The following is a 57,671-nucleotide window of genomic DNA, read 5'->3' as shown; positions in this document are numbered from 1 at the left end:
AAATTACCCGCGCGAAGTTTAAAAAAGAGTGGTAATAATTCGGTGTAGGGAACGTCTGCACTATGTGTGGAATCGTGGTCGCCGCCGGGACAGGTATGAATGCCTATCCTGCTCCGCTGTGCATCCGTAAAGCGGTCGAGCACCTGATTGTTCAGGTCAATAAACTGACTCAACAAGCCTTTGCTGGGATCAAGTTTCAACGACAACCGAGCTTCTGTAAAGTCAATCTGTACGTTATAAGCACCGGCATCCAGACATTTTCGTATATCCGTCTCCGCCTGATCCAGCAAATCGCTGATAAACTGACTTTGTGAATATCCTTCAATACCTTCGGCGGGATAGAGCAAACTCATCGCAGATGCCGATATCACCGCCTGTTTAACCGGCAGGGAGGTATATTTCCGCGCCTCATTTAAATAATCAGCTGCAAAATGCTGATATCGGAATGGACCGGAAATCAGTTTAGGCAACTGCCTGGTGTGGCCGTCAGCAAATGGAATGACCACCCCACCGGGCGCAAGAGCTGGCGATCCGTGAATGGCATAAGTGGCAAAACTCGGCTTGGACTGTTCCCCGTCCGAAATCACAGGTGAACCTGTCGCTTCCAATTGACGGATGGTCTCGCTCGTTGCCTTGGCGAATAACTTTGAGAGTTCTTCCTGCTGAATTTCACTCTTTTGAAAAGCCTGCATAGCTTGCTGTAAATACGCAGGTCTCGGAATACTTCCAATGGGTTCTGTTGCTATCTTAGTCATGTTTTTGCTTTGCTTAAAAAATAAAAAACGGTCCACAAGTCAATCCGTCGAAGTGAAGGGTAACATAAATTGTCAGCCCGCAAACCGGTGCAGGAATTATCCACCATTTTCAAACCTGAAAATGCGTGTACATAAAATCCGGATCAGCTTAACTGCTCAGCAACGTGCGGGTTACAACGGGGCGTTTCGGGAGGCGGGCAAAGCAGAGGTAAAACATGAGAAAGAAAAGTGTACGCTAAATCGGGAAAGGGAGCGCTGATGTGATGATTTTCACTTTCGTTTTTAAAATCAATTTCGGGTGCAGATACTTGTAAAAATACCTTGGCAAGATCATCAAGCATTTTAATAGCTTTACTAAACGGATGTGAGGCGGTCTTTCCGGAACTCACTTCCTGCATCATCTCGGCCAATTCCGAGAAACGCTGCCAGGCCGCTTCATTATTTTGCAGTGTTACAAAAAGAGTATCATTTTGATGTACGCAGCTGACCACATTGTACAACTGATCTTGGATACGATATAAGCCTTCATAACCATTAGCCTCCACCCTGACTGAGCCAGAAAGCGAAGGCTGATATGTCTTTATAATCCGTATTTTACTTCCTGTTGACTTCGGCGTTGCAATCGCATATTCGTGATCCAGGCACAACACTGCTACGGGCAACCCCATCATGTTGCAGAGCAGCAGTATAATCAGGAAAATAGCCGCAATAGTTCTCATCAAGAGTCATAAATATCACTTAAAATTACAACGAATGATTGAATAAGTTATATGATTGTCAGCTATTTTTATTGAGTTCCAAAGCGTTCATAATTAATCACTGGCGCTGGAAATATTAACTCCTCCGCTGTCTGCAATGCTCTTCCAAGCTTAAAAATATCAGCACTATCAAAATTCAAAAACATTATTGATCCAAATCAGGTGTGTATAGTGTAAACTGACATATGGAATTTAATTTCAATTACTGTTTTAAAATTTTCAGTGAGGATACGGTTCCTGTTTCACTCGTAATTCTCACCAGATAGATACCAGCCGAAAGGTTCTTCACATCCAAATGAGCCGACAAATTTTGAACGCCGGTTTTAGCTTTATTGTACAGAATTTTTCCTGTCACATCATTTAACTGTATCTGTCTTATCTGGCTCATGTCATCCACGTCCAACGTCAGTAAATCAGTAGTCGGATTAGGATATATCACCATTTTCACCGCAATTGAAAAAGCTATGCTACGGATTCGGCTATACGCAAAACTCTCATCTTTATCGATCATTTTAAGCCGATACAAATTGTTTCCGTTTTCAGGAATTTCATCTGTAAATGTGTAGGTCATCATTGTACTGCTTTCCCCGTTTGCTGTTACAGATCCCAGTTTTTTCCACACCTTCCCCGTCATACTCTTCTGAATTTCGAAATGATCACTATTGGTCTCTGCTGTAGTGGTCCAGGCAAGCAACGCCGTTTGTCCCTCACCCTTTTTCACCGAAAAGCTGGTTAAGGTAACGGGTAACGGAGCCTGTGGATTTGTTACAATATTGGTGTGCAGCGAAATCGCCCCGGCCGTCGTCAAACCTCTGCCTATCAGTGAAGAAGAAGTCATCAGCTCAATGGCCCCGGCGGCAAGGACTGTGCCCCTGAACACAGCGCTGGCTGCCAGATCCAGTCTGCCGTTTATCTGCCAGTAGACATTATCCAGCGAAGCCATATTGGTTAAAGTAACGCTTGAAAATGCATTTGCACTCAACGCGCCATTGATTTTTATAATGAATATTCCGCCGGCTACACCTCCTCCATTTAAAATCAGGTTTCCGTTGAGCGTTGAAGCGCCCCCAAGACAATAAACGTTCGGGGTAAGGACTTGTCCATTCCCTAAGGTTGTTCCTAACACCACATCACAGCTCTGGGGCGTCAATTCATCATAAGCAGCCGTTACATCCAGGGCTACCTGCGCAGAAACAAGGTCAGCTACGTGGGTTTCTCCAATGACTACGCCTACTGGAAAACCGGAAAATGCTCCTGCGTTGGTACCAATATCACCTGTGACAACGGTGGCTCCGTCGCTTGTAAATGCCCCGCTGTTGGTAAATAAAGCATAGCTGGAAGCAGTACCTAAATCAGGCGCGACCTGGGCGTCACATACGTTGGGTAAAGAAATTACCGTGACAGCCGACAGAACTAATAGTAATAAACGTGTCATATAAATTAGGATAACAGGTAGATTAGTTTCTACCTCATCAAAGGTGATTGAAATGTTATCCGTAATGATTGCGTAATTGTGCTTATTAGTTACACAATTTTACAAGTTTTCAAGAGGTATCCGATTATTGTGCCCGAGCTGTTTGTAACCGGAAGGAGAAACACCCGTCAGTTTCTTAAATTGATTCGATAAGTGTGCTACGCTGCAATAGTTTAACACATAGGATATTTGTGTGAGGTTCATCTCGTTGTATAACAAGAATTCCTTCACCCGCTCTATTTTTTGAGCAATGATGTACCGCTCTATCGTTGTCCCCGTCGCTTCCGAGAATATTTTGGCCAGATAACGGTAGTCTTTATTTAGATTTTCGCTCAAATAATTTGAGTTTTTTGTATTCGGCAGATCGCCTGCAAAATGTACCATATGTACGATTACATGCTTAATTTTTTCTACCAAAATGACCTTCTTATCCTCTATTAAATCAAATCCTGATTTTACCAGCATAAGCTTTAACAGATGCCGCTGCTCTGTTGTCAGATTTTCAAGGATCTCAACTTCGCCAAGTTCGATAGCTCCCGAATGAAGCCCGATTTTTTCCAGTATCTCACGCACCAGCATTTTGCAGTGAATACCTACCATGCATTTGATGTATAATTTCATTACGTTTTTGCAAGATCAATTATGAAGAGTCCGTCAGCAGAAATTCTGCGACCGTGGTAAGAACTTTTAGAAAGGGTAATTTTTAATTGTGACGATACCAATAAAGTCAAAAATCAGCTGCACGGCGGGTTAAATAAACCGTTACGGATATATGAAGATCTAGTTAAAGTTTTGTCTCGAGAACGGCGACATTAACTAACGCTCATCAAAGTAGTTCTATGTCAATATTAAAATAACTGTGCCATACTAGTTCGATATTGAATTAAGAAAAAACGACAATCACCTGAATTGTTTACAGGGATAGTCAGATGATTATCAAATAATGCCACTATGAGTGATGGGTACACAAAACGTACACATTTAAAGTCCTGCTAAGATCTGCGTTTTAATTCCCGACATGGGATAATCAATGAGAAAATATCTGGTATCGTCCCTATAAATGCTCAAAACGCGTCATGGAGGCGTCCGCATCCATTATTATCCACGTATTCTCACCCTCAAATTAATAATTGTATAATTAACATTTATTATTGAATTAATACTGATATTTGCAACATTGCAGTACTCTTTTCAAAGAGAAATATTATATCCTTTTGACGCAAATTTCAGACGGCATGGAAAAAATGCTACTTGATCATGATGAGAATTTAACAGACAGCCTCGTCTGGGCGATGTTCAAGGAAGGTGATGACCGTTCCATGAACGTATTGTTATTGCGTTATTTTCGTCCTCTTCTTCATTATGGCAGTAAGTTCACGAACGATCGCTTGCTTGTCGAGGACGTAATTCAGGATTTGTTTCTGGGTTTTCTGGAAAAAAGAGAACTCCTGAGTAATCCTGCGTGTCTGAAAAATTATCTCTTCAAATGCCTTCGAAATAACCTCATCCACGCCATTAAGCAAAATACAAACGCATTTTCAATTCATGACAATGAGGATATTTTTACCGATTTGGAAAACATTGAGGAAGTTCTTGTTGCCACAGACGAATCTGAGGAAATTTCTATCAAGCTGAACAGGCATTTTCTTTCGTTAACGAAACGACAGAAGGAGGCACTGTTTTTACGTTACTATGAGAACCGGAGTAACGATGAAATTGCCGAGATCATGGAGATCAACAAACAGTCGGTATCGAATTTACTCTTGAAAAGCCTCGCTATACTTCGTGAAAACTGGGTTCATATACTGATTCTACTCTTCTTCAATTGACTCATTACAAGAAACTTACCCAGTAAGGTGAAAATATTTTCATAAATAATATAAAAAATCGAGTATAAACAACACGTATTTTTCTAATCGTTTCAATGTGGAACTATAATTCGATTTCATGAATAAGTATGAAAATTTCAAGTCCTCTGATTTTATCAACGATAAGTCATTCAGGGACTGGGTACTGATAGAAAAATCAAAGCCTGGATTCTTTTGGGATGATCTTCGTCGGCAGTATCCTCTTCTGGAAAGAGAAATGCGTATAGCAACAGACTTCCTGAATAATATCGCGGAAGACGCTCCACAGGTCAGCGACGAATATATCAATCACCTTAGCGAAAGAATTTTAGACAAGCACAAAAAAGCTTCACGATCTTCTGAGAGCAGAGGTATACAATTAAAATCCAGGTTTTTCACTTACTCCTATTATCTCGCCGCCAGTGTTATTATCCTCTTGGGAGCAGGTTGGATTTACTCGATCGTGCAGCAAAATAAATTTTCTAACAACATCGAAACTTTGCTTTCTGACAGTCAGGAAGGTATAGTCAAAAAGGAAAACCACACGGATAAACCCATCTCGTTTTATTTGAGCGACAGCAGCAGCATTACGCTCGAACCGAACAGCTCCGTCAGTTTCCCTACGGTTTTTGACAGTAAAAACAGGATCGTAAGCTTAGAGGGAGAGGCATTTTTTGAGGTAACAAAAAATCCGAAACAACCTTTTATTGTGCACTTCAACGCACTGGCAGTAAAGGTGCTGGGAACAAGTTTCAGCATCAGATCATTTGACTCCGAAGAGAATATTTCCGTGTCGGTGAAGACCGGCAAAGTTTCCGTTTCATCCAAACAAGACCTAAACACTGAAATGCCTCAGTCGACATTAAAAGAAGTAATGCTCACTGCAAATCAAAAAGTAGATTATAAAAAAGGAGATCTGCAATTTGAAAAAACTCTTACTTCAAATCCTGTCATGATCGACAGATCCGCTACGCCAAGAGATTTTGAATTTACGGACGCGCCACTCAAAAACATATTTAACCGTCTGGAAAAAGCCTACGGCATTCCAATCATCTTTGATGAAAATCAGGTTAAGGATTGCTCTCTGACCGCTTCGCTTGGTGATGAGCCGCTGTTTCAAAAACTGGATATGATCTGCAAAACAATGAAGGCGCATTATGTGGTCGTCGATGGCAGGATCCTGGTAACGGTTACAAATTGCAAAAACTGAGTCCCCATTATCAACCTAAACAACGCTCTATGATCACATAATACTTCTGCCAAGTATAAGACCAACAGTGTTTGCGGCACTGCCGGTCTTTAAACTTCCACCACATACTTTTTACAGTAAGGTTTTATGACACAAAACCTGTGTGGAATCATTTTGTCCAAACGTTTTCGACCACTTGATACAAAACAATTCAAATGTATGAAAGTTAACTTAGTCATCCAACGCTTACTATGGCTTTTTATGAAAGCGACGTTGATCCCTTTTTTCCTGATTATCTGCCTTGCCGGCATCGTTTCGGCCCACACTTCAAATGCGCAGGACATTCTTGAAAAACGAATAACCATCAAAATGGAAAATGCCCAAATCAAGGATATGCTTTCGAAAATCACGGAAATCACAAACGTGAAATTCATGTATAGCTCTCAGGTTATTCAGGCAAAACGGAGAGCGGCCATCAACGTAAAGGATCAGCGACTGGAACAGGTATTGCAGGAATTCCTGACCCCGTTGAACATTACGTACGAGGTCAATAAAAAAACGATAATCCTTAACGTCAGGACCGATCAGAATACGGGAGCATTGCAGCTGATTCTCCTGCCAAACCTGAAACAGGTCTCTAAAATTGATGTCAAAGGGAAAGTCAAAGATGAAAAGGGCGTCGGTTTGCCCGGCGTCAACATTATTCTTAAAGGAACCCAAACCGGCACCACCACGGATGCCGATGGAAACTACACGCTTGCCATTTCACAAAATACCGGAACATTAGTGTATAGTTTCCTGGGCTATAAAACCCAGGAATCCGAAATTGGTAACAGAACGGTTATCGACGTGAACCTGGCGTTTGATGATAAGTCTCTGGATGAAATCGTGGTAGTCGGTTTTGGTCTTGCCAACAAAAAAGCTACCATATCGGGAGCTATTTCGACTGTCAATGCAGAGGAATTATCACATTCCAGTGCAACAACGGCAAGTGGAGCGCTGGTTGGAAAAGCACCGGGAATAAACTTTCGGCAAACCAGCGGCAAGCCCGGAAGTGAACCCACACTTCAGATCCGCAATTACGGAACACCTTTGATTATCATTGATGGCGTCCAGAAAGATTATTCCAGTTTTTCACAGCTCGACTTCAATGACATTGAAAACGTATCGGTCCTTAAAGATGCATCGGCATCCATTTACGGTATGCAGGCCGCAAATGGTGTCGTGGTTGTCACGACGAAAAGAGGAAAAAGAAATCAGAAACCCATGGTTACATTTCAGGGATATTATGGTGTTCAAAAGCCAACCGGATACAACAAACCGGCCGACGCTGCCACTTATCTCAAAGCCATCATTCAGGATGAAACCTATAATAATGTCTCTGATGCAGCCAGAACTGTAACCAAAGAAGAATATAATAAATGGGTAAACCAGTCCGACGAAAGCCATAAGTCTTTTGACTGGTATAATTATGTTTGGCAAACCACGCCGCAGGCCTATGGAAACGTCAATATATCCGGCGGCTCGGAAAACATGGACTACTATGTGAGCGTCGGCAACGTTACTCAGAAAAGTATGTTACGGAATTTTAACGGCTTCAACCGTACCAATTTCCAAAGTGCGATCAACGCAAACATCAGCAAAAAATTTAAAGTCGGACTGAACATCATGGGCCGTATCGAGCATACGGATCAACCTGGCCTTCCCGGTGATGACTACGATTTCGCGCTGAATGCAGCATTCAGAAATCTTCCTACAAAAAGACCTTTTGCAAATAATAATCCTGACTATCCGGCAATCTCTTCCATCGATCCGCAGTACAGTTATGGTTGGATTGGCAAGGAGCGTTCCGGCGAATATGTCGCAGAAAACCGGGTTATACAACTGAATGGTTCGGCGGAATATGATATCGTAAAGGGGTTAAAGGCCCGTGCACTGGTCAGCTATTGGTTCAAAAATACAAAAACAGATTTGCAGGAAAAAGCACCGGTCTTATATGCCTACAATGGCACGACGGATAAATACAGTGTTGCCTACCAGGGTTCGGCCCGGTACATGGAACGTAACATGCAGAATAGCGAAGAAATTACTTCCAACTTTCAGCTTGACTACAATAATAATTTCGCCAAACACAACTTACATCTGGTTGGAGGGGTTGAGACAAAATCCGGAAATTACCCGAGGTTATATGTGTTGGGAAATCCCGAAGCTGACGGAATCAAGGGACTGAATATTAAATCGGTAACTACCTTAACCGATGACATTAGTTTCGACCAGAAACGGCTTGGTGTAATCGGACGCTTCAATTATGATTATGACAACAAATACATCGTTGAGTTGTCGGGACGTTATGATGGCTCTTACTTTTACAAAGCTGGCAAGCGCTTCGGCTTTTTCCCTTCGGGATCGGTTGCTTATCGGGTTTCCCAGGAGAATTTCTGGCAACAGAATACCTTTCTTAATTCCACAGTCAGTGATTTAAAGCTAAGGGGTTCCTATGGCGTGCTTGGTAAAGAACTGGGAACGGCCCTGTCCTACATTACGGGCTATAACTTCAATCAGGGTTCTGCCATTTTGGACGGGAAGGATGTTGTTTCAAGCAGGGTCACCGGCTTGGCAACCGATAATATCACCTGGGGACGCGTATATGTTTTGGATTTTGGTATCGACGCGAGTTTTCTTTCAAATCGCCTTTCTGCTGGTTTTGATTGGTTTAACAGGCATCAAACCGGTGAACTTGCGAGCAGGTACGACGTACTTTTACCAAATGAAGTCGGGTTTACGCTCCCATCGGAAAATCTTAACGGCGATCATACCAGGGGGATTGAATTTTCCTTAAACTGGAAAGACAACATCAAAGATTTCACGTATTCATTTGGCGGAAATTTCACTTTTTCAAGATGGATTACTGCTGAACGCTACAAGCCGCACTGGGCTAATGCCTATTCCGAATATCGCGATCTTGGCAATACCACAGGGCGTTTCAGGGACGGTACATTTCAACTCGTAGCTAATGGCCAGTTTCAATCCTGGGAACAAATCGCAAACTACCCGGTGGATCAGGATCACTACGGAAACACCACCATAAGACCGGGCGATTACATGTATGAAGACGTGAATCATGATGGCTTCATAACCGATCTTGACATGAAAAATGTCACATACCGGGTCAACAACGGAACACCCTGGATTAACTTCGGATTCAATTTCGCAGCAGCCTGGAAAGGAGTCGATTTCAGAGCGGATTTCGTCGGTGCCTCAGGCTACACTTACGAGCAGCAAAGTTACATGCGGTATTTTGATGGCAATGCCAACATTTCTCAATATCTGGCTGATAACTCGACCTGGTACAATAATATTTGGGATAAAAACAGCGGGTTTCAAATTGGGAAGTATCCGCTCTTAACAAAGGGCGTAAACAATTGGATGAATACCCATTGGCCAAACAGCAAGTGGCAAACGAATGTAACCTACGCAAAACTGAGAAATCTCGAAGTCGGTTACACATTCCTGGCCTCACAGCTAAGCCGACTAAAAATCTCCAATTTTAGGGTACACCTTTCGGCACAAAACCTGCTGACATTCTCCAATATGCCTGGTGGACTTGATCCCGAAATTACATCAAATTCGGGGATGTCGTATCCCAATCCCAAACTGATCAATGTTGGCTTTTCCGTTAAATTCTAATATCCGACCCGATGAAAAATCTGAAACTATATAAAATACTGATAAGCCTGGGATGTGTTTGTTTACTGATCCAAATCCTGAGCAGCTGTTCGGATCTGGATGCAGATCCCACGAATACCATACCGGAAAGTGAAGTTTACAACGACAAGGCTTTAATCCAGTCGGTACTTGCAAATTTTTACGCCTCGGTGAATTTTGGGCAGAACAACGGAGATTATGGCAGTTATCACCTTCTGGATGAAGCCAACCGATGTGAAGGCGCCGCCACTACAACAGATGACGAGAAAGTTATCCCCCGCAACTTTTACCGCGTATATGATTACGGACTGGTAAGACGAATGAACCTTTTTTTACAGGGAATACGCTCGGATGGCGCCAAGGCGGCTTTGCTGGAAAGTGACCGGCTTAACCTTGAAGCGCAGTGTATTTTTCTGAGAGCCTGGTACTACTTCGGTATGGCCCGGTCTCTTGGTGGCATGCCCATTATTGGCGATGTCGTTTATGCTTATACATCAGGTGTTGACCCGGCAACATTTCAGGTGGCAAGGTCCACGGAGGCCGAAGTTTATGAATATGTAATGACGCAGTGTGATGAGGCCGCTAAAAATCTGGCCACAACAAAAACGACAAATTCGGCTATTGCCAATAAATGGACGGCACTTATGCTCAAAGCGCGGGCAGCGGTTTATGCTGGTTCCATTGCAAATTACGGAAACAAAATTACCCCAACAGTTCGCACGGAAAAATGGGAAGCAGGTATTCCGGCAGATAAGGCAGCCGGGTTTTATGCGATTGCTTTACAAACAGCAGAGACCGTCATCAAAGAAAGTCCTTATCTGCTGCAAAAAGATGTAAGTGATCTTGAAAACTCATTTTACAAGGCAACCAGTGTTAAAGCAGCCAACACAGAGGTGATATGGGCTCTTGATCGCCTTAAACCTAATGTGGTTACCCAGTTTACAAATTTTGCTATGCCCTATACCCACCGGGATTATACGGAGGGAAATCGCCTTGGAGCCGTTCTTAATCTCGTGGAATCGTTTGAAAACAGAGATGGTTCGGATCCCGCGATCAAGGTAAAAAATGCCGACGGAAGTTATGTCTTTTATAATTCGGTGGAAGATCCGTTTGCTGCCAAAGACGCAAGGCTATGGGGAACCATTATCTATCCTAATGCACCTTACAGGAAAACACCCGTGATTTTGCAGGCCGGACAGCTAATCAATAACGGAGGAATTTACAGTATCAAAACTTCTGTCGCGGGTGTATCTGACGCATCCGGACAATTGATCACGTCAACAAACGGACCGGTAGCGAACTCCGATAATTATGTAAATAAGACAGGGTTTCTTGTCAGAAAATTCCTGGATGAAACGCCAAACGCAGGTCTGAATCCCACTTTCAGCGAAATGTGGTGGCCGCGATTCAGGATTGCCGAAGCCTATCTGATCGCTTCTGAGGCCGCGTTTGAACTTGGCAAAAAAGCAGAGGCAGTAAAATACATTAATGTGACCCGAGAACGCGGTGGCATAAAACCGCTCACGGAAGCATCCCTCTCTTTCGAAAATATCGTAAATGAGAACCGCGTGGAATTCGCTTTTGAAGATCACCGCTTCTGGGATCTCAAACGATGGAGATTGGCCCATACGATCTGGAACGGAACGCCGAATAATCCGACGGCGCAAATTTATTCACTGTTTCCATACAAAGTGGTAAGTCCCGGCGACCCCAATCATGGAAAATGGGTGTTTACCAAACAGGTATCCTACAAAATGGCTGCCACGCCAAGGTATTTCCCGCTCATGGATTACTACGGGTTAATCGAAACGGGTTGGATTACCAATAATCCTAAACTGGTTAAAAATCCACTTCAATAAACTAAAATCCTATTTTTATGAATAATATCTTCAATCGTTTATATGCACTTATTTTGTGTACGCTGACATTAGGATTGTCATCTTGCAGCACAGAAATTGACAACTGGGATTATCCTTCGTCAACCATAGCAGGCCAGTTCCTCTATAAAGGACAGCCCTTACAAATATTGGGAACCGCCTCCGATGCAACCAGTTCCAATATCATACAATTGCACCAGGTTGGCAAACAGTGGGATCAGGGATTTGTAAAAATGTTTGCCCGGGAAGATGGCACTTATACTATTCAAACCTTTGACGGCGACTATTATCTCAACATCACGCCCGGCAGAGGCCCGTGGTTACCCAGTGCGGATACCTTGCGGCTAACCTTAAACGGAGAAAGCAAAGGGATAAATTTCAACGTAACCCCCTATTTTTGGATTTCGGATTACAACAGCAGTTACCAGGATTCGGTTTTCAGCGTAACATTCAATCTTGAAAAAGTGGTACCCGATGCGACCTTGGAAAAAGTTGTTATTAACCTCGGCAACACAGCCATTGTCGACAACACTTCAAAGATTTATGAGAAGTCGTTCAATGCACTCACAACGGGAGCCAATACCATCAGCCTGGATTTAAAATCGCTCTCGGCATCCGACAAATCCAATCTCCGAAAAACGGGTTTTGTCTTTGCCAGGATCGGCGTAAAAACCAAAAATGTTACTGACCTGATCTATTCGAAGGTCGAAGGGCTGAAAAAATGATCCGTTCACTTAACAGTTTAATATTCATATGACAAGAATTTCAAGCTGAGTAATAATGAAAAAGGATGTCCAGGGCTATGGACATCCTTTTTCATTTGTTAGGCTATTTTACCTGAGCTCCCCTACCACCTCCATACTTCATTGGCAAATTGGGTGATTTTTCCGGAATTTTTAAATCGCTTCTTATAATCCCGTATCTACCCCAAATACTTCCCATCATTGGTAAACACAACGTATTTACAGGATATATCATCACCGCAGCTCGTCGTGACCAGGTATTGGCCGTCGCTTTGTCTGTCTACTTTCCTGAAAAAATCTCCTGATAAACAAAACGGGATATATTCTGAAAGCGTCGTTTTGAGATATTCCGTCAATACCATTTCCGTTGCATCAAACTGAGCGGCTGACTCAGTTTCCAAGATATGGCATTTGATATTATCGGATGTCGCCTCCAGGGCCATATATAGTGCGGCAGATCCCGCACCTACAATACATATATCGGTCGTAATATTCATATGATTGAAGTTTTCTGATGTTGTAAGACTTTAAAATGCAGGCAGCGAGTCCGTTTCCAGGGACTTTCCCTTCTGAAAAACGGTCTGTTCTATTTCACCAGCGGCTTTAAAAATTCTGGATATCTTTCCGATAAAATCAAACGGGATCACAATGGAAAATGCTTCTTCGGAGCTGTCCGCATCCAGCATCATGCTGCATCCAAGGCTATCGGGACGCAGACTGATGGCTTTTACAGAATTCTTGTTAATATGCACAGGTTCATAACCGTACATCTGCTGGCCGAAGAAAAAATATCGCGCGTAAATAATGTAGTGAACCGAAGCATTTTCCAGGTCGGCAATGATCTGGTACATAATGGTATGCAGGTATAGATCCATAATCGTCGCACTTGTGGTTTCAAAAACCGTTTTAACGGGTTATTCAAATAAAAATCAGGCAGCAAATCCTCTCAACGTTTCTTTCACCTCAGCTGCCTGATATCAATGTTTCCTACCAATATACCAAACCTTCCAACCGGGCCAGTTCCAGACTTGCGATGCAAAGCTGATACCGGTATTGCAAATGTGTCAGTTCCGCTCTTTGCACATTCGTGCTTGCGCTGGTAAGTTCAAGATTGGTTCCTGTACCATTCTTAAAACGGCTCTGCGCAAACTTTTGTGCCTGTTTCGCCTCGTCGATCTGCCCTTGTGCATTCACCAGGCTCGACCGGTTGCTTGCGATATCGGTTAACGCCTGCTGGATATCTTTCCTGAAAGTATTATCGAGTGTCTGCTGCGCGAGTCTGGATTGCATCAGCTGTTCCTGCGATAAACTGACCTGCTTTTTAATCCGCCCACCCTGATAAATCGGGATATTCAACGTCACACCGGCCTGATAAGTGTAGCGAAACTTATTGATCTCGGGTGTATAACCATTTGCAAATCCCGTCCCTGCGTTCAAAACCAGAGAAGGTTTCCCCTGTGTCTGACTAATTTTCAATTCGGCCTCAGCCAGCGCAATTTTATCTTTTAAAAGCAGATATTCGGCATTTCCCGTTTTTGCACTTTCAAGAATACCAGCGACATCGTTACTGGCCGATAAACTTGGAAAATCAAAAACAGTCATTTCTTTACTCACCTCTACACCCGTCGCGTAGTGCATTAAATTATACTGTTTATTCAAACTGTTTTGAAGATCGATTTTCCGGTTGTTTTCCTGATCAATGCTCGACTGGATGGATAAAACATCGTATTTCAACGCATCCCCATTCTTAAATTTAACTTCCGTATCCCGTTTGTTAAACTGTAAAAAGCTGATCACGCTATCCTGTATCGCGATGGCATTTTTCAGATAAGCAATCTGATAATAAATGTTGGCCACCTGAAAGGCCATCTGATTTTTATTGTATTGGGCGTTATCTTTTGCGTATTGCAGTCCCACTTTTGCACGCTCCACACCCGTTTTAACAAGAGCAAAATCCCAAAGTGTATAACTTCCGTTGACCATGGTTTTGTAATTATTATTAGGCATAATGCTTAGATTGGTAACCTGATCGCCCATCGGAATAGAAACCACCGATACGGGGTGCAGATAATTATAAGAGCCAGTGGCTGAAACGGAAGGCTGCCCAGCCGCTTTTGCCAGGTCAATCCGCTTGTTCTCTACTTCAATCGCCTGATCAAGTTCTTTGAATGCAGGGAAATAAGTAAAGGACTGATTGATCAGTGTTTTCAGGTCAGCCGGTGCCTGCTGCGCACCCACGCGCACGGTATGCAAACCGATAAAAATAATGAAAATGAAACGTTTCATGATATGTATAAAATTTTTGATTAGTGGGCTGCCGCTGCAACCTGTGCTCTGGTTTCGGCGTCCATGCCTTTGTTATTCAGCATAAGCATGAATGGGACGGTGCAGATAAAAAACAGGGAGATCAATAAAAATCCATCCAGATAAGCCTGCATCTGTGCCTGACTTGAAACAACGAAATCCAGATTGCCATATGCGGCCTGTTTCGCAGCAAGTGGATTAAGGCCTTTGGCAATCATCCCTTGTGTGATGCCATCCAGTCGGCTTGTCATCAACGGATTGTTCCCTTGAAGGTTTGAGATCAGGTCATTTCTGTGGGTAGCAAACCGGTTGGTTGCGTAGGTATTCATGATCGCAATCCCGAAAGCCCCGCCCAGCGAACGGAACATATTGTTCAGTGAGATTCCGTAAGGCATATCCCTGGGCTGCAACCCTACCACCGCCTGACTGATCAGCGGAACGGTCAGACATCCCGTGCCAAGCCCTCTGCAAATCTGTGTTAGGGTGAACCACCACTTGCCAGCCTCGGCAGTTGCCAGCGACGAAGTATATCCATGCAGAATGAAAAGTATAAAACCAGCGAATACAAAATAAATCGGTTTGATGCCTTTGCTTAACCCGCCACCGATAAACGGCATGGCAAAAATGGTGATCAGCGCACCGGGAATCATGGAAAGCCCGGCCTCGGTCGGAGTATATCCCATCACCCGCTGTACCATGACCGGAAACAAATATACCGATCCAAAAAGTCCAAATCCACATACAAAAGTAAGCACGTTGCTGCCGACCAGATTCCTGCTTTTCATTACTTTTAAATTGATCGCAGGATTTTTTGTGTTTAATTCCCACCAGATAAACAAACTGATTCCGACGATTGCCGCTACGGTCAGATAACGTATCGTTTCATCCTGAAACCAATCCTCAGACTGTCCCTTTTCCAATACATATTGCAGCGCACCAATACCTACGGTTAGCGACAAAATACCGGTGTAGTCAATTGGAATTGACTTTCTGTCAATATTATACTCTTCCGGATGTTTCTCGACAAATTTCCAGGTAAGCAGCGCTGCAACGATACCGATCGGAATATTGATATCGAAAATCAGAGCCCAATGGTAATTGTCTACAATATAACCGCCCAAAACAGGGCCGATCGTTGGTCCGAGTACAATACCCATCCCAAAAATCCCGCCGGCTATGTCTTTTTCTTCGGGTTTAAATTGTTCGAAAAGAATGCCCTGCGAAACCGATAACAAAGCTCCTCCGCCCAGTCCCTGAACAAAACGCCACAAAACAAGCATCCACAGTGAAGACGAAGTCCCACACAAATAAGAGGCTATTGTAAAAATGATGATCGACGCCAGGTAGTAATTTTTCCTACCGAAATAGGTACTCAAAAAACCCGTTAGCGGGATAATGATCACGTTCGCAATTGCGTAGGCCGTTACTACCCAGGAAGCATCTTCCAGTGTTGCGCCGAGCGTACCGCTGATATTATTTAAAGCAACATTGATAATTGACGTGTCAATCAGCTCCATGATGGCAGCCGAAATCGTGGTGATCACGATGATGATCTTGACAAACTTATTTTTCTGACTGGCCATTTTTCAGGTGTGCACTATTTAACTTTTACGTCCACTTCAACACTTAAACCTGCCTTTAAGATGCCAGCCAGTGCCTCCGCGTTATCAATTTCAATCGTCACAGGCACACGCTGTGTCACTTTCACGAAATTACCCGTGGAGTTATCAGGCGGCAAAAGCGAGAATTTGGCGCCGGTCGCATCGCTGAAACCTGAAATCTTGCCGGAAATCTCCTGGTTGGGGTATCCGTCTACCTCAATCTTCACAGGCTGCCCAACTTTCATATATTCCAGTTGTGTTTCTTTGAAATTCGCTACAATCCAGTATTTGTCGTTACTCACCAAGCCAAAAAGCTGTTGTCCGCCCTGCACATATTGCCCTGGTTTTAAATTGGTTTTACCCAGTTTCCCCGTAGACGGAGCAATAATCCGCGTATAACTTAGATCCAGCTTAGCCCTTTCCAATGCAGTTTCTCTGGCTGCAATCGTGGCTTTCGCCCGCTGTATTTGTGCATTGGCTTCACCTGTTTGCACGCCTGCCTGCTGCACTCTGGTTTTACTGGATGCCAACAGCGAAACAGCCGTTTTGTAAGCCGACTGGCTATTTTCAAGTTGCCTCAAGGTGATCGAGCCGTCGTTATAAAGCGCTTCATCGCGGGCCATATCTCTTTTAGCTTTGTCGAGGCCAACTTCTTCAACGCTCACACCGGCGGCGGCTACGTTTCTGTTGGAGCCGATCGTGGGAAGCTGTGCCTGGGCAGAAGCAAGGTCAGCCTGGGCAGCAAGCAGATCTGCCTGTGCCTGCTGAACGGCCAGAACGAAATCGCTGTCATCTATAATTGCAAGGGTATCTCCTTTCCGGACACTTTGATAATCAAGCAGCGAAAAATCCCTAACGTATCCAGCTATACGACTGATAACCGGAATCGCATTTGTCTCGATCTGCGCATTATCCGTGCTTTCAAAATGCAAAGCATGATCGACTTTGTGATATGTAAAATAGATAGCACCGATCGCAATTCCTGCGATAATCAACGTCCTGGATGCCTTACCGGTCAGGCTTTGCGTTTTTTCTTCTGTTTCCATGAAATAAATTAGTAAACTTACTTTACAAAAGTAGTAAACTAAGTTTACCAAAACAAATAAATTTAGTAAAATAAGTTTACCATTTTTTCACAGAAAAATAAAGGACAGATTGGAGATGAATGTTATTTACCCGGATTGATCTCCTCGTGGTAATGCGTAATGGCCAAAAGTACATCAATAGCCGAGTCATAGTTCTTATTGCCGACAACCTCGCGGTATGCACCAACCATTTCGTCCGCCGACTGTTTTATCTTAACGCTGACTTCCAAACCTTTCTCGGTCAGAAATATCCGCTCCGACCTGGCATCAAGCGGGTCTTTTTCACTGGTTATCAGTTTAAGCGCATACAATTCCTTGATTGTTTTACTTGCCGCCATTTTCGTTATTTTCAGCTCCTTTGATACCTCGTTATTGGAAATCCCCTGGGTGCCTATACACATAAAAACCGGAATGTAACCAACTTTAAACCCAGGTACATACTGCGTGATCGCCTCCTCCACCCACTCATCGGTCAGTCTTTTCAGTACATATATCACCTTATAAAGTAGTCGGGTATTGATATGGTTTTCCATTGTTCGTTATTCATTCTGGTTTTACAAACGAAAGCATAGTAAATTTAGTTTACCATAACTTCCTTGTAAAACTAGCCATATGTTTGGAATTTCCCATAAAACCTATGGAACCCTTACCAGCCGTATCACAGGATCACGCACTTGAATTAACTGTGGGTTTAAATAAAGCTTTCTAAAATTTATTCCAGTTGAGACAATCCTTTCTCTTTCCGATACGGCTTTTTAAAGAAATCACCGACCACGCCGTTGAATATATCTTTATAAACAACCAGTGTCGAGTGCCCGGAATTTGGTAAGATCCAAAGATAAGATTTCGGAATGGCCTCTGCGATTACCATCGTATGTTTTGGAAGAATTACGTCGTTGTCACCTCCGATCACCAGCGTAGGACATTTGACCATTTTTAAATCGGCAGTTGTGATGTGCGGGTTGAATATCATCAAATTCAGAAGCTTCTTTTGGGCTTTAACCTCCGGAGTTTGCGGCACCCGGGCCAAACTATCATTTCCGGACACAATCCATTGCCAAAGTGCTGGTTCAAGTGCCGTAGTATCCGGCCAAAGATTTGCACCGGTGATCGCCAGTTTTTTAACTTTTTCAGGATTACGCTTCGCCAAAAGCAGGCCGTTGATACCGCCGTCGCTCCACCCCACCACATAACATGAATCTACTCCAAGTTTGTTAAGCAAAGCGTTAAAGTCGTCAGCCATCATTTCATAGGAAAGCGAGTCGCTGTTATCCACAGACTTCCCCTGTGCGCGGCTGTCCGCAACAATTACCTTGTAATTTTTCGAGAAATATGGAATCTGGTTTTTAAAATCCTTGATGGAGCCACCATTTCCGTGAATAAACAGCATGGGTTTACCGGTACCATAAACTTCATAGTACATTTTGAATCCTCTCAAATCAGCATACTTTCCCGCTTTGGTATTGCTGCCATAGGCCGTTGTTCCGGATGCAGCAACCGGTAACGTCGCTTGTGCAAAAGCGGAATGCAGAAATGGAAAAACGAGTAAGGTTATCAATATTCTTTTCAACATAGAGGAATTCAGTTTATTAGGTCGTCATAAAAATAAAGTATTTATCGAACATTTCATTGTTGTTTAGTCCACAGTGATATTCATTTTAGGAAGAACGGCACCGCTGTGACCAGATACCTGATTAGCCGCCCAGCCTGATCTCCTGATTACTTCATAGATTATAACGGTTATCTACTGCAAAGTTGAAAATTATCATCGATGCAGGACGGGGCAATGACTATTCTGGTGACTGTGAAATATGTACTTTTGCTGAAAAACCAATTACTATTGCCGGATTTAAATATCCGGTTTAATTATCGAACCTGATTTAGCCATTCATGAAACTCATTATCAAAGACCATAAAACCGGCGGCGATCTGCTGCTTATCAGTAAAGAAAATGACTTTGACAGACAATTTTACACGCGGGACCGTGAAAGAAAATATTTTACGATAGCCTGGAATCAGGGCGAACAGCAAGCCGTAACGATTGATGGTGTAACCCACCAGTTTATGCCCCAAACGATACTTCCCCTGATGTTCGACCAGACGTTCTATTTTGAGCGACCGGAAGATATCGTTGCCTGGCAATTTAACCGGGAGTTTTATTGCATCATCGACCATGACACCGAAGTGAGCTGTGTCGGATTTCTTTTTGGCATGGGCGACCTGCTTTTTATCAGTCTCGACGATCCCGCTCAGTACAGGCTCAAATTGCTGCTTGACATATTTACGGAAGAACTAAACACGAAGGACCATATTCAAAGTGATATGCTGCTGATGCTTTTGAAACGGCTGATCATTATTGTCACAAAACTCGCCACTTCGAAATATGTCCCCGACCCGAAACTGCGGGATCAGAGACTCGATGTTTTCCGGAAATTTAACATCCTGGTCGAAACTAATTTCCGGACGGACCATTCTGTCAACTATTATGCCGAAAGGTTGAATAAGTCTCCCAAAACCTTGTCCAATATTTTCGCTCTATACAACGACAAAACACCGGTGCAAGTGATTCACGAGCGCATACTGGTGGAAGCAAAACGCCTGCTGTTTTATACCGACAAGTCAGTGAAGCAGATCACTTACGAACTTGGCTTTACAGACCCTGCTTATTTCAGCAATTTCTTCAAAAAACATACTTCACAGTCGCCGCTTCAATTCCGGAACGACAAAGTTTTGCCGCTAATCGAATTATAATATTGTATTTTCCCGAAAACGGTACCTGGTTGTTATTGATTAATGACCAGGTGCTTTCTCTTTTTGTCCGCTTTGACAAGAGCTATAATCCCGCCGAAACGGTCGATTTCGAGATTTTAAAACCCAGATTTCAGTCAAATGGGAAATATTTACAATTCTTCGGGAACTCTGCGCATTTTCCGCTCCTGTCTTTTGCCGCACCTTTGTATCGTTAATTCAAACATCACCTATCGATAACAAACAAGATGAAAAACTCAATCTTAAGCAGCAAAATCAAAAGTAGTTTATTGGCCTCATTGTTCATTTTATTCGCAGCATTCGGCACCAGCACCGTATCACAGGCACAGGCTGTTAAAAATATTGTCATTGTTCACGGCGCTTTCGCCGACGGGTCTGGCTGGAAAAGCATCCACCATATCCTGGTAAATAAAGGTTATCATGTATCTGTTGTGCAGAATCCGCTTACCTCTCTTCAGGCAGACGTGGATGCTACGAATCGCATCATTGACAGACAGGATGGTCCCGTTATCCTGGTTGGACATTCCTGGGGAGGAACTGTAATCACAGAGGCAGGTGTCAATCCAAAAGTTGCAGCGCTGGTATATGTTGCCGCTTTCCAGCCGGACAAAGGTGAAAACACGTTAAAATGGGCAACTTCACTGCCTGCCGCACCTGAAAGCGGATTAGGAAAACCTGACGACAAAGGGTTCCTTTATTACGACAAAGCAAAATTCAGAGCCGGTTTTGCAGCCGATCTTAGCCAGGAAGAAACGGATTTCATGTATGACTCCCAGCAGCCGATCGTTGCAGCCAGTTTTGTTACACCGATAACAAATGCAGCCTGGAAAACCAAACCAAGTTATGGCATCGTTGCGACCGAAGATAAAAGTATCGTACCTCAGATACAGATCAATATGTACAAACGTTCAAACACAAAAATCACAGAAGTAAAGGGAAGTCACGTGATTTTTATGTCTCAGCCGCAAGCCGTTGCGAATGTGATTATCGAAGCAGCTAATAATAATGGTGGGACCAAATAAATTTTGAGCAATTATTGAACAAGTGATCCGCATGTCCAGGGTGACATGCGGATCACTTGTTTTGGTTTTTACTGTTCTCTGCCGCAACATGCTTAAACATAAGTATCCAATATTTAATATGAGTTACAAAATTATTTCTGAATTTTTCCTATTTTTAGAAGCAACATAAAACCAATCAGATATGAGCATTTTAACATTCATGGGCCTTAGCGGATTTGAAGTACTGATCGTAATTCTGGTGTTCTCATTTCCCTTTCTGTACGCGCTCATCGATGTGCTGCGAAGCTCCTTCCAAAACAAAATCGACAAACTCGTATGGCTGATCGTAATTCTTGCTTTGCCTTTCCTGGGCGCATTGCTCTATTTTCTAATTGCCCCTAAAAAAGTGGTCAACTAAACTGTTTCCCTTTAAAATTTCTATTTAGATCGTCGGGAAACGCTGAGAGAACGGGGCGACTGTTTTTAAGTCATCCACGAATGGTTGCTGACGTCTCTGCCAAAAACCCGACGCTTCCCACCGCCGCTCCAACTGATATTGCTGTGCATGCATTTTCAGATAAATATGAAAAGCCTGACTGATGATCCCGTCATAAGCCGGCAAAGCATCCGATTCTCCTGATAAGGCATCGGCGATGGCATGACCTGCGTAATAACCTCCTTCCAGTGCTGATACAATACCATAAGAAGATAATGGGTCAAAAGCATAGGCAGCATCGCCTACGGCCAGCCACGAATCGCCGAACCGCTGCCGGAGTAACGACGTGGAAGCCGGATGTAGATTTATCTGGATATTTTCTGTCTGTAATCTTCCTTCTAATAAAGAGCCTATCAGCGAAGTCTCTGCTGCATTTTCCAGAAAATAGCCTGGCTGCTGCATCTGTTTGTCCATCAGATCGGCATCCGTCATAAAAGCCACGGAAAGTTTTTTGTCAGACAAAGGTGCCGCGTACCACCAGCCATTCACCGTCGCTTCAATGTAGGTATGATATGGCTGTATGTTTTTCTCCGTTGTCATCATAGCAGAAATGCCTGTCAGTGCATCCAGGCGCGTACGTTGCAATCCCAGTAAGCGGGCTATCCGGCAACTTCGCCCGGTGGCATCAACCAGAAAATCACAGGTTATTGACCGGCTATTTCCGTCACCCTGTAAGCTCACTTCCCATCCGTTTTCCTGTTTTTCACAATGTATTACCCGTTCTCCCTGCAACCAGGCAACACCTTTGGATAAGGCATGCCGTCGTAGTTGCCGTTCAAAAAAAGTCCGGTCAATATGCCAACCTTGTTGGTAGGTTTGTGTAAAAAAATGCGTCTCGGCCGGGATGTCACTTCCCCAGATAAAACTGTTCCCATAACAAGGCAGATGTGCGGGATCGGCCAATAACTGGTCGATCCCGGATCTGATAAGCATCGGTTTAGCATTGGGCGGAATGGTCTCGCCAACCTTATAATCAGCCGGCATTTCAGGTTCCACAATCATGCATGCTATGCCTCTGTTCACAAGGCTCAGTGCAGTAGCGATACCCGCAGGCCCTCCACCGGCAATCAATACAGAAATATCGTTTTTCATTTATCTCTCATCCCTGCGAAAGCTACGTCTTTTACGTTCCGGTCTTGCAGGGTTTTCCGTGTCTCCCGCAACTGTTTTCAATAAGACAACGGCTTCATGCACCACCCGCGGTGTCGCATTTTCAGCCTCCAATACCTGTTTGTAGGTTGGATCATCTTCGGTAAAACCTACCCGATCTGATTCCACCCAAAGTTTTTCAGGCAGCCATTTAGTAGTACCTGTTTGCGGAAGTGGGTGTTGTACAATAATACCCAGCTCATGCCAGCGTTTAACCATTTTATTGATCTTGGATTGATATTGAGAACCAAAGTCACGCAGCCAGTCCTGACGATAGTCCAGGTGTTTCAATCGCTGCGCATCGTTCATACCTGTATCTGAAAGACGGGTAAAACTGTCTTTTGACAATACCTGATTCGGAACCCGCGCCGCCCAGAATGACGGTATGGTAAGATACAATGACGGATCATAACCTGAAAGACAACTTGCCTCATCAGTTTGCCAGGGCACACCCAGCCACCGGCTTAACGAGCCGGGACCGCTTCCATCAAGGGGTCCCTTGGCAGCCAGCGCAATGGCAGGAGAAAGCAACGGGCCATAGTCATCAGCAGGCGTTTCGTTCTCCGGAAGTATTTTTATTCTGAATGGCTGATCCCAAAAAATCAGGTTACGGAAAGGCCAGGTGATCTCAATACCCGGATGAAAAGGCCCTCCAAGACATTCTTCTAAAGGTGCACGGTTAAGTGCTGCCGTTTGTTCGGCCGGGTTAAGATCGTCAAAAGGAATAATTCCAAGTGGCTTACCTGTCGTAAAATCGCCTTTTGCCCAGCGTTCCATGCATTCATATTGGGTCACTGTCAGCGGTAAGTCTACATTTGGCAAAGCCTCATAATCACCAAAAGCATCGCCGTAAAATGGCGGAATTTTTTCCGGTTCATATTGATCCCCATCGGGCTTCCGGTACCAGTTGAATACTTTATCACGTATTTCCCTGGTGCTTTCAGCAGGATCCGACAATTTCTTTAACAGGTCATCTGCGGTAAAATCGCTGGGCGAGTTTTGCCCGAAAAGTATATAAAAACCCTCATTCACCCATTGCGTCTGCACCGTGCGTTCCAGAATTGGATAGATGTGTTCATAAAAAACAATATCAGTCGGTTTCTGTAACCAGCCGTTGCGGATGTACAGATCACTAACGACGTCATACATAGTCACCACAGAGTATAGTCCCTGACCGAAATTGGGAGGTGTTACCACCACCATCGCGGGCGTGGCTTCAAAAGTTTCGCCTTCAAAATCTACGGTTGCGCGTATTGTTCCATCGGATACATCATCGTGCCAGCCATCGTTATTGGCAAAAGTGATTGCGGGGGCATTGGTATAAGAGGCAGATTTACCGTCGCCGCCCAAAAAGACAAGCCGGCCTTTTTCATCCGTCTGCACCTCTCCCAACGGCACTTCCAGTTCATAAAATTTACCCCCGGTAAAATGATATTCAGGCCCCGTTACGTTTTTTCCGCTGATGGTGCGTGCCCCCGGATCAATGATAAGCTTTGACCGGTTAATCCCGGTAACATCACTGTTCCGAAAAGCCGAAGGAATGCCCAAACCTGGCAAATCGAGTGCGTTCAAAAACTGGTACCAGCCTGCTTTCCGGTTGGCAATATGCGCCCGCCAGCTGATCGTGGCATCATCACCCGTTATTTCCCTGACAACATTTCCATCTGCATCCAATCCATAAATGCGAAAACGTACGGCTTGCTTCTTCACTCTTCCAAGATCATCCTTATACCCGTTTTCCGGAATGGCCGGATGACCGGGTATTTCCGAAGCAAAAAAATATTCATTCGAATTTCCTACCCTGGCAACGCCTAGCGGAGGGTAGATGGCAACTGATTTGATCGTTGAGCTCATTGTATATGTTAAAGAGGTGGTAAAATTTTCTTAAAAAGCAGTTAACCAGAATAAATGTTACGATTTCAAAAAACGCTTAATTGATAAAATCAATCCGAAAGAAAAATGGCACGACTCCATAAAAAGGTTATTATCTTTTTTGCATCGTCCCGACGAAGTGATTTACTCCAAATGTCTGTCAGGCGGCCATAGGTTACCCCTTCCGACAACTGGCCCAATAGCGGATTGAGTTCTGTCTGATTCAAATAAACCACCGGGTTTTCCAGTGCAGGATGATTCAAGGCACGCTTGATTTCTACCCGGTCACCTGTCACGGCAAACTCATCGCTGTATGTCAGCCTCGGCGATAACCTGACCGGTTTGTCCCTTAAATAATCCATAAGCGGGTTCACGGGAATCGCGGGTGGTTTCTTCACTGCGTGAACCGAAAGCGGCTGGCTGAACTTCTGAGAAAACTGTCTGGTAAAATCGTTGGACTCCTTTGATCCGCTCAACTGAAAATTGGCTCTTTTGTACCAAAAAGCATGATTCTCTTTTGAAAACCGCGAGCTTTCATAATAAGCGGCTGTCCAGCGCGCATGGTTTACCGCCGATTCTATCAACTTATCTTCATAAAAATCCCGCGCAACAGAACGTTCATGATACCGGAGTAACGTGTGAACCGCAACTGCCGTTTGCATGGCAAAGCGCATCGCTTTTTCCACGCCAGTAGACGACAGAGGGTCAAGTGTAAAGGCCGCTTCCCCAATTTTTATAAACTGTCTGTCCCAGGGTTCTTTATGGATAAACGAAGTGACCGGGCAGGTTTGCAGTTCGTCCCCATGTAATTGACCATCAACAGCTTCAAAAAGCCCGGCTTTGCCAACCATCGCCAAAAAATGCGCCGAAAGTTTTTTTCCTTTCACGGCGTCTGAATCCGTGAAAGCCATCACCCGGTATCGGTTACCAACGACGGGAGAGCCCCATAACCATCCCTCGTCAATAGCCTCGATACGCGTTTCCAGAGGCATCATCTGCGCCGGAACGTGGGTCCAAATGGCTACTGAGGGTGGTGCGGTTTCCAGTCGTTCATGCAATAGAGACCCTTTTCGCCCACGCGCATCGAACACAACGGTGCTGAAAACAGTGCGAATAAATGATCCGTCTTTCACATCCAGTTTCCAGACACCATCGTCGTAAAGCGACGAGATTAATTTTGCCGGTTGAAAAACATGCAGACCTTTGCTCCGCGCCAATTCCAATAACTGCTGATCCAGCATCCCCCTGTCCACCACAATACCCGAAGCTCTCTGCTCAGCACTGATATAAACCGCCCTTTCGGTCTCCCAATGCACGCGGGCTGGTATGTTATTGAGGTAATGATTATCATCTAAAAGTTCTCCGGCACCCAGATAGGAAAAGATATTCCGTATGCCGGGCGAGAGTGACTCTCCGATTTGCTGCCGGGGAAAAATCTCCTGCTCAATCAAACCCACGCTATGTCCCAGATCCAGCAAACGGATCGCAGCCGTAACACCGGCAGGACCGCCGCCAACAATGAGTATGTCAAAACGTTCCGGAAACGATCTCATATTTTCAAAGATTCCAGTCTGGTTTTAAACGAGATAACCTTTCGTTTGCCTGTATTGTATAGTACAACCACGACCGGATATAATCGCAGGCGAGCCGTCCCTTTTCAATCACTTCATGATGGCACCCCCCGCCGCACAAATAACGCGCCCAGCATTCCGTACACGGATTTTGCTTATGGACATGGCGCGAAGAAAGCCAGTTGTTTTGCACAGTCGTATCAATACCATTTTTCAAATCGCCCATTTTCCCAACCTCTTCATTCACAAAACGGTGGCAGGCAAATAACTCAGCATCGGCCGAAACACCCATATAACCAGCTCCGGCACCGCAGGGATAGGGCCGATGTGTGCCCTTTGAAATTTCCTGCAACGCATTGATCATATTCAGGAATGGGTACCGGTTGCCTGCAAGTACGTTTTTCTCGAAATTCAATCCACAGGCAATCATATTTTCCAGCAATACCGACAAATCTTCTTTTCCCATTTCATTTTGCCCGTTGGGAGATCGCAACAGCGGCGAAAATCCTATACTATGAAAACCCATCCTGACAAATTCATCCAGCATACCGGGTAAATTCAGATTTTTGGGCGTCACCGTGACGCGGGCCGACACCTGCATCCTTTTTTGCATCGCGAGTAACGGACGCAGGTTTTTCAAGATCGTATCAAAACTTCCTTTTCCGCCTTTCATCGGCCTTTGCGAGTCGTGACTCTCCCCTACACCATCCAGACTTACGGTGACCGCAAAACCGTACTCCTCAAAAAATACGGCATCGGCTTCTGTCAATAACGTACCGTTGGTTGTGATCGAAAAATTGACCTGAATATTTCTGTGCCGAGCTTTCGCAACTGCGTATTCGGTGGCGGACACAATGGCTTTACGATTCATGAGCGGCTCCCCGCCAAGAAACGTAAGCTGCACTTTTTCACCCTCAGGGCAATCTTTCAGCAATAAATCAATGGCTTCATAAGCGGTTTCCAGCGACATATTTTTGGTAGCACCACCAAAACTTCCCTGATCGGCGTAACAATAAGTACAACCCATGTTGCACTTTTGGGCAATCGCCAGAGAGAGTGCATAAAGGCGCGGACTCTGCAAGGGAACGTCATCGATATATTCGGGAGCTGCCAATCCCAGACGTACGAGTTCCTCCTGCAAACTTACTTCATCCCGCGTTTTCATCAGGTACGAGACTCGCTTTTCAACTTCCTCCGTAACCGTGTAAAGTCTGCTTCCGTTGGGGATAAAGAGCTGCGTTTCACGTCCACCCTTTATCATATGAATAAACGGTGACGAAGGCCTCGACTGCTCAGCTACGAATGCGGCCATTTTGGGGGCTATGAAAATCACATTTCCACTTCCCCCTTCGTTAGAAATAACTGCTTCTTTTACCATCATTGAACAGGGTCTGTTTCTCCGCTTTCAAGTGCATCTTTTCCTTCAATGATGAAATTCAGTTCTCCCTGCCAATTCTTAAAAAGGTCATCATAAGAGAGCAATCTTGAATTGACACGATCGTCTGGAATGTATGTCCCGGTGCGTTTCTTGGCCATCCAGCTATCACCTGTACTCAACCCATTTTCATCAGGCACGACGTTTACATAATCCGGTCTGCTGGCAGCCCAGTAATAACAGGCACACTCGCGGTAGTCGTTTTGCCAGGGAGCGCATAACCCCTGCGTCAGCTCCCCAGGCCTGAGAATAGTTTCCGAAAAAGCCGCACTGTTGCCATCGAAAATATTGTTTACTGTCAATAAAACGGTAATATATTTTTCCTTGTTATCAAGATCATCGAGGTCGACTACCACTTCCACTTTAGAAGGTTCGGCAGTAAAATGGCACAAGACTTCCTGACCTTGTTTCTGCAAGACATTCACCATCGAATTAGACCATTCCATAAACGATACGCCATTGGGATTGGCAAACGTTTTTAACGGCACACTGTCGCCATCCGGAAATACAGGTCCCGATGTCGAAACCATGGTCGGCCGGTTTTCTATCGCCACCAGCCTGTGCCCGACCAGATTGTCCAGTTTCGGATCTTCGGCTTCGATCACGTAATTGTTGTTTTCAATCAGCACAATACCGTGAAAAGCCCGTCTCCATAGATTTCTGAAATCCAATTCCAAACCAGGAAAACAATTGGAAATAGCGGTACGTGGCAAAACCGCGATGGGATTTCCTTTGCCACGGTAATGCAGCTGGGCGGTCAGATTGGACGCTTTTAAGGGCGAGCCATAAGCTGTAAACGGCCCGTCAGGATCAGTGCTTCTGAACAACGAACTGGAAGCCGCTTTGATGATCATATTAATCTGGCGATACGTAAATGTCAGCGAACGTCCGTCTGCTCCCCGCATCAAAGCAGGCATTTTACGGAGGGCTTTTGCCGACAAATCTCCAATTTCTGTTGGCCTGCGAAGCACATCAGCAAACCATGGTGAAGCGCCCGTACTTAACCCTGTGAAAACCCGTTCGTGTAACACTTGCAGCGCAAGATTATCGACAATTGAAGTTGCCATGATCGGCTCATACAACCTTCCGAAATCGTTGGTATTTTGTCGCAACATCGTGCTGGCCACGTTCAGTTTCCCTTCGTAACTGTTACCGTTCATGATCGTCGTATTCATCAGGCGTATCGTTTCAAATGCGCGGCGAACAATTTCTTCCGCTTCATCCATCGTCACTTCCCCTTCCACATCCGTACTGAGCAGTATCTGTTCCAATTCGTCAGATACCACACGAATAGGCAGCGTATCAGGCGCATAAGCCGGCGGCCCGGCACTGATATGTGCTTTGGCGGAAAGGGTTTTCTCTGCCGACACTTTTAATTTAACACTCACAAATCCGTCGCACTCATCATCCAGATATCCCCAGCTTACCTGGCTCCCGTCGCTGGTTGCATAACCGGCAAATATCTGCGCCGGATTGGTATAAAGCGGATTAGGGCTGCTGCCCTCTGAATAACCGTGCCACTTTCCTTTGTGAATATCATACAAAATAACATCTTCTCTGCCTTTGAAAATGGGATCAACTTCTTCTTTGCTCCCATTAAATCTGGTTAAACTTGAGCCATATACTTTCCCGGCGGCAGGTGTAAATCTCAGCCTTAATTCAGGGAAATCTTGGGTAGGTTTTATAAACTGGATTGAACCCAGCGGCAGTGTTTTTCCGTCGATAAAATTGTTGCAACGCCCCTGCAAAGGTTTCAGTTCATGTGATTTGATATCGTTGATAACTGCGAACATTTTGTCGTCCGGATCAGCAGTTCTCCTGAATATTTTGATATTCCCTACTTCTACATCCCAGCTTATATCATCCAGGCTATAACCCGCTTTTTTAAGCAGGTCCTCAGTCACCGGTACAAGCTCGTCCGGCTTTTTATCCGTAATTGCAAAAACTTCGAGAAAAGGAGCCACGGGATGTGCTTTCCCGCTTTTATCTTCAAGCGTTTCGGCATCCTTGAATTTAATTTTTGAAGGTGTATGTACCTGAAGTTCCCCGGTTACCGGGTCGACCTCGAAAGTTTCCTGCGGTACTATTTTCCTGAAATCCAACGGTTTTCCCTTTGATATTTCCAGGTCATAAGCGGCCAAAGGCTTATCAGATTCACCCAAACGCCCTATTGCAATGGGTGGAAGTATGCGTAGTTCTAGTATTTTCATAATGTTGAGGGAACAATTTTCTCTTTTAACAGGACAGATGAAGATTATGCCGGATTTGCTTCCATAAGCTGCGCGATCGTTTGTAACAACTTACGGTCTATTTCCTGCAAAGCGTTGAGATACTGGCTATGAGGCTGCGGATCAAATGTTTTTAGTTCCTCGATCAGGTTAGCCGAAGAAACAAGCAAATCCTTATGCAGCCTCCAACGGTTGTGCTCTCCAAAAGGCAAATCGAAACTGTAAGGAGAAGTAAACGGAGGGCCCGCCATTTTGCGGCTACCTGTTGACAGCGGCGTCTGCACCAGAATGGTCGACAAACTTCTGAGGTTATACATTTCTCCAAACGTCGAATTAATAATCAGCCCACGAGGGGTAAACCCGCCCGAATTGTTATTCCCATTATCCAATAAAAAACTATGGTTCAAGAAATTAAGCAACAGCCGGTAACGAATATCAAACAAATTGGCCCAAAGTATACCTTCGGGATTGGTGATCGCATTCTGCTCCGGATCAAGGGCTGGCTCATCCGATTGGGAAGAATCCTGGCTATCCGGCTCACCTACAAAAGGGTTGGTTGCCACCGCATAAGACGGATCAAAACTTCCGCCCGTTTCCTCTTGTATGCGTTTGAAATCCTTGTAGATATATAAAAACCGTTCGAAATGCGAAGGTGTTTCCGTATCTATTTCCTCTCCTTCGCCTTGTTCCGAAATTTCAGATAAGGCGTTGTAGGCATCGTCACGGGAAAGCAAAGGTGCAACCAACACGTCCGGACTGTTTGTAAATACATTATTCCCTGCACTGCCACGGTCACCTCCGGTATATCCACGCCCCCATTCATCAAACTTGGCCTGATATGGATACGTTGCCGGCTGAAAAGCCTCGTCCGGTATCACATCCGGATTTTTGATCAGTTGAAGCAGCACTTTAAAGAGCGCACCCACCGTGTGCGGATCAGACGCTTGTGCATGAACGCTTTTATTAATTTCGATAGCCAGCGGGTCCTTACTGTCCAGCCAGTCGGAGGGCGCTTCTGCATATACGTACTTGGCCAGCGACTTCAATGTAAACTTTTCCAGTGTAAACGGAAAGGGATAAAACGGAATGTCCCACGGATAACTTTCCCGCCCAAAGTTCAAAGGCGCACCAATGATTTTCAGCACATTCTGTACAGAAATAAAATGCCCCATTTCTTCTTTGGCGATACCAAGAATAATATTTTTCCAGTTATGTACCGCTTCCCTATGCGCGTCCGGGATTTGCGGCCCGCCTATGCTGTAAGCCGAGTAAAGGTATTGCAGCATCAATCCATGCTCTATTTCTGCGTCAATGTGCAATAACATGGTAATGTAATCTTTCCCGTTAAACTGTGCGGGAACCTCAAAAACCGTCTCCTCGGGCTCATCGGCAGGTGCTTCGGCAAAGCTGACCGATTTTTCAGTAAACAATTTCTCTACCCGATGCTTCTCACTTTTCTGGTTGGATTTTGCCCATTCCAAAATCGGATTGATCAGGGATTTCCTCAAATTTTTCTCGTCCATGGTGGTTAAAATTTTGATAAAAGAAGGTAAGGTTTACTCAAAAACTAAAAACGCGTATGCACAATTCAAGGTTACTTAATGCAGGCCAGGTGCTGAGAATTGCAATGGGAGTACGTTCTTTTAATCCGTACTTTTCGAGAGTGGGTTATTTATAACCAAAAGTAACCTGTTTTATAAACTACTCGTTACTTCGGAATATTTTTAGAAATAATATGAAAATAGATGTTTTTGCCCGTTCGTAAGAAAAACATCAAGTTTATAACAGATAACCTCCTGCTCAAACCAGTGATGTGCCTTCAAGAGTAATAGTTGCAGTATTGCATAACTTTTGATTTGATATTGAAAAGACAGTATCTCTATAAGGAATATTTAATATAATATAAGTGGCAGCAGTTGAATCTTCTTCTTTAAATCCCCAAAGGAAGTCACGCCGGCCAAAAGGCACGCAATAATGATAGTCTTTTTCATTACGTACATTTTACTTTTTTCATTACTGTCCATTGACTGACAATTTAAAAATTGATGTCCTAAATTATTTATCCGGAATAATCAACTCCAAATCAGAAAAACAAGTCCCCACTTCGTAACATGAAAATATCCGCGATGGCGCGAAAAAGGTGAACAAGAAGAAGAGGTCATCCTGCTCACCTTTTTATTTTGTTTTGAGCACTATGTCCTTAAGTCAATCGGCAAGGTGTATACCCGTTTACCAATCGCAGCATATATCGCATTACACAAAGCCGGTGTAAAAGGCGGAACCGGCGGCTCACCTACTCCTGTTGGTTTTGCTTCACTGTCGATGATATGAACATGGATCTTCTGAGGAGATTCAGACATTCTGATGATCTGATAGCCATCAAAGTTGTTTTCCTGCACCTGACCATTTTTAACGGTAATAGCACTTTTCAGAGCTATGCTGGTTGAAAATTGCGCACCTCCTTCGAACTGAGATTTTATCCTGTCAATGTTGACAGCGGTACCACAGTCTACTGCATAGTGGACTTCCGGGATAGTCACAGTATTATTTTCGTCAACATGTACCTGCACAACGCAGGCCACATACGTCAAAAAACTTTTGTGCGCGGCAAAACCGAGCCCGGATCTTACCGGAAGCTTCTTCCCCCAGCCAGACTCCTTAGCCACTCGCTGAATCACGGCTTTCATCCGGGCTGTCTCCCAGGGATACACCGCAATGTCCTCTCCGTAATTCGGATAAGCCTCTTTTCCCGTTTCCTGACTAAAAGTAATATTGCCATCTGGCCCCAACAACTCAAGAGCATTTGCCACGGGATCAATTCCTCTTGCTTCTGCAACTTCATCGAGCATTGTACCTATGGCAAAAACCTGTGGAATATTTCGAACCGATCTCAGCCAACCGACGCGAATCTGCGCCCGGGCATCATGTGTTTCTATTCTGATTGAGGGGACCTGATAGGGAAAATCGGTTGCACCAAGACCTAATTCACCGTCACTTGGCTGCAATGCGGCCGGATCTTCTGTGGCAGAAATGGATGGATAGGCAATGTGATGATTCCAACCGCTCAGGTTATTATCTTTATCGATCGTTGCTACAACACGCTGAACACTCAGAGAATGAAAATAATCGTGATGAATGTCATCTTCCCTTGTCCACTGTACTTTTACCGGCATACCAGATTCCTTGGCAAGTATCGCAGCTTCAACGATAAAGTCAGGTTTTGACTTCCTCCCAAACCCTCCTCCAATCAGTGTGACATTCATTTTTACCTTATCTTCTGCAAAACCCAGTGCGGTGGCAACAGCCTTGATGGCACCCTGAGGATTCTGCGTACAGGCCCAGACTTCACAGATACCGTCTTTCACTACCGCCAGAGCGGCAGGTGCCTCGAGCGTGGCGTGGGCCAGGTTTGGAGCGATATAGGTATGTTCAATCACTTTCTTAGCGCCCCCTCTCGCTGCATCGAAATTGCCCCTGTTCCTGCGCACTTTGCCACTTTTAGCTATCTCTTTGGTAAGTTCCTGAATTTGAATAGCCGAATCGTAGGAAGCATTAGGACCAAGCTCCCATTCTATTTCAAGTAATTCGCAGCCTTTGATCGCCGACCAGGTATTGTCTGCGATGACGGCTACGCCAGCCAACGGTTTGCTCAATGTGGCCGGCAAACCGGCACCTTTGACTGTTATCACTTTGTGAACCCCGGGCACCTTCAAAGCTTTCTGATCATTGACGGATTTTACCGAACCTCCCACTACCGGGCTACGTTTGATAACGGCTATCTTCATTCCCTCTACCGCAGCATCGATCCCGAAAACCGCCTTACCGGTTGTGATATCATGCAGGTCGACAATGGGCGTAGGTTTGCCGATCATGTTGAACCGCGCACGTTCTTTAAGTTTTACTGCTGAGACCCCCGGCACGGGTAAAGTGCTGGCCTCTTCAGCCAGCTCCCCGAACTCAAGCTTTTTGTCCGTTCCCGTCAAAATTACATAACCTGCCTCCGTATCACATCTATCTACCGAAACGTCCCATTTTTTTGCAGCCACCTGCATTAGCAAGAGCCTCGCTACCGCTCCCGCTTCCCGCATCGGCTTATAAAACATCCGTACAGAAAAGGAGCCATCCGTATTCTGATTACCATATTTTTTTTCATTACCCTCCGCCTGCACGATCTTCACTTTGTTCCAGTCTGCCCCAAGTTCATCAGCAACAATGAGCGGCAGAGAGGTTCTGATCCCTTGTCCCATTTCCGACCGATGCGCAACAATGGTTACCTTCCCCTGACCGTCAATGCTCAGATATACATTCGGAGCAAACGCGACCTTTTTATTGCTCTTTTTATCACAACCCGAAAAGCTTACGCCCAGTACCAAACTTCCCGTCAGAAGCGTTCCCATTTTAAGAAAGTCTCTTCGGGATGCTTTGAAGACTTCGGATGTGACGGCTACACCGCCCTGAGTTTTTGATAATTTCTTCATAAACATCATTTTTTAAGGTCGCATTATTTTTCTGAGACAGATGCCGCACTCATAATGGCAGCCTTTATACGGTTGTAAGTACCACAACGGCAGAGATTTCCTTCCATAGCCTGCTGAATAGCTTCTTCGGTCGGGTTTGGATTAGTTTTCAACAACGCCGCCGCATTCATAATCTGCCCTGTCTGACAATAGCCACATTGAGGAACCATGTGTTCCTCCCAGGCCTTCTGAAGCGGGTGATCACCTTTCTCGGCGAGCCCCTCAATGGTTGTCACTTTTGCAGCACCAATTGAAGAAACAGGATAGCTGCACGACCGGATTGCGACATCGTCTAAATGAACTGTACAGGCCCCGCACAGTGCTTTTCCGCAACCATACTTGGTCCCTTTCAAACCGATAATGTCCCTCAAAACCCACAATAACGGCATATCCTCCAAAGCATCGACTTCGTGGCTTTGACCATTGACTGTAATTGAATATTTCGCCATAGTATTACTATTTAATTTTCCACCTGTTAGAGAACGGTTGAACACACATCATGCTGCATCGCAATCATAAAACAACCTTACAAAGCGGCAAGCATTCTAAAGTAGCACATATTTTTCTTTCAAATAAAAATATGGCTGTATTTCTTGGCTGTCTCAGTACTATCCGTGACTGCCTGAACACAGAAATACACAAGCAAAATCAGACTTCCTTCACCAACCGAACATACTTACCACAAATTTGACGATTTGTGCCATAGTTTCATTTTCTCCCTGCCGTACTTTGCTCAATAAAATTATATTATTTATTAAGCAAATCATATATATATTATGGTAAAAGATGTCCCGCCGGATTAGCCGTGCAGAAGCGTCACCGTTTCTGCACACGACGTTTCAAACTCAGCGCGCTTGCTGCATTACGCAATACATTTCCCACTAAAACATTAATAATCAACCATTTAAACCAATGAAAATAAAATTACTACAATTATTTATTCCAGCCTTATTCATAGCTGCGTTAACCCTGTTTAACACTTCTGCGTTTGCCCAGGTGAGAAATGCGACCGTAAAGCTCAATAAAGATGTATCCTATCAGAAAATCACCGGTTTTGGCGGGTTTGTAAATAGCCCCCAGTTTGGGTACAACCATATGACTGAGGAAGAAATCAGAAAAATGTGGGGCGAAAACAGCGAAGCAGGTTACAACATCATGCGGATCTATATTCCTATCGGAGAAGCCAACTGGCCGCAATCTCTGGCTACCGCTCAGTTGGCGCAATCGCTGGGGTTGAAGATATTCGCTTCCCCCTGGTCCATGCCTGCGGAATGGAAAACCTACAATACAACTGCCTCGCGCTACACGGATGAAAATGGTGTGGTTAGGGCGGTAAATCTAAAAGAGGAACATTATGCGGACTATGCAAAATACCTCGATGATTTTGTAACCTATCTCAGAACCAACGGGGTAGAATTATACGCAATATCCCTGCAAAACGAGCCCGATTATCAGGTCGATTATGCCGGATGTATCTGGACGCCTGCGCAAATGGCCAAGTTCATTCGGGAGCAGGGTGACAAGATCAATTGTAAGATCATAGCTCCCGAAACCGTTGGAATCACTGACAGTTATGCAACCGCTTTCCTGGATCCGACCGTACTGGCCAACTTTGAAATTTTCGGTGGACATCAATATGGCGCAATCCAGTCAGGACTGCTTAATGTGCAGGCGCAGGGTAAAGAAGCCTGGATGACCGAGTACCTGATCAACTGGAATTCCGGAGGCACTTCCCGCAATTACAATTGGCAAAGCGACGCCTTCGACTTCGCCACGAAGATAAATGAAGCAATGCTTGCCAATGTCAACGCGTGGGTACATTATGCGACCAAGCGTTATTACGGGCCAATGGGTGATGGACAATTTGGAACTGTTGCCGGAGCCATAACCAAACGCGGAAATATACTCTCCCATTATGCGAAGTATGTCACAGGTGCGAAACGAATCCAAAATATATGGAACGACAATACCAGCGCGCTGAACGGCTCTTCGTACATCTCCGAAACAGGCGATAAAGTTTTTGTAGTGGTGATCAATTCTTCGGCCAATTCCTATAACTTATCCGTTGATTTGCCGTTTCTTTCTACGTCCGGGAAAGCGATAACAACCACTGCCGCAACAAGTCTAATCGAAACAGATGTAGCATTTACTGGTGAAACAGCCCGACCAAAGGTAACCATCGGCGCATCGAGTATAACGACACTTGTTTTCAGTAAAAGCGGAGAGCGAACCGTTTCACAAATGAGCAGTGAGCTCATTAACTTCGAAAAAATAGATGGAAAAACTACGACCAACCCTGCCTTTGGCACAGTTTACAAGCTAAGCAACAAAACGGTTACATTTAAAACCGACATGCCGCTGATCAGCACAAACACAACTGCTGCCAATGGATATGTGCAGCTCAATGGCAAATTTAACAGACTGGTTTTCAGAGTAGAAAGTTTGTCATCATCCAACCTTTACACTTCTGCCCAAACCACGCTCTATTATGTTGACAAGGACGGGGCAGTAAGGTCGCAAAATTATGGAGATATCGCCTTTCCCAGAAGAGCCAATTTTGACCTGGTTTTTGACATTTCTGAAAATGTGCTTACCAACGGCTGTACCGGAATTATTGGACTTCGGAATAACAATTTCAGCTCGGCACTGACCTTCAAATTCCAGAATGTGTATTTGGCAGTTGGTAATGAAAAAGGCTATAAATTTTCAGGAGTTTACAATGATTCAGACAGTTATCTTTTGGATTGTCTGGACGATGTTGGTTACACTTCCATTGATTTTACCGGATCCACTGGAATCGCTTCACAAACAGACTGGCATGCTGCTGCGGCAAATAAGAACGGGGTCTTCTACACGCAAAGCGGCGTCTTGAATGACAAGACGAACGTCGTAAACGGATCAATCTGCGAAAAACTTGAACTGAGCGATATGGGTGGGGATTTTTACACGCCACTAGGTTTTACGTCCACAACAGGTACATACCGCGCGACATTGAACGGAATGAAAATGTTGGTATTACCGTTTGAATCCAGCATACCAACAGGTGTAAAAGCCTACAATCTGGAATTTACAGATCCAAAAATAATTGGTAAAATTATCACTACTTCCAAAATTCCTGCAAACACGCCGGTATTGGTAACTGGTGTGGGTACCTTCACATTTGAAGGAGCAGGCGCAATTGCTTCATCTCCAAACCTGAAAACGGCTACGGCAAATGAGGATTTTACACTGAGTGCGGCGCGCAACCTGCAAGTGGGGATAACGGGTGGCGTTTACATTGGAATCAAAGCGCCTATCGGCAGCTATTATCTAACGACCAACAATAGCACTTTCACTTTTAATCGGGTAACATCCTTGTCACAGCCATCTGTCGGCTCATTTGATGGCTACTTGGCCCCAGGCCTGGCAACCGCAGTCCCAACTTTGGAAATTACCTTAGATGAAACTGCACTGCCGGTCCGTTTAGGCGCGTTTAGCGCAAAATCTGTGGAAAACACTGTTTATCTGGAATGGACCACGTATTCTGAACAGAACAATGCCGGATTTGATGTCGAGCGAAGCGCAGATGCCAAGAAGTTTGAAAAAATTGCTTCTGTGAAGGGATATGGAAACAGTAATTCAGAAAACCGTTACACATTGACTGATCTTTTTCCACTTAAAAGTACCAGCTACTACCGCCTGAAACAGGTCGATTTGGATGGAACCTATATGTATTCTTCGATCAGATCAGTGAAAAACGGAGATTTAACGCCGGTAATCGTATATCCAAATCCGGTTAAAGATATCCTTACAATAGATCTCAAAGGAAATAAGGTAAATGGAAAACTGGTTATCCTGAACATACTCGGACAGGAAGTTCTCCAATCTGACCTCGGAAAATCCGGGCAAGCCGGGCTTGATGTTTCATTCCTTACACCGGGGATGTATTTCTACCGTCTGGATAACTTCAAAGGCTCGTTTGTAAGAAACTAAATTCCTCTGATCTATTGATTACCAATAAGGTTATGTTTATTAAAAACGCAGGTTATGTCTCAGATAAATGAGGTGTAACCTGCGTTTTAAGTTTTGAACAGCGTTGGAAAGTTTCCGCTCGTGAATTAAGAATATTTGATTATTAACATTAAAGCATAACACAATTTATTATCGCCCGCTGCCGACAGAAATAAATGATTTAACGATGCCTCAATGAACTTTAAAAATATACTGGTTTCAAAAATTGCCAGGATAAGTTACATGGCTGACCCATTGTCAGAATGTTAATATTTTTCCATCTCCGTTTTAACTAAAAGGCCACGGGAAAACATTTTCCCCCGGGGCCTTTTACTGATATGATTACTAAATAATTGCTCCTCAGAAATGATGCTGTCTACCAAAAGAAAGTATACAATGCGATCAGCAAAACAAGAATAATGACAGCTCCAAAAACAAAACCTTTATGGGCTTTGAACATGGAAGGATCAATTACAAGGCCCTTTTTCTCGTCAGGTAAAATGTAGCCCAGCACAAACATTCCTGCGATACAAATCACGAAAACCCAACCCATTCTATCCAAAAACGGCACTTGTGTCCAGTCTGCGAAGGGTAGCCAGTTGTTGTGCATACCCAGTGCTACAATAAAACCACCGACAATGGCAAATAATGCGCCGGCTGAATTGCTCCGCTTCCAAAAGAAACCCATAATAAAAGACGCAAAAATCCCGGGAGACAATAACCCCGTCATTTGCTGAATAAACTGAAAACCTCCTGCTTTATTGATGCCCATGTATGGCGAAATCAGAATGGCCATGATCATCGAAATTACAATTACGATCCGGCCAATGGTTACAAGCTGTGCTTCGGATCTGTTTTTACCAATGTAAATCTTGAAAATATCAAGCGTAAAAATCGTTGAAATACTATTGGCTTTTCCTGCCAGCGATGCGACAATGGCTGCGGTTAGTGCAGCAAATGAAAGTCCTTTCAATCCGGCAGGTAATAAGTTCAGCAATACCGGATAGGCCTTATCTGCAACGATAACGCCATTCTCAGTCATTTCCTGTTGAAACAGCCCCTGATTGTAAAGTGTATATGCAGCAATCCCCGGAAGTACCACAATTACGGGCATCAAAAGTTTCAAAAAAGCGGCAAACAGCAGTCCGTTACGCGCCGTTTTAAGGTCCGCCCCCAGCGCACGCTGGGTAATATACTGGTTGCATCCCCAGTAATTCAGGTTCACGATCCACATCCCGCCTAACAGAACCGTCAGACCGGGTAACTCCATATAATGCGTGCTGCCTTCTTTAAAGATCATATGAAAATGATCATCGTGACTTTCTTTCATCATTTTAAGGCCGTTGAACAGACCTGCTGTATCAAAATTATCCGAAACCAGATTGATGGCAATGTAACTCGTCGCAAGTCCACCGATAATCAGAAAGAAAACCTGTATTACATCGGTAAAACCAATCACTTTCATTCCCCCGATTGTGATCACAATTGAAAAAATAGCAAGCCCCCACATACACAGGTCAAAATCCAGACCTGAAATGCCAGACACGGCCAATGCTCCCAGGTATAAAATTGAGGTCAAATTCACCAGAATGTATAACCCCAGCCAGAAAATTGCCATGATGAGGCTAACTGTTGGATTATAACGTTGGCTTAAAAATTGGGGCATGGTAAAAATCTTGTTCTTCAAATATATTGGCATAAAAAAGAGCGCAACAATTACCAGTGTTGCAGCTGCCATCCATTCGTAACTTGATATGGCCAGTCCCATCGAAAAACCGTTTCCGGACATCCCGATAAACTGTTCAGCGGAAATATTGGAGGCAATCAAAGAAGCCCCGATTGCCCACCAGGTCAAAGATCCTTCCGCCAGAAAAAAATCTTTGGTTGAAGCTAATTCACTTTTCTTCCGATTGTAAATCCAGTAGCCATATACCGACACAATGATAAAGTAGACAAAGAAAATTATGTAATCAAGCGACTGTAACTGCTTCATTGAAAAGTATATTTTGATAAATCTTTAAATTAATTGATGCTAAACCGGCTATCTCATCAGATAAATATCCACCGACTTTTTGACTTCTTCCAAAGTCTGTTTCGGCGGCTCAAAGCCCGCCGGAACCGGTTTTTTGGCAAAAGTCTGTAAATACAAAACCCAGGCATCTCTCCACCAGATCGCCTCTCTATGCTGAACCTTTAATCGCTGGGCAACATCGGTATATACCTGCGGATCCAGACTTCCTTTTGCCAGATCCCACTGCTGCTGCATCCATGACACCGAATCTGCACCGGTGTAAAAACGGGTACAAAGTTCCTCCCACAGCGTTCGTCCGGTGCTAAGCTTTTTATCCCAGCCAACGTGATGAAACCATAGCAGATATGTCAATGGGGTTTTGTCAGGATTATTCCATTGCTGCTCTACCTCTGGCCGGTATTGTGCCAGGGCACTGCTGCCGGAAGCTGTTCTGTCAAACCCAAGACCGGCGGAATCAGCCCGGTGATAATAGACGGCTGTCCAGTCTGGCCGGGAACCCCTATTTTGCCAGGGTTCAGGAGCGAAGTGAACGCCCATCCAGGGCCGGGAGAGTCCAAGAGGCGTGTTGTAATCGACATAGATCTCACGTGATCGCATCATCAGTCCAACGATATTCTCCCGCGCTTTTTGATTACGCGTCAAAGTCAGCTCAGTCCATTCACGGGCTATATCTTCTGAACTAAGCTGATGATCCCAGCTAAGCCTTCCGAATGCATACCAGTTGGCCTGCGCCAGCGGATGTCCCGTCCAGTTTCTGCTGTTTCCTGTATTGGCAACACCAGCCATCAGTGTGCGTGAATATCCATGTAAACTTCCATCTACAACTTTTGCAACGGTCGATCCCTTCCCGTTTACATAGGTGTCCGAATCCAGACATTCCTTGAAAATAGGGGCTTCATATACGGCGTGTGAAGCAAAGCCCAGGTATTCCTGCGTAAGCTGGAATTCCATGCCCAGCGGTGTTTTAGGCATATTCCCGAACAAAGGCGAAAATGGCTCTCGTGGCTGAAAATCAATAGGGCCGTTCTTGACCTGTACAATTACTCTGGGATCAAACTTGCCATCCAGCGGTACAAATTCTTCATAAGCTGCTTTAAAACGGTCTGCATTCGGATCTGCCTTGTAGACAAAAGCACGCCAGACTACAATGCCGTCATAAGGTTTGAATGCTTCTGCCAGCATGTTTGCGCCATCGGCATGTGTGCGACCGTAGTCCTGCGGGCCGGGCTCACCCTCTGAATTAGCTTTTACTAAAAAACCGCCAAAGTCAGGTATTTCTTTGTAGATCTGAGCGACCTTTTCTTTCCACCACGCACGCACCTGAGGATCCAACGGATCAGAAGTCGATAGCCCACCCAATGTTTTGGGCGCAGCAAAATAGACAGACAAATACGTTTTAATACCATACTTCCGCATAACGTCAGCTATGGCGGCAACTTTCGCAATATATTCCTGTGACATAAACCGTGCGCTGGCATTGACATTATTGAGCACCGTGCCATTAATTCCCAATGAAGCATTGGCGCGTGCATAGTCCTGATAACGCGGGTCAACACGCTCGGGCAATTCGTACCATTTCCAAAGAGACGCCCCCGCATAACCACGCTCGATGGTACCATCCGGATTATCCCAGTGATTCAACATCCGATAACGTACTTTAGGGCTGCTTGCAATGTTGAGACCTTTTAACGAACGCTGCATCTGCATATGTCTTAACAAGGCAAAAGTTCCATACAAAATACCGCTTTCTGATTTTGAACTAATAACAATGTTGCCGCCAGACAATTGAATCCGGTAACCTTCATCTTTCAGATCGGTATCAGGTTCCAGCCTGAAAACGATACCACCAGATTTACTCCCCGATAGATTTGTAACAGGAACATTTTTGCCCAAAAGACTTCCCAACCCTGTTTGCAGCTCACGGGACGCACTCTGCGCGATCTCACCTCCGGACGAATTGCTAATAAAAGCTGCAAAGCGAAGGTATTCAGCCTTAATGGATAAGTTTTTAACCGGCTCATATTTAAGCCAAAGCTTGTACCCGTCATCACCGTCAGAGGGTGATGGATCAGCGGCAAATGATGCTGCGCCGATCAGGATAAAACTGAAAAATAATAACAGGAATTTTCTGGTCATAATAAATGCGGTATTGATTTGTGTCGTTGAATAGAATATCTAGAAAGCTGATAATCAGAGATATTAACATCGTACTTGAATTATTTTTTCACATGACGAATATGCTCTGCGACGTTGAGCATGGTATCGATATAAATTTCATTTTGCTGTTCTTTCAAATAATGCAGTAACTCGCTATGCGCCTGACTGGAAACATTCAGTGCATGTTCTCCACCCACACCATGAAACAGGAAGACAAGCAACTTGCCGCTCTGCTGCGCTTGTCTTACGAGCTCTATCATCTGTTGTCCTGTCTGTTCAACCATCGAATAACAATCGATATCCAGCAGCTTCTGTTCTTCAAACGAATGCATTTCATGCCGCACCGCTCTGGCAGCAACAAAATCATCAGAAAGTGTTTGTATAAATTCACCTTCGGCTACTTTTTTATGACCACAGGTGAAGGCGAATGTACGTTTATCGCGACCATCGATGGATTTTAGAAAGGCGTTACACATCTTTATTTCATCCTGAATTCTACCCAGACTGTACTTACTCAGATCATATTCAGGTTTCACCCAGCTCATACCCGGACCGCTCGCATCGCAAGGATGATACAGCGTGTGATTGCCCAGTTCATGCCCTTTGCCCGCCGCAACACGCCAGTCTTTGATCCTGTTGCGGGCTGCGTCCGAGGAGGCTGTCAGATAAAAAGTACCTTTTAAACTCAAAGAATCCAAAGCCGGAATGACGTTATCCAGGTGTACATTCAGCGCGTCATCGTAGGTCAATACAACGGCAGCTTTCTTCCCTTTCCAGGGTTTTGACTCATCCGAAATTTCTGCGTCCGTCCGGAAAGGCGAAGCCGGTAGGCCTTCGGAATTGTAAAAATTGACTCCTTCGGGATTATCCTGCCAGGCGTAGCGGACATATTTCGGTGTCCTTACCGTCTCACTCCACAACTCAATCTGATTTTTGCCCAAAATTTTCACTTTTGCCCAAACGAAATGTTTGTCATAATCGGCCACAGCAAACCAACGCAAATCTTCTCCGTCTCCGGATCGTATTCCATCCGCCACGTCGTCAAACGTCAGGATAACCTTATCGCCCGAAATACTTTGTGATTTAAGCCTTGGACCGCTGTAAACGACATTCTTCTCTTTGTAAGCAAGATTTCGGGCAGAAAGCGCCAGTCTTTTTCCGATGTCTTTTTTATTTAAAGGATGTATATCATTCCACTCACCCAGATCCACTGTAACCGTCACGGCCGTATTCTTCAACGTAAGTGCTTTGTTCTGCGCCTCTCTGATTATAGCTAAATTGCTTTCAGATGGTGTGTAGCTGATATCCTGAAAATTAGGCAGCTGTACTACTAAAAACGGCAAATTTTCATCAGCCCAAAGTCTTCTCCAATCATGGATTAACGCCGGCATCAACGCATTGTAAGCATTCGGATTACTGATATTCGACTCGCCCTGATACCACACAAAACCTTTCAGTTTCATGGGTAGTACCGGAGCAACCATTGCGTTGAATAACGCAGTTGGCTGGTTCTGAGCCACGAGAGGAGGATTGGCGCCATCGGGAATGCCCGCAGGTTTGTAAACCTGCCCGACCTTGTATTGCCAGATTCCTTTTAAATCAATCTGCTGATCGTTAGCCGTCATGAAATAAGGTTTATCCGGTACAAAGCCGCCTATCCCTATCTGATTTGTGACCCTGATGACAAACGTGTTTTTACCCGCTTTCAACAAATCCGACGGAATTTCATAACGGCGGGGTGGATACTGATAAGTGGTGTTACCAATTTTTTTACCATTGACATACATTTCATCAGCATCTATAATGCGCCCCATAAAAAGCTTAACCGGCTTGCCAACCCAGCTTTCGGGAATTTCAAATTCTCTGCGAAACCATACTACACCATCCAGATCTTTAAGACCCTGGTCTTCCCAATAGCCCGGGATGTTAAAGTTTCTCCATCCTTTTGGCTGATACGTTTCACTTTCCCAATGCGCTGTTTTTCCAGGATCGCTTGCGTCGCGTGAATTTGAATTGACTAAAACCGGGCGAAAACTGCGCGATTTCACATAACTGGTGTCTTTGTTACGCATAATGGTTTTCTGAATATCAGCAAAGTCTTTGTAACCGCCTTCACTGATCCACGCTTCAATGGGAGTTCCACCGACAGAACTATTGATAATGCCAATCGGCACTTTGTATCGATCATACAAATCCCTGGCGAAAAAGTACGCAACAGCACCGAAACTTAGCACATCTTCGGCAGTCGCTGTTTTCCATTCTGATTTCGGAAGATCTTCCTTTGGACCGTTAAGCGCTGCAAGTGTCGGAATAAAAAAATTGCGGATATCCGGGTAATTGGCAGATGTTATATCATCAGGAAAACGCTCTTTGACACGCTCCATATTGATGACCATATTGCTTTGTCCACTGCATAACCACACATCTCCGAACGCTATATTTTTAATCCGGATCTGGTTTTTACCTTTTAAAATAAGCTCATAACCAATACCCGCTGGCTGTGCAGGCAGTTGAATTTTCCATTTCCCATCCGTAGTTGTCGCCGCACTGTAACTTTTGTTTTTCAGTGTCACCGTTATCTTTTCTTTCGGCGTGGCCCAGCCCCAAATCGTGATTGGCTGATCGCGCTGCAATACCATATTGTCAGCAATCAGCTGTGGCAAGCGGATCTGTGCCGGTAGAGCGTAGTGTAGAAAAAAGAGCAGAAATGTAAACTTGAAAATCCTCATCGATGAGCCGGGTAGTTGGACAAATTCGGTTTATGCCAAATTTGTCATCATGTTGTAAATGAATGTACGATTTAAACAAAAGCATTTAGAAATTAACTACTCCTTCAAATGCCTTTTTGGGTTGATAATGCTGATCGAATAATAGCGGGTAATCTTTACGATTGGACACCGGGAAATTATCCAGCCAGCTCGATCTGTCAGACACATTCCAGAAGGTGACACCCGTAACTGTGCCTTTATATTTCCTGAATGTATCGAAGAGCATCTTGTAATGAGCTGATTGCTTTTGCATCATTTCATCCGTATAAATGCTTTGATCCGTATCTTTTCGTGCCCTGCGTTCATGCTCCTTGGGATATACAGAAACGTCAAGCTCGGTAACCTGAACAGCCAGGCCTAAATCTGCGAACTGTCTGATAGACTTTTCCAGCTCCTGCTGTGTAGGTTCGTAAATGGACCAGTGACCTTGCAATCCGACACCATGAATCGGGACGTTTTTATCTTTTAGTTTTTTAACCAGCTGATAAATTTTCTCTCTTTTCGCAGCGCTCTCGGTATTGTAATCGTTGTAAAATAGCTTTGCCTGCGGATCAATGGCATGTGCATACTCAAATGCCTTCTGAATGTACTCCTCCCCTATGATCTGGTAAAATTTCGATTGCCGGTAAATACTCTTTCCCGTATCCGGTACTGCTTCATTCACCACGTCCCAGGCGTAAATTTTTCCTTTGTATCGGGTCATTACATCCGTAATATGCTGTTTGAGCCTTCCCAGCAGCTCTTCTCTTGTAACCTGCTGTCCCGAGGAATTCGTAAAAAACCAGTTAGGCACCTGACTGTGCCAGCATAGCGTGTGCCCTCTTACCAGAATCCCGTTTTTCTGTCCAAACTCCACAATCGCGTCCGCATCCTGCCAGTTATAGCGATTTTCCTCAGGATGAATCGGCCCCATTTTCATTGCGTTTTCAGGGGTTATGCTAATGAACTGCTGTTTGATCAGTTCTGCCTCGGGTCCTGACAAATTCCTGGGGGCAACGGCCACACCAACCGGAAAATAATCCTTATATGCTTCTTTAAGAGTCTTCTGTGCCAGCAGGTCAGTCCAGGAAAATAATAACCCCAATACAGCCATACACCGAACCCAAAATCTTAATTCAGATGATTTTATCATTAATTTTTTTGTTTAAGAGAATGAGTTATTATTAGCTGTTGGCCATCGGCTTTTGGCTTTCACAATCGTATAAAATTTCGTTGTTAGTGTTAATCCGACCGCCGAAGGCCGATTGCTGACAGCTCTTATTTAAATAGAATTTGTGAAAACTGAAACAAATCATGTCTCCACACCGGCCAGGTATGTCCGCCGGGGTATTCGCTGTATGTGTATTTTACTCCCAGCTCATCAAATTTTGCACGCATGATTTTGCAATTATTGAAGGCAATATCTTCCTGTCCGCCCATGGATATCCACAGGTTCTTAATATTGCTGTTGATCTTGTCCGCATTGTTTTTCATGAACTCATATTGCGGAGTGGTGAGTGCAGTATTATTGGCAAACCAACCGGAGCTGAATACACCCAAAGACGAGAATAATTCACTATTTCTGATCCCGGCATAAAGTGTTTGCAATCCGCCCATCGATAGCCCTGCAAGTGCTCTGTTTTTTGCATCCGTCTGCACCCGAAAGTTGCTTTCAACAAAAGGAATAGTCGCATTTTTAAGCTCATTTTCGAATGTCTTCAATACATTTTCATTGAACCCCGCTATGCCACCTGTTGCACCTACGTTACCGTCCAGCATGACAATAACCATCGGTTTGGCTTTTCCTTCTGCGATAAGGTTATCCAGAATCAGGTCTGTTTTACCTTGCGTAGCCCAGCCTCTCTGGTCTTCGCCGCCTCCGTGAAGCAGGTACAATACGGGGTACTTTTCAGTGGATTTGTCATAACCTGGTGGCGTGTACACATACATTTCACGCCAGCCACCAAGTGCTTTTGACAGATACTTTTTGATACGAATTTCACCATGCGGAATATCTTTAACGGCATAATAATCACCATTTCGGTACGGAATCTCAATCCCGCTGGCCATGCGGCCCATTCCATAAAAGGTTTCGCTGGCAGGATCAGCCAATGCCACGCCGTCAATCAGAAGCGAGTAATAGTGAAAACCTTTGCCGATCGAATCCGTTGTTACTGCCCAATATCCGCCGGTATCTTTCGCCATTTCATATTTCTTGCCAAGGTCGATCTGAACCCTGTGCGCTTCCGGCGCTTTTACCCGGAATACTACGCGGTTATCGGGAAGGATCTGAGGATATTGTGCCGACCGGATGTTGGTAGCAGCCCGCGTGCCCAGAATGGTGTATTTTGACAAAGACGCATTGTCAACCGGTTTGAAAAGAAACTGAGAAAACATATACAAGCCATTCTTCCATACCTTAAAATCATGCACACCGGGCTCAATGTAATACACATGCGGAACGTGATTTTCGAACATGTAGTCATGCGTCCGTTTACTGAAAGTGATCAGTCTGTCGTTATCACCGCAGGAAATGAAAAGTAATTTCAACTTCTTTTTTGCTTCCTGTGGATCAGGCATCAGCTCCGCAGGCATTTTGGTATTAGGGGCCGACGAAAATCCACCCACCCAGGCGAACTGATCCAGGTTACCCAATCCGAAGTTAAGCGACTGCCCTCCCCCCATGGATAACCCCGCGATGGCACGATGTTCCCGGTCTTTCAAGGCAGGATATTTGCTCTCGATAAACGGGATCAGATCTTTAAGCAGATCCTGTTCAAATGTTGCAAATGCAGCGACTTTGTCGGCCGCCATGATATTTCCCGTAGCACGGTCGTCCTTCATGGCTCTCCCATTTGGCATCACCACAATCATGGGTTCAATTTTCTTTTCAGCATAAAGATGATCCAGAATCAATTGCGGATTACCTCCATTCAGCCACTCCTTTTCATCCCCGCCAATACCATGCAGAAGATATAAGACAGGATATTTTTTCTTTTTACTAAAACCCGGCGGCGTATACACGAGCGCCTGACGCTTACTGCCTACGGTCCCGGATTGATATTGAATGGTATCGATTTTCCCGACCGGGGCTCCGGCCTGCACAGCATCATAACCTTTCGGCATTTCTTTTAATATTTCCTGGGCCTCGCTTACAAAAGTAAGCATCATCAGGCTCATGACTATCGATATAAGTTGTTTCATGGTTTTAATGGGAACGTTGGAAAACGGAAACGTAAGGAGATATAGGACTGTTGGATTTGAAAATTCACCTTGCTGCTTTTTTAAACATCGGATCATTACCACTGTATTTCAAATACTTAAATGAAGCAGAATTGGTGGTCTGATCTCCGGAAGAAGTTGCGTACATACCAAACAAACAACCGATGAAACCGCCCGCTGTTTTGGTACTCAGGTATTTCGCATCCAGCTTGTCTTGAAGCAACTCCCAGGAAGACCCGGTGGTATAGTAAAAACTGTAAAACTCACCCTCCGCCACAATCCGCAGCCTGACTGGCTTGCCATCTTCTGCAATCTGCTTTTGGGCAATCACTTCCATTTTTTTCCCATCGGCGCTGGCTTTGAAAAGCTGAATGGAAGGTTTCCCCTTGTCCAGGGATTTGCTCAGATAATAGAAATGCGACTCGTCCTGCAAAATGGTCAGACCTGCTTTTTCGTTTTCCGATTTCGGTTTGAAATCAAGTTCGATCTCAGCTGTGCAATACAAATGCTGCTGACGCTTGCCAATAAATGACGGATTACCCAGCTCCATAACGGTTTCGGGTTTCAGTTTCATTGTCAGTCCGTTTTGTTTTGAAAGCGAGAACGAACTGCTGTCGATCGTTCTCATAAAAAGCAAAGCAGGATCCAATGATTTTTCAAACGTGAGGGTATACTCAAAATTGCCAAGCTGCGGAAGTGCGTCCTTTTGCTTTACTTCTTTGTAATTAACTGCATAGGTATACTTGATTTCTTTACCGTCCGGATTAATGATTGGCCAATCGTTTTTCCATTCCACCGGTGTAATGAAAGTTTCTCGTCCGGTGTTGTAATAATCGCCTTCATAAGGTCTTACGGCCAGGAAAATGGCATAAGTTTTTCCGTCGGGGCCTTCGACAAATTGTGCATGACCAGCCGAAGTGATCGGATCCTTTCGGTCGTCAGGTAATCCCTTTTGCGTCAGAATCGGGTTGTTTTCATAAGCGATGTAAGGTCCCCAAACGGATTTGCTTCGAAAAACCACCTCTGTGTGGTTGACCGAAGTTCCTCCTTCGGCAGCATACAGGTAATACCAGCCATTTCTTTTCATGATATGCGGTGCTTCAATCCAGACCGGCTTTTTGCTCAGATCTACCCCGCCGTTGACCAACTGTTTTTCTTCACCAATAACCTTCAAACTGACCGGATCAATTTCATAAATCCGGATGGTTCTGTGTCCTGAATACAAAGGGTTTCGATCCGGGGCATCGCTGTTATACACAATGTAGGCTTTGTTGTCATCATCAAAATAAAGAGAAGGATCAATGCCATGAACCTGCGGAACACGTACCGGATTGCTCCACGGGCCAGCAGGATTTTTTGCAGCCACAATGAAGTTACCGTCGTGATCAATATCGGTACAGGTGACATAATACGTTCCGTTGTGGTAACTGATCGCAGGAGCAAAAAGGCCTCGGGTCAGTTTTTCACCCATAAAATCCATCTGTGTTGCACGGTCGATAACGTTGCCTATCTGCTTCCAGTTTTTAAGATCCTTGCTGTGAAAAACCGGAATACCCGGAAAATAAGAGAATGTGGAGTTAACGAGGTAATAGTCAGTCCCTACCTGAACCACACTTGGATCAGGATAAAAACCGGTCAAAATCGGGTTGACCAGCGTGGTTGTCTGTGCCGACGCGCAAGGACTAAAAAATAGCCAGCCGGCTGCAATTGCTGTGCAGATACATTGCTTAATCATCATGTATTAAACTTTATAACGAATTGGTAAATTTTTGAGTAACCGACCTGAACAGAAACACGAGCCAAACAGGTCCACATCAGGTTGATCGTTTAGATTTTTATGACTTTGCCAGTTGCCACGGATTTATAAATGGCCTCAACAACCCGAATATCTTTAAGTCCCTCTTCACCGGGTGCTATCAGGTCGGTATTTGCCATAAGCGCGGTGCAATCGTCATCCAATTGTCTGGCCTGCTGATTTTTGATAGGGAAATTGATAATGGTGCCGTCTGACATACTTCCTTTATTACCACTGTATCCCGACTGTGGTTCGAGTTTAGCCCATCCTTTTTCATAGTTTACCTGAAGGTAATTCATATTAATACCGAAACTGGTCTGGCAGGAAGCTCTCGCACCGCCCGGGAAATCCAGCATAAACATCATTGTTTCCTCGACCTCCTTGTAAATCTCAGGACGGGTGGTAGATGCCTGCGCGAAAACACTTACCGGCTCCTCGCCTGTTGCAAGGCGTGCACCCTGCAAAGCGTAAACACCCATATCCCCCATGGCTCCGCCGCCAAGTGCTTTGTTTTGTTTCCAGTGGTTTGTACGTGCATCGAAATATCCGGCTGCACTGGTTATCATTTTCACCTTACCGAATTTTGGGTCTTTGGCCAACCTGATGATCGCCTGAATATTAGGATCGTGCTGGCAGCGATAGCCTATGGCCAATTTCACTTTGTTGCTTTTACAAGCCTGTATCATCGCCTCACAGTCAGCAACAGATGGTGCCATAGGTTTCTCGCAAAACACATGTTTGCCTGCTTTGGCAGCCCTTACCACGAATTCTCTGTGCATGGATGGTGGCAATACCACGTACACCACATCAATATCGGGGTTATTGGCGATCTGGTCGAAATTCTGATAATTGTAGATATTCTTATCCGGGATATTGTATTTGGTTTTCCAGGATTCCGCTTTCGCAGGCGTACCTGTTACAATCCCGGCCAGATAACACTTCTCCGTTAATTGCAGGGCAGGCGCTAACAGATCGGTGCTGTAATATCCCAGACCAACCAGCGCAATACCAAGTTTTTCTTTTTTGGGACCGGTTGATGCCAACAGCGAATTCCCCGAAAATAACGTGGCTGCGCCGGCCAGTGTTAACGTCGATAAAAAATCACGTCTTTCAATATTCATATCTGTGTTTTCTAGTGTTAAACAGAGTAAGTTGATCTCAATAATGATTTTAGGGATTTATCGTTTTGATATTTCCCTTGTCGTCTCTGAGCAGTTCTCTAACCTTCACATTACGAAGATGTGTCTTTCCTGAAAGCTCCGAATCGTGGTAATACAGATACCATTTTCCTTTAAATTCCACAATAGAATGATGTGTTGTCCAGCCTTCAACCGGGTTCATGATCACACCTTTGTAGGTGAATGGTCCGTAGGGCGAGGTGCCTTCTGCGTAACACAGCAGATGGGTATCACCTGTTGAGTACGAGAAATAATATTTCCCGTTGTACTTGTGCAACCATGCTCCTTCAAAGAAACGGCGGTTGGCGTCGCCCGCCAGTAATGGTTTTCCGTTTTCATCAAGGATCTGAACATCACGTAAAGGCTCAGCAAATGACAACATATTGTCTTTCATCACCGCGATTTTCGCACTTAAAGCAGGTTCATTTTCATGACCTTTTCCAAGATCCGTCATTAAAGTTTTATCATAAGTTCCGGTATGCCAGCGTTGCAGCTGACCGCCCCAGATCCCTCCGAAATACATATAAGTTTTGCCGTCCGTATCAGTGAATACTGCCGGGTCGATGCTGTAACTTCCTTCAATTGGTTTTGCCTCAGGTTTAAAAGGTCCGGCCGGCGACTTGCTCGTGGCCACGCCTATTCGAAATACGCCTTCTTTATCTTTGGCAGGAAAATAAAAAAAGTAAGTCCCGTTTTTGTAAGCTGCATCAGGCGCCCACATTTGTTTATCGGCCCAGGGCACATCTTTTACATCAAGCGCAACGCCGTGATCGGTCACTTTTCCACCGATCTTGTCCATGGAATAAACATGGTAATCCCGCATCTGGAAATGTCCGCCTTCGTCATCCTGAGGCACGTCTGCTTCAACATCATGGGATGGATAAATGTAGATTTTTCCGTTAAAAACATGCGCTGACGGATCGGCGGTATACAAACCATTAACCAGAGGCTTGATTTTCCCGGGTGCTTTCTGGCTGATTACCTGACCGGCACCGGCAACAATAAGCGCAAATGTTACCAGCAGCTTTTTATTAAATCGAATCATCATTTTTAGTTTACTATAAAACTGTAAATCGTTGAATGTCTACTATCCGGATCATATTTCGGCAACATCTCCGGACAAAAACTAACCCTGAGATGCCTTACCGCAATTGGTGCAGTTACATCTCAGGATCGTTGGATCAGGTCTCTAAAAAAATTTTAGTATCCTGTATTTTGTGGAAACTTAGGCCCCTCCACCACCCTGTCAATCTGTGATTGCGGGATTGGCCGTAACATATGAAAATCTTTGATGTAAGGTGCTGCCTCTTTGTTCCATTCCTGCACACGGCGAACCAGTGAGCGTGTTCTTACAAGGTCATGCCAACGCTGCCATTCTCCGAAAAACTCGCGGCTCCGTTCGTCAAGGATAAAATCGAGAGTGACGTCAGCGGAGGTGATGGTCATAGCTGCGACAGCAGCTGCATTCTGAGCCGTGTTATTGGTTTTCCTGAATGCTGAGCGCTGCCGTAAAACATTGATCAGCGTTGCTGCCCTGGATGCGTCGCCCGCCTTGAAGTGCGCCTCAGCACCCGTCAGGTAAACATCGGAAAAGCGGTACAATACAGCAGGGCGCGTGGATGGATCATTGAAATTAGCACCACGACTGGGATCCATGTATTTTTTCAATGCCGGATAAATACCGTTGTTCCAAAGGCTTGGCGGTACTACAATACCCTTAAATGGCCTGGACCCTACAAACTGAGGTGCGCCTGGCACTTCATAATCGGGCAGCCAAACAGCTGTGTCCGAACCAGGTACGGTGGTATAACCGATTCCCCGGGTATTGTTGGCAGTAGTGGCCGTATTGGTTACAGCAGTGTTTGCAATGTAAACCGTGTAAAATGAATTGGCAAAACGTGAATCGACATCACGGTTTGTGAAGGCCTGATCAAGAAAATAGTTTTTGCCAGCACGCGTGCCAATAGTCTGCTTATCCGAATTCGGGCGCATCCGCACATAGGGGCGACCGTAGTAAGAATCGCGGATCATGCCGGAAGTTCCGCTGTTCACAAAAGCACCGGCAGCATTTTTAATGGAATTGATACCACTGTTGTTAGGATAATTCCAGTTGGTGAACCATGGACTCAGGTTTTGCGCCGCACCGCCACCGGCTGCTCCACCGACGCTGTAATAACCATATTTTGGATCCAGCACGTGGTCGCTGACAAACATCGTTTCTTTTCCATAGTCGTTTGCAGGAACAAATGCGTCACCATAATCCTGCCATAAATCCAGACCATAAGCAGATTTGCCGGCAATAATCTCATCACAGATTTTTGCAGCCTGCGTAAAATCACCCGCTGTGTTATTCAACCATCCGCGGGTCAGATATACTTTGGCAAGCAGGAACTGCGCCACTGGTTTGGTTGCCGCCTTTCCAAGGAATGGAGCGGTAGGCTGGTTAGGCAAGTCAGCCGCAGCTTCTGTCAGGTCCTTAATGATCAGCTCATAAACCGCTGCCGCAGGTTGCCGCGAAGCTGCCTGCGAGGCTACGGTTATGAACTCCGTGTGAAGCGGCACATCGCCCCAGGTCTGCACCAAGTAGAAATACCAGAAAGCCCTCAAAAATTTGGCTTGTGCAAGATACTGTTTCCGTGTAGCTTCATTCAGATCAATTGTCTGACCATATTGAAGCACGCCATTCAAGGTGTTGATATCCTGAAAAGCAACACCCCAGGCCGACCCAAAGTTACTGCTGTTCAAACCATTGTAAGTATATGCATTACCAGTACCGGCATTGACACCTTGAATGAACTCATCGGTTCCGGCCTGCATTTCGACGGTAAATCCTTCGGTCCCCCATTGGCCCCGAATATCGTTATAAACCCCTGCTATCCCTCCGAGTACGCCTGACGGGCTGTTAAAATAAGAAGGGACAATTTGGGACTGCGGATGCTCTTCGAGCACTTTTTCACAACCGGAGCTGAGTGAAACGATCAGCGCGGCAGTAATCAGAGTTTTTATAGATTTCATGATCGGATTAGAATTTAAGGTTAACGCCCACAGTGAATTGTCTTACCGGAGGATTATTAAGATTTACCGAAATCTGACGTTCGGGTGCTCCACGATCGCTGGAAGCTTCGGGGTTTAGCGTCGACTGGCCGCTGGCATAGCTATTTCCCTCAGGGTCGATAGCCAGATTGTCTTTCACCAAAGGCGAATAGATTATGAATGGATTGGTAAGGTTTACGTAAATCCTGGCCGATGTCGCACCGATCTTTTTGAAAATATTACTCTCGAAAGTATAACCCAGGTTGATGCTTCTGCACTTGATAAACGAACCGTCGTAATACCCGAGCGTCGAGCCAAAGTTTGCCACAGCGCCGCTGGCATCAGGGGCTGGGAAGGCATTGGTTGGATTTGTATCTGTCCAATAATCCGTTTTCACCTGATTCACCCGGCTCTGGTTAAAGAAGGCAAATCCGCCCGATCCTGTGGAGTTACCCGTAAGGTAAGGCACCAGTACTTTCATGCCCATACGTGCATAAGTAACTATGGAAGCATCAAAATTTCTGAAACTGAAACGGGTAGTAAGGCCTCCCTCCCATTTGGGCTGAAAATTACCCAGAAGCTGACGGTCGTTGGCATCAATTTTTCCATCACCGTTAAGGTCTTCCACTCTGATTTGTCCGGGGTGTTGTACAGGAGATGTTTGTTTGGCCAAAGTACCGTTTTCCTTGTCGGCTGTCTGCCAGATACCCAGCTTTTTGTAATCATAAATAACCGAAAGCGGCTGCCCTACAAACCAACCAGCGCCTATGTTGGACAACTCTTGTGGTGTCGTCAGCTGCGTGATTTTCTCCCGGTTGAAGAAATAAGTTGCGTCTACGCTCCAATTGAAACCTTTTGGTTTTCTGATAATATCAAAGGTTGTAGTTACCTCCACCCCTTTGCCTTCCGTTTTCCCAAGGTTTTTCAGCGTAGAACTGGCACCGTTGCTCGCCGGTAACGGAACCGACAGCAAGATATTCTTGGTTTTTTGATGATACCAATCCACCGAACCGGTAATACGATTGTTCAGAATACCGAAATCGATACCAATATCCAGCTGCGAAGTCGATTGCCAGGTCAGGTCATTGGCAGGAAGACTTGTGACGGTATAAGCCAGCTGCTGTCCGGCAGTACCCGTTCCAAAATTATAATACCCCGCCGAAAGCGCACCCAGCGTTGAGTACGCTCCTACATTCCGGTTTCCTGATATACCCCAGCCACCGCGCAGTTTAAGGTTGGAAATAAAACCGGCTGATTTCATAAAACTTTCCTCAATCACATTCCATCCCAAGCCAATAGCCGGGTAATTAAAATACTGATTTCCAGGAGACAATGTAGAAGAACCATCCCTACGAAGGGTCATTGTCAGCAAATACTTGTCGGCATAGCTATAATTAATCCTTCCCATGTACGACAGCAATCCGGTTTCAGAAAACGAGTTACCAAAATCCGAACTCGCGACAGGCTGACCAGAAGCAAGCGAAAAGTTAGATGTTTTGATATAATCTGCGGGTACACCGGTCACAGTGAAGCGGCTGCCCAGCGAGTGGTTTTTAGTATACTCGTAAAGAGCGGTAAAACCCAGCTTATGCTTGCCTGCGAATGTTTTATCGAAATAGAGCAGATGTTGCAGGTTTACATCCCAATATTCCGTATTGCTGATCTCGGCGTTTGAGGATGCCTGTGTTGTAGCGGAATTAAAGTAGGTCAGCGGACCATTGTAGCCATTGTAGTTCGACTGGCTGAAATTCAGACCCGCGTTGAACCGGTATTTTAATCCTGGTAAAATATTCACCTCTGCATAAACGCTGTTGAACGTCCGCAACGCGCGTGTACGTCCCATGTAGGAATCTTTTTTAGTCAAAATCGTAAGCGGACTTACACCAGCTGCATCAATCGAACCTTCCGAAGGGAATGTATTAACGGTACCATCCGCGTTGTAAGGCGATGCCAATGGTGTCAGGCGCACAAGTCCGCCCGGTATGCCGCCTCCACCAGGTGTCTTCTGATACGTGAGCGTGTTCAGCGTATTAAGCCCGATTTTTACATGTTTTCCAATCCGCTGGTCAATAGTCGCACGGATATTGAACCGCTGAAAACTTTGGCTGGGAATAATCCCTGTTTCGTTGAAATAACCTAAACCCAACGAGTACTGCGTATTTTCACTACCACCTTGTACGCCTAACTGATGATTAGACATAAAACCTGGCTTGTAAATAAGATCCTGCCAGTCGGTGGAAATACCCTTATCAAGCGCTTCCTGCTCCTTTTGAGTTAGCACATAGCCGGATGTTCCCGGGCTTGTGCGGTTGTATTTCGCGGCATCGGATTTAAACTGCGCATATTCCGGACCGTTCATCACATTGAACTTACCCATAACCCGCGTTTCTCCGTGATAGCCATCATAGCTGAATACCGGCTTGCCCACTTTTCCTCTTTTTGTGGTAACCAAAATTACCCCGCCGGCGCCACGCGAACCATAAATCGCTGTTGCGGATGCATCTTTCAACACTTCCAGGCTAAGGATATCGTCGGGATTTATGTCATTCAGACCGCCGAATGGTATCCCATCAACCACCACCAACGGGCCATCCAGGCCGTCGCTTGATCCTGAACTCGTTGTTAGCGTCCGGTTTCCCCTGATCCTGATCTGCCCCTGAGAACCAGGCGTACTCCCGTTACTTATGATGGAAACTCCTGCTGCGCGACCTTTCAATTGATTTATCAGGTTTGGCGCGGGCACTTCTTTCAATGTACTTTCACTTACCGAAACAACGGATCCGGTCACATCCCTTTTACGCTGCACTCCATACCCTACCACCACTACTTCATCCAGTACTTTGTTATCTCCTTTTAGCGAAACGTTGATCTGTTTTTGTGATCCGACCGTAATTTCCTGTGAAACATAACCCACCAGAGATACTACCAAAATTGCATTTCCTCCATCGACGTTGAGTTTGAAATTCCCATCGGCGTCTGTGATGGTACCTCTTGTGGTAGATTTTATGAGAATACTCGCGCCGGGCACGCCAACGCCGTCCTCACCCGTCACCTTACCGGTAATTTCTATATCGGCAACTGACGCGGATCTTTGCTTCATGTTATGGTTGACCAAAGCTGTACCGCCGGTAAAAGCACTGG

38 protein-coding genes (2 of these 38 running past the window's edge) are annotated in these 57,671 nt (G+C 44.9%); 9 read left to right on the top strand and 29 right to left on the bottom strand.

Annotated elements, in window-relative coordinates; translation table 11 throughout:
• From M1L62_RS13360 to M1L62_RS13345, 4 genes are all read right to left on the bottom strand, one after another.
• A protein-coding gene (locus M1L62_RS13360) for a cobalamin-independent methionine synthase II family protein (protein WP_254560084.1) crosses the window boundary here: on the bottom strand, positions 1–755 show its 5' portion. The gene continues 310 nt to the left of window position 1, outside the view; the window shows 755 of its 1,065 coding nt (coding positions 1–755); the start codon lies at positions 753–755; its stop codon lies beyond the left edge, outside the window.
• A 143-nt stretch (positions 756–898) separates the two neighbouring features.
• Positions 899–1,474 (bottom strand): hypothetical protein, encoded by a 576-nt coding sequence (locus M1L62_RS13355; RefSeq protein ID WP_254560083.1) that lies wholly within the window; start codon positions 1,472–1,474, stop codon positions 899–901.
• 241 nt (positions 1,475–1,715) lie between these two features.
• Positions 1,716–2,948: an ice-binding family protein gene (locus M1L62_RS13350; protein WP_254560082.1), complete on the bottom strand. Its 1,233-nt coding sequence runs from the start codon at positions 2,946–2,948 to the stop codon at positions 1,716–1,718.
• Between the two features lie 99 nt (positions 2,949–3,047).
• On the bottom strand, positions 3,048–3,608 hold the full coding sequence (locus tag M1L62_RS13345; RefSeq protein ID WP_254560081.1) for a helix-turn-helix domain-containing protein: 561 nt from the start codon (positions 3,606–3,608) through the stop codon (positions 3,048–3,050).
• Between the two features lie 614 nt (positions 3,609–4,222).
• Between M1L62_RS13345 and M1L62_RS13340 the strand changes: the two genes are divergently transcribed.
• The 5 genes from M1L62_RS13340 (at position 4,223) to M1L62_RS13320 (ending at position 12,330) form a co-directional block, all read left to right on the top strand.
• The gene (locus M1L62_RS13340; protein ID WP_254560080.1) at positions 4,223–4,816 is read left to right on the top strand and encodes an RNA polymerase sigma factor; all 594 of its coding nucleotides are present in this window, start codon (positions 4,223–4,225) and stop codon (positions 4,814–4,816) included.
• Positions 4,817–4,934: 118 nt separating this feature from the next.
• Positions 4,935–6,044 carry a FecR family protein gene (locus M1L62_RS13335; RefSeq protein ID WP_254560079.1) on the top strand — a complete coding sequence of 370 codons (1,110 nt, stop codon included), beginning with the start codon at positions 4,935–4,937 and terminating at the stop codon, positions 6,042–6,044.
• 198 nt (positions 6,045–6,242) lie between these two features.
• Positions 6,243–9,710 (top strand): SusC/RagA family TonB-linked outer membrane protein, encoded by a 3,468-nt coding sequence (locus M1L62_RS13330; RefSeq protein WP_254560078.1) that lies wholly within the window; start codon positions 6,243–6,245, stop codon positions 9,708–9,710.
• A gap of 11 nt (positions 9,711–9,721) precedes the next feature.
• A complete protein-coding gene (locus M1L62_RS13325) occupies positions 9,722–11,587 on the top strand; it encodes a RagB/SusD family nutrient uptake outer membrane protein (protein WP_254560077.1) in 1,866 nt (621 codons plus the stop codon).
• Positions 11,588–11,604: 17 nt separating this feature from the next.
• A complete protein-coding gene (locus M1L62_RS13320; RefSeq protein ID WP_254560076.1) occupies positions 11,605–12,330 on the top strand; it encodes a DUF3823 domain-containing protein in 726 nt (241 codons plus the stop codon).
• 197 nt (positions 12,331–12,527) lie between these two features.
• On the opposite strand, the gene M1L62_RS13315 is transcribed toward M1L62_RS13320, so the two are convergent.
• The 7 genes from M1L62_RS13315 to M1L62_RS13285 all read right to left on the bottom strand — a co-directional run bounded on the left by M1L62_RS13315 (position 12,528) and on the right by M1L62_RS13285 (position 18,911).
• Complete coding sequence (locus M1L62_RS13315; RefSeq protein WP_254560075.1) at positions 12,528–12,845, bottom strand: NAD(P)/FAD-dependent oxidoreductase; 318 nt, start codon at positions 12,843–12,845, stop codon at positions 12,528–12,530.
• A 30-nt stretch (positions 12,846–12,875) separates the two neighbouring features.
• Positions 12,876–13,223 carry a hypothetical protein gene (locus M1L62_RS13310; protein ID WP_254560074.1) on the bottom strand — a complete coding sequence of 116 codons (348 nt, stop codon included), beginning with the start codon at positions 13,221–13,223 and terminating at the stop codon, positions 12,876–12,878.
• A 112-nt stretch (positions 13,224–13,335) separates the two neighbouring features.
• On the bottom strand, positions 13,336–14,634 hold the full coding sequence (locus tag M1L62_RS13305; RefSeq protein WP_254560073.1) for a TolC family protein: 1,299 nt from the start codon (positions 14,632–14,634) through the stop codon (positions 13,336–13,338).
• Positions 14,635–14,654: 20 nt separating this feature from the next.
• On the bottom strand, positions 14,655–16,235 hold the full coding sequence (locus M1L62_RS13300) for a DHA2 family efflux MFS transporter permease subunit (RefSeq protein WP_254560072.1): 1,581 nt from the start codon (positions 16,233–16,235) through the stop codon (positions 14,655–14,657).
• A gap of 14 nt (positions 16,236–16,249) precedes the next feature.
• Positions 16,250–17,299, bottom strand: coding sequence for an HlyD family secretion protein (locus M1L62_RS13295; RefSeq protein WP_254560071.1), 1,050 nt, complete (start codon positions 17,297–17,299; stop codon positions 16,250–16,252).
• A 122-nt stretch (positions 17,300–17,421) separates the two neighbouring features.
• Complete coding sequence (locus M1L62_RS13290; protein WP_254560070.1) at positions 17,422–17,871, bottom strand: MarR family winged helix-turn-helix transcriptional regulator; 450 nt, start codon at positions 17,869–17,871, stop codon at positions 17,422–17,424.
• Positions 17,872–18,050: 179 nt separating this feature from the next.
• On the bottom strand, positions 18,051–18,911 hold the full coding sequence (locus M1L62_RS13285; RefSeq protein ID WP_254560069.1) for an alpha/beta fold hydrolase: 861 nt from the start codon (positions 18,909–18,911) through the stop codon (positions 18,051–18,053).
• A 317-nt stretch (positions 18,912–19,228) separates the two neighbouring features.
• Here M1L62_RS13285 and M1L62_RS13280 point away from each other — a divergent pair, with 317 nt between their 5' ends.
• From M1L62_RS13280 to M1L62_RS13270, 3 genes are all read left to right on the top strand, one after another.
• The gene (locus tag M1L62_RS13280) at positions 19,229–20,089 is read left to right on the top strand and encodes a helix-turn-helix domain-containing protein (RefSeq protein WP_254560068.1); all 861 of its coding nucleotides are present in this window, start codon (positions 19,229–19,231) and stop codon (positions 20,087–20,089) included.
• A gap of 245 nt (positions 20,090–20,334) precedes the next feature.
• A complete protein-coding gene (locus M1L62_RS13275) occupies positions 20,335–21,129 on the top strand; it encodes an alpha/beta hydrolase (protein ID WP_254560067.1) in 795 nt (264 codons plus the stop codon).
• Between the two features lie 181 nt (positions 21,130–21,310).
• Entirely contained in the window at positions 21,311–21,526 is a 216-nt protein-coding gene (locus M1L62_RS13270; RefSeq protein ID WP_254560066.1) for a PLDc N-terminal domain-containing protein, read from the top strand.
• A gap of 24 nt (positions 21,527–21,550) precedes the next feature.
• Here M1L62_RS13270 and M1L62_RS13265 read toward each other — a convergent pair whose 3' ends face one another.
• The 8 genes from M1L62_RS13265 to M1L62_RS13230 all read right to left on the bottom strand — a co-directional run bounded on the left by M1L62_RS13265 (position 21,551) and on the right by M1L62_RS13230 (position 34,825).
• On the bottom strand, positions 21,551–22,696 hold the full coding sequence (locus M1L62_RS13265; protein ID WP_254560065.1) for an NAD(P)/FAD-dependent oxidoreductase: 1,146 nt from the start codon (positions 22,694–22,696) through the stop codon (positions 21,551–21,553).
• Positions 22,697–24,607, bottom strand: coding sequence for a LodA/GoxA family CTQ-dependent oxidase (locus tag M1L62_RS13260; protein WP_254560064.1), 1,911 nt, complete (start codon positions 24,605–24,607; stop codon positions 22,697–22,699).
• A gap of 89 nt (positions 24,608–24,696) precedes the next feature.
• Complete coding sequence (gene qhpG / locus M1L62_RS13255; protein ID WP_254560063.1) at positions 24,697–26,178, bottom strand: flavin-dependent monooxygenase QhpG; 1,482 nt, start codon at positions 26,176–26,178, stop codon at positions 24,697–24,699.
• Between the two features lie 4 nt (positions 26,179–26,182).
• Entirely contained in the window at positions 26,183–27,577 is a 1,395-nt protein-coding gene (locus tag M1L62_RS13250; RefSeq protein WP_254560062.1) for a radical SAM/SPASM domain-containing protein, read from the bottom strand.
• Positions 27,574–29,841, bottom strand: coding sequence for a hypothetical protein (locus tag M1L62_RS13245; RefSeq protein WP_254560061.1), 2,268 nt, complete (start codon positions 29,839–29,841; stop codon positions 27,574–27,576). The genes M1L62_RS13250 and M1L62_RS13245 overlap by 4 nt, the downstream gene beginning before the upstream one ends.
• Positions 29,842–29,885: 44 nt before the next feature.
• Positions 29,886–31,382 (bottom strand): ferritin-like domain-containing protein, encoded by a 1,497-nt coding sequence (locus M1L62_RS13240; protein WP_254560060.1) that lies wholly within the window; start codon positions 31,380–31,382, stop codon positions 29,886–29,888.
• Positions 31,383–32,051: 669 nt separating this feature from the next.
• Positions 32,052–34,337 (bottom strand): xanthine dehydrogenase family protein molybdopterin-binding subunit, encoded by a 2,286-nt coding sequence (locus M1L62_RS13235; RefSeq protein ID WP_254560059.1) that lies wholly within the window; start codon positions 34,335–34,337, stop codon positions 32,052–32,054.
• Positions 34,338–34,360: 23 nt separating this feature from the next.
• Positions 34,361–34,825 carry a (2Fe-2S)-binding protein gene (locus tag M1L62_RS13230; RefSeq protein ID WP_254560058.1) on the bottom strand — a complete coding sequence of 155 codons (465 nt, stop codon included), beginning with the start codon at positions 34,823–34,825 and terminating at the stop codon, positions 34,361–34,363.
• 463 nt (positions 34,826–35,288) lie between these two features.
• On the opposite strand from M1L62_RS13230, the gene M1L62_RS13225 reads away from it, so the two are divergent.
• A complete protein-coding gene (locus M1L62_RS13225) occupies positions 35,289–38,348 on the top strand; it encodes a T9SS type A sorting domain-containing protein (protein WP_254560057.1) in 3,060 nt (1,019 codons plus the stop codon).
• Positions 38,349–38,742: 394 nt separating this feature from the next.
• Here M1L62_RS13225 and M1L62_RS13220 read toward each other — a convergent pair whose 3' ends face one another.
• The 10 genes from M1L62_RS13220 to M1L62_RS13175 form a co-directional block, all read right to left on the bottom strand.
• Complete coding sequence (locus M1L62_RS13220; protein ID WP_254560056.1) at positions 38,743–40,359, bottom strand: sodium:solute symporter family transporter; 1,617 nt, start codon at positions 40,357–40,359, stop codon at positions 38,743–38,745.
• 48 nt (positions 40,360–40,407) lie between these two features.
• A complete protein-coding gene (locus M1L62_RS13215) occupies positions 40,408–42,534 on the bottom strand; it encodes an alpha-glucuronidase family glycosyl hydrolase (RefSeq protein ID WP_254560055.1) in 2,127 nt (708 codons plus the stop codon).
• A gap of 80 nt (positions 42,535–42,614) precedes the next feature.
• Positions 42,615–45,284 (bottom strand): sialate O-acetylesterase, encoded by a 2,670-nt coding sequence (locus M1L62_RS13210; protein WP_254560054.1) that lies wholly within the window; start codon positions 45,282–45,284, stop codon positions 42,615–42,617.
• A gap of 85 nt (positions 45,285–45,369) precedes the next feature.
• Positions 45,370–46,416, bottom strand: a complete 1,047-nt coding sequence (locus M1L62_RS13205) for an endo-1,4-beta-xylanase (RefSeq protein WP_254560491.1) — start codon at positions 46,414–46,416, stop codon at positions 45,370–45,372.
• 164 nt (positions 46,417–46,580) lie between these two features.
• The gene (locus tag M1L62_RS13200; protein WP_254560053.1) at positions 46,581–48,506 is read right to left on the bottom strand and encodes an alpha/beta hydrolase-fold protein; all 1,926 of its coding nucleotides are present in this window, start codon (positions 48,504–48,506) and stop codon (positions 46,581–46,583) included.
• A 64-nt stretch (positions 48,507–48,570) separates the two neighbouring features.
• Entirely contained in the window at positions 48,571–50,259 is a 1,689-nt protein-coding gene (locus M1L62_RS13195; RefSeq protein ID WP_254560490.1) for a glycoside hydrolase family 43 protein, read from the bottom strand.
• 92 nt (positions 50,260–50,351) lie between these two features.
• Positions 50,352–51,440, bottom strand: a complete 1,089-nt coding sequence (locus tag M1L62_RS13190; RefSeq protein WP_254560052.1) for a Gfo/Idh/MocA family protein — start codon at positions 51,438–51,440, stop codon at positions 50,352–50,354.
• Between the two features lie 49 nt (positions 51,441–51,489).
• On the bottom strand, positions 51,490–52,542 hold the full coding sequence (locus M1L62_RS13185; RefSeq protein ID WP_254560489.1) for a glycoside hydrolase family 43 protein: 1,053 nt from the start codon (positions 52,540–52,542) through the stop codon (positions 51,490–51,492).
• Between the two features lie 155 nt (positions 52,543–52,697).
• Complete coding sequence (locus M1L62_RS13180) at positions 52,698–54,512, bottom strand: RagB/SusD family nutrient uptake outer membrane protein (protein ID WP_254560051.1); 1,815 nt, start codon at positions 54,510–54,512, stop codon at positions 52,698–52,700.
• Positions 54,513–54,519: 7 nt separating this feature from the next.
• Positions 54,520–57,671 carry the 3' portion of a SusC/RagA family TonB-linked outer membrane protein gene (locus tag M1L62_RS13175; protein ID WP_254560050.1) on the bottom strand. It continues 88 nt past the right edge of the window, so the window shows 3,152 of its 3,240 coding nt (coding positions 89–3,240); its start codon lies off the right edge, out of view; it ends in the stop codon at positions 54,520–54,522.

The organism is Dyadobacter diqingensis (assembly GCF_024220585.1).
GTDB classification, from domain to species: Bacteria; Bacteroidota; Bacteroidia; order Cytophagales; family Spirosomataceae; genus Dyadobacter; species Dyadobacter diqingensis.
Note: the sequence above shows the minus strand (reverse complement) of the source record. Positions and strands in the feature narration are given on the sequence as shown.

Excerpts from the sequence above, each read along its gene's own strand:
- M1L62_RS13355 (WP_254560083.1), bottom strand. The coding sequence starts at position 1,474 with ATGAGAACTATTGCGGCTATTTTCCTGATTATACTGCTGCTCTGCAAC.
- M1L62_RS13350 (WP_254560082.1), bottom strand. The coding sequence starts at position 2,948 with ATGACACGTTTATTACTATTAGTTCTGTCGGCTGTCACGGTAATTTCT.
- M1L62_RS13345 (WP_254560081.1), bottom strand. The coding sequence starts at position 3,608 with ATGAAATTATACATCAAATGCATGGTAGGTATTCACTGCAAAATGCTG.
- M1L62_RS13340 (WP_254560080.1), top strand. The coding sequence starts at position 4,223 with ATGGAAAAAATGCTACTTGATCATGATGAGAATTTAACAGACAGCCTC.
- M1L62_RS13335 (WP_254560079.1), top strand. The coding sequence starts at position 4,935 with ATGAATAAGTATGAAAATTTCAAGTCCTCTGATTTTATCAACGATAAG.
- M1L62_RS13330 (WP_254560078.1), top strand. The coding sequence starts at position 6,243 with ATGAAAGTTAACTTAGTCATCCAACGCTTACTATGGCTTTTTATGAAA.
- M1L62_RS13325 (WP_254560077.1), top strand. The coding sequence starts at position 9,722 with ATGAAAAATCTGAAACTATATAAAATACTGATAAGCCTGGGATGTGTT.
- M1L62_RS13320 (WP_254560076.1), top strand. The coding sequence starts at position 11,605 with ATGAATAATATCTTCAATCGTTTATATGCACTTATTTTGTGTACGCTG.
- M1L62_RS13315 (WP_254560075.1), bottom strand. The coding sequence starts at position 12,845 with ATGAATATTACGACCGATATATGTATTGTAGGTGCGGGATCTGCCGCA.
- M1L62_RS13310 (WP_254560074.1), bottom strand. The coding sequence starts at position 13,223 with ATGGATCTATACCTGCATACCATTATGTACCAGATCATTGCCGACCTG.
- M1L62_RS13305 (WP_254560073.1), bottom strand. The coding sequence starts at position 14,634 with ATGAAACGTTTCATTTTCATTATTTTTATCGGTTTGCATACCGTGCGC.
- M1L62_RS13300 (WP_254560072.1), bottom strand. The coding sequence starts at position 16,235 with ATGGCCAGTCAGAAAAATAAGTTTGTCAAGATCATCATCGTGATCACC.
- M1L62_RS13295 (WP_254560071.1), bottom strand. The coding sequence starts at position 17,299 with ATGGAAACAGAAGAAAAAACGCAAAGCCTGACCGGTAAGGCATCCAGG.
- M1L62_RS13290 (WP_254560070.1), bottom strand. The coding sequence starts at position 17,871 with ATGGAAAACCATATCAATACCCGACTACTTTATAAGGTGATATATGTA.
- M1L62_RS13285 (WP_254560069.1), bottom strand. The coding sequence starts at position 18,911 with ATGTTGAAAAGAATATTGATAACCTTACTCGTTTTTCCATTTCTGCAT.
- M1L62_RS13280 (WP_254560068.1), top strand. The coding sequence starts at position 19,229 with ATGAAACTCATTATCAAAGACCATAAAACCGGCGGCGATCTGCTGCTT.
- M1L62_RS13275 (WP_254560067.1), top strand. The coding sequence starts at position 20,335 with ATGAAAAACTCAATCTTAAGCAGCAAAATCAAAAGTAGTTTATTGGCC.
- M1L62_RS13270 (WP_254560066.1), top strand. The coding sequence starts at position 21,311 with ATGAGCATTTTAACATTCATGGGCCTTAGCGGATTTGAAGTACTGATC.
- M1L62_RS13265 (WP_254560065.1), bottom strand. The coding sequence starts at position 22,696 with ATGAAAAACGATATTTCTGTATTGATTGCCGGTGGAGGGCCTGCGGGT.
- M1L62_RS13260 (WP_254560064.1), bottom strand. The coding sequence starts at position 24,607 with ATGAGCTCAACGATCAAATCAGTTGCCATCTACCCTCCGCTAGGCGTT.
- qhpG (WP_254560063.1), bottom strand. The coding sequence starts at position 26,178 with ATGAGATCGTTTCCGGAACGTTTTGACATACTCATTGTTGGCGGCGGT.
- M1L62_RS13250 (WP_254560062.1), bottom strand. The coding sequence starts at position 27,577 with ATGATGGTAAAAGAAGCAGTTATTTCTAACGAAGGGGGAAGTGGAAAT.
- M1L62_RS13245 (WP_254560061.1), bottom strand. The coding sequence starts at position 29,841 with ATGAAAATACTAGAACTACGCATACTTCCACCCATTGCAATAGGGCGT.
- M1L62_RS13240 (WP_254560060.1), bottom strand. The coding sequence starts at position 31,382 with ATGGACGAGAAAAATTTGAGGAAATCCCTGATCAATCCGATTTTGGAA.
- M1L62_RS13235 (WP_254560059.1), bottom strand. The coding sequence starts at position 34,337 with ATGAAGAAATTATCAAAAACTCAGGGCGGTGTAGCCGTCACATCCGAA.
- M1L62_RS13230 (WP_254560058.1), bottom strand. The coding sequence starts at position 34,825 with ATGGCGAAATATTCAATTACAGTCAATGGTCAAAGCCACGAAGTCGAT.
- M1L62_RS13225 (WP_254560057.1), top strand. The coding sequence starts at position 35,289 with ATGAAAATAAAATTACTACAATTATTTATTCCAGCCTTATTCATAGCT.
- M1L62_RS13220 (WP_254560056.1), bottom strand. The coding sequence starts at position 40,359 with ATGAAGCAGTTACAGTCGCTTGATTACATAATTTTCTTTGTCTACTTT.
- M1L62_RS13215 (WP_254560055.1), bottom strand. The coding sequence starts at position 42,534 with ATGACCAGAAAATTCCTGTTATTATTTTTCAGTTTTATCCTGATCGGC.
- M1L62_RS13210 (WP_254560054.1), bottom strand. The coding sequence starts at position 45,284 with ATGAGGATTTTCAAGTTTACATTTCTGCTCTTTTTTCTACACTACGCT.
- M1L62_RS13205 (WP_254560491.1), bottom strand. The coding sequence starts at position 46,416 with ATGGCTGTATTGGGGTTATTATTTTCCTGGACTGACCTGCTGGCACAG.
- M1L62_RS13200 (WP_254560053.1), bottom strand. The coding sequence starts at position 48,506 with ATGAAACAACTTATATCGATAGTCATGAGCCTGATGATGCTTACTTTT.
- M1L62_RS13195 (WP_254560490.1), bottom strand. The coding sequence starts at position 50,259 with ATGATTAAGCAATGTATCTGCACAGCAATTGCAGCCGGCTGGCTATTT.
- M1L62_RS13190 (WP_254560052.1), bottom strand. The coding sequence starts at position 51,440 with ATGAATATTGAAAGACGTGATTTTTTATCGACGTTAACACTGGCCGGC.
- M1L62_RS13185 (WP_254560489.1), bottom strand. The coding sequence starts at position 52,542 with ATGATTCGATTTAATAAAAAGCTGCTGGTAACATTTGCGCTTATTGTT.
- M1L62_RS13180 (WP_254560051.1), bottom strand. The coding sequence starts at position 54,512 with ATGAAATCTATAAAAACTCTGATTACTGCCGCGCTGATCGTTTCACTC.